General features: G+C 43.7%; 52 protein-coding genes (1 of these 52 running past the window's edge). 20 read left to right on the forward strand and 32 right to left on the reverse strand.

The features are described from left to right. Positions 1-242: 242 nt before the first annotated feature. Positions 243-1,247 carry a metal-dependent hydrolase gene (locus OCV50_RS22865; RefSeq protein WP_261905295.1) on the forward strand — a complete coding sequence of 335 codons (1,005 nt, stop codon included), beginning with the start codon at positions 243-245 and terminating at the stop codon, positions 1,245-1,247. A 31-nt stretch (positions 1,248-1,278) separates the two neighbouring features. Here OCV50_RS22865 and OCV50_RS22870 read toward each other — a convergent pair whose 3' ends face one another. The 6 genes from OCV50_RS22870 to OCV50_RS22895 form a co-directional block, all read right to left on the reverse strand. Continuing rightward, positions 1,279-1,968, reverse strand: coding sequence for a flavin reductase family protein (locus OCV50_RS22870; RefSeq protein ID WP_261905296.1), 690 nt, complete (start codon positions 1,966-1,968; stop codon positions 1,279-1,281). A 76-nt stretch (positions 1,969-2,044) separates the two neighbouring features. Next, on the reverse strand, positions 2,045-3,526 hold the full coding sequence (locus tag OCV50_RS22875; protein ID WP_261905297.1) for a cryptochrome/deoxyribodipyrimidine photo-lyase family protein: 1,482 nt from the start codon (positions 3,524-3,526) through the stop codon (positions 2,045-2,047). Positions 3,527-3,734: 208 nt separating this feature from the next. Further along, positions 3,735-4,241, reverse strand: a complete 507-nt coding sequence (locus OCV50_RS22880) for a GNAT family N-acetyltransferase (protein ID WP_261905298.1) — start codon at positions 4,239-4,241, stop codon at positions 3,735-3,737. Between the two features lie 97 nt (positions 4,242-4,338). Then, the gene (locus OCV50_RS22885) at positions 4,339-4,770 is read right to left on the reverse strand and encodes an NUDIX hydrolase (RefSeq protein ID WP_261905299.1); all 432 of its coding nucleotides are present in this window, start codon (positions 4,768-4,770) and stop codon (positions 4,339-4,341) included. Positions 4,771-5,456: 686 nt separating this feature from the next. Continuing rightward, complete coding sequence (locus OCV50_RS22890; RefSeq protein ID WP_261905300.1) at positions 5,457-5,873, reverse strand: DUF6678 family protein; 417 nt, start codon at positions 5,871-5,873, stop codon at positions 5,457-5,459. Positions 5,874-5,911: 38 nt separating this feature from the next. Continuing rightward, positions 5,912-6,148, reverse strand: coding sequence for a hypothetical protein (locus OCV50_RS22895; protein ID WP_261905301.1), 237 nt, complete (start codon positions 6,146-6,148; stop codon positions 5,912-5,914). 338 nt (positions 6,149-6,486) lie between these two features. On the opposite strand from OCV50_RS22895, the gene OCV50_RS22900 reads away from it, so the two are divergent. Continuing rightward, entirely contained in the window at positions 6,487-6,738 is a 252-nt protein-coding gene (locus OCV50_RS22900) for a TIGR03643 family protein (RefSeq protein WP_261905302.1), read from the forward strand. 93 nt (positions 6,739-6,831) lie between these two features. Here OCV50_RS22900 and OCV50_RS22905 read toward each other — a convergent pair whose 3' ends face one another. The 5 genes from OCV50_RS22905 to OCV50_RS22925 all read right to left on the reverse strand — a co-directional run bounded on the left by OCV50_RS22905 (position 6,832) and on the right by OCV50_RS22925 (position 12,382). Beyond that, positions 6,832-7,911: a ParB family protein gene (locus OCV50_RS22905; protein ID WP_261905303.1), complete on the reverse strand. Its 1,080-nt coding sequence runs from the start codon at positions 7,909-7,911 to the stop codon at positions 6,832-6,834. Next, positions 7,911-9,110 (reverse strand): ParA family protein, encoded by a 1,200-nt coding sequence (locus OCV50_RS22910; protein WP_261905304.1) that lies wholly within the window; start codon positions 9,108-9,110, stop codon positions 7,911-7,913. Before OCV50_RS22910 ends, OCV50_RS22905 begins: the two co-directional genes overlap by 1 nt. Before the next feature lie 318 nt (positions 9,111-9,428). Further along, complete coding sequence (gene dgcA / locus OCV50_RS22915) at positions 9,429-10,397, reverse strand: N-acetyl-D-Glu racemase DgcA (RefSeq protein WP_261905305.1); 969 nt, start codon at positions 10,395-10,397, stop codon at positions 9,429-9,431. A gap of 16 nt (positions 10,398-10,413) precedes the next feature. Continuing rightward, positions 10,414-11,421, reverse strand: coding sequence for an N-acetyltransferase DgcN (gene dgcN, locus OCV50_RS22920; protein WP_261905306.1), 1,008 nt, complete (start codon positions 11,419-11,421; stop codon positions 10,414-10,416). 94 nt (positions 11,422-11,515) lie between these two features. Then, the gene (locus tag OCV50_RS22925) at positions 11,516-12,382 is read right to left on the reverse strand and encodes a LysR family transcriptional regulator (RefSeq protein WP_261905307.1); all 867 of its coding nucleotides are present in this window, start codon (positions 12,380-12,382) and stop codon (positions 11,516-11,518) included. A 640-nt stretch (positions 12,383-13,022) separates the two neighbouring features. On the opposite strand from OCV50_RS22925, the gene OCV50_RS22930 reads away from it, so the two are divergent. Further along, complete coding sequence (locus OCV50_RS22930; protein WP_261905308.1) at positions 13,023-14,591, forward strand: sensor domain-containing diguanylate cyclase; 1,569 nt, start codon at positions 13,023-13,025, stop codon at positions 14,589-14,591. A gap of 82 nt (positions 14,592-14,673) precedes the next feature. Here OCV50_RS22930 and OCV50_RS22935 read toward each other — a convergent pair whose 3' ends face one another. Further along, complete coding sequence (locus tag OCV50_RS22935) at positions 14,674-16,002, reverse strand: D-serine ammonia-lyase (protein ID WP_261905309.1); 1,329 nt, start codon at positions 16,000-16,002, stop codon at positions 14,674-14,676. A gap of 246 nt (positions 16,003-16,248) precedes the next feature. Here OCV50_RS22935 and OCV50_RS22940 point away from each other — a divergent pair, with 246 nt between their 5' ends. From OCV50_RS22940 to OCV50_RS22965, 6 genes are all read left to right on the forward strand, one after another. Beyond that, positions 16,249-17,664 carry a coniferyl aldehyde dehydrogenase gene (locus OCV50_RS22940; RefSeq protein WP_261905310.1) on the forward strand — a complete coding sequence of 472 codons (1,416 nt, stop codon included), beginning with the start codon at positions 16,249-16,251 and terminating at the stop codon, positions 17,662-17,664. Between the two features lie 34 nt (positions 17,665-17,698). Continuing rightward, positions 17,699-18,142 (forward strand): hypothetical protein, encoded by a 444-nt coding sequence (locus OCV50_RS22945; RefSeq protein ID WP_261905311.1) that lies wholly within the window; start codon positions 17,699-17,701, stop codon positions 18,140-18,142. A gap of 171 nt (positions 18,143-18,313) precedes the next feature. Then, positions 18,314-19,495, forward strand: a complete 1,182-nt coding sequence (locus OCV50_RS22950) for an iron-containing alcohol dehydrogenase (protein WP_261905312.1) — start codon at positions 18,314-18,316, stop codon at positions 19,493-19,495. Positions 19,496-19,647: 152 nt separating this feature from the next. Beyond that, a complete protein-coding gene (locus tag OCV50_RS22955; protein ID WP_390905179.1) occupies positions 19,648-20,067 on the forward strand; it encodes a tetratricopeptide repeat protein in 420 nt (139 codons plus the stop codon). Between the two features lie 39 nt (positions 20,068-20,106). After that, positions 20,107-21,852: an arylsulfatase gene (locus OCV50_RS22960; RefSeq protein ID WP_261905314.1), complete on the forward strand. Its 1,746-nt coding sequence runs from the start codon at positions 20,107-20,109 to the stop codon at positions 21,850-21,852. A gap of 87 nt (positions 21,853-21,939) precedes the next feature. Next, positions 21,940-23,172 carry an anaerobic sulfatase maturase gene (locus OCV50_RS22965; RefSeq protein ID WP_261905315.1) on the forward strand — a complete coding sequence of 411 codons (1,233 nt, stop codon included), beginning with the start codon at positions 21,940-21,942 and terminating at the stop codon, positions 23,170-23,172. A gap of 144 nt (positions 23,173-23,316) precedes the next feature. On the opposite strand, the gene OCV50_RS22970 is transcribed toward OCV50_RS22965, so the two are convergent. After that, the gene (locus tag OCV50_RS22970; protein ID WP_239842627.1) at positions 23,317-23,886 is read right to left on the reverse strand and encodes a TetR/AcrR family transcriptional regulator; all 570 of its coding nucleotides are present in this window, start codon (positions 23,884-23,886) and stop codon (positions 23,317-23,319) included. A 372-nt stretch (positions 23,887-24,258) separates the two neighbouring features. Between OCV50_RS22970 and OCV50_RS22975 the strand changes: the two genes are divergently transcribed. Both OCV50_RS22975 and OCV50_RS22980 read left to right on the forward strand, forming a co-directional pair. Then, positions 24,259-25,143, forward strand: coding sequence for a glycoside hydrolase family 17 protein (locus OCV50_RS22975; protein WP_261905316.1), 885 nt, complete (start codon positions 24,259-24,261; stop codon positions 25,141-25,143). Then, positions 25,136-26,071, forward strand: coding sequence for a glycoside hydrolase family 17 protein (locus OCV50_RS22980; protein WP_261905317.1), 936 nt, complete (start codon positions 25,136-25,138; stop codon positions 26,069-26,071). Before OCV50_RS22975 ends, OCV50_RS22980 begins: the two co-directional genes overlap by 8 nt. 195 nt (positions 26,072-26,266) lie before the next feature. On the opposite strand, the gene OCV50_RS22985 is transcribed toward OCV50_RS22980, so the two are convergent. Continuing rightward, positions 26,267-26,686: a hypothetical protein gene (locus OCV50_RS22985; protein ID WP_261905318.1), complete on the reverse strand. Its 420-nt coding sequence runs from the start codon at positions 26,684-26,686 to the stop codon at positions 26,267-26,269. Positions 26,687-26,897: 211 nt separating this feature from the next. On the opposite strand from OCV50_RS22985, the gene OCV50_RS22990 reads away from it, so the two are divergent. Continuing rightward, positions 26,898-27,851 (forward strand): DUF2860 domain-containing protein, encoded by a 954-nt coding sequence (locus OCV50_RS22990; RefSeq protein WP_261905319.1) that lies wholly within the window; start codon positions 26,898-26,900, stop codon positions 27,849-27,851. Between the two features lie 72 nt (positions 27,852-27,923). On the opposite strand, the gene OCV50_RS22995 is transcribed toward OCV50_RS22990, so the two are convergent. From OCV50_RS22995 to OCV50_RS23010, 4 genes are all read right to left on the reverse strand, one after another. Continuing rightward, positions 27,924-28,859, reverse strand: a complete 936-nt coding sequence (locus OCV50_RS22995; RefSeq protein ID WP_261905320.1) for a LysR family transcriptional regulator — start codon at positions 28,857-28,859, stop codon at positions 27,924-27,926. Positions 28,860-29,023: 164 nt separating this feature from the next. Then, positions 29,024-30,319 (reverse strand): MipA/OmpV family protein, encoded by a 1,296-nt coding sequence (locus OCV50_RS23000; protein ID WP_261905321.1) that lies wholly within the window; start codon positions 30,317-30,319, stop codon positions 29,024-29,026. A gap of 247 nt (positions 30,320-30,566) precedes the next feature. Next, positions 30,567-33,626 (reverse strand): efflux RND transporter permease subunit, encoded by a 3,060-nt coding sequence (locus OCV50_RS23005; protein ID WP_261905322.1) that lies wholly within the window; start codon positions 33,624-33,626, stop codon positions 30,567-30,569. A gap of 1 nt (position 33,627) precedes the next feature. Further along, positions 33,628-34,710, reverse strand: coding sequence for an efflux RND transporter periplasmic adaptor subunit (locus OCV50_RS23010; RefSeq protein ID WP_261905323.1), 1,083 nt, complete (start codon positions 34,708-34,710; stop codon positions 33,628-33,630). 528 nt (positions 34,711-35,238) lie between these two features. On the opposite strand from OCV50_RS23010, the gene gltS reads away from it, so the two are divergent. After that, entirely contained in the window at positions 35,239-36,435 is a 1,197-nt protein-coding gene (gene gltS, locus OCV50_RS23015; RefSeq protein ID WP_261905324.1) for a sodium/glutamate symporter, read from the forward strand. A 262-nt stretch (positions 36,436-36,697) separates the two neighbouring features. On the opposite strand, the gene OCV50_RS23020 is transcribed toward gltS, so the two are convergent. From OCV50_RS23020 to folK, 9 genes are all read right to left on the reverse strand, one after another. Beyond that, positions 36,698-37,180 (reverse strand): tetratricopeptide repeat protein, encoded by a 483-nt coding sequence (locus tag OCV50_RS23020; protein ID WP_261905325.1) that lies wholly within the window; start codon positions 37,178-37,180, stop codon positions 36,698-36,700. A 63-nt stretch (positions 37,181-37,243) separates the two neighbouring features. Next, positions 37,244-37,732, reverse strand: a complete 489-nt coding sequence (locus tag OCV50_RS23025; protein ID WP_261905326.1) for a DUF523 domain-containing protein — start codon at positions 37,730-37,732, stop codon at positions 37,244-37,246. A 321-nt stretch (positions 37,733-38,053) separates the two neighbouring features. Then, positions 38,054-38,452, reverse strand: a complete 399-nt coding sequence (locus tag OCV50_RS23030) for a MaoC family dehydratase (RefSeq protein ID WP_239842612.1) — start codon at positions 38,450-38,452, stop codon at positions 38,054-38,056. Next, positions 38,452-40,209 (reverse strand): class I poly(R)-hydroxyalkanoic acid synthase, encoded by a 1,758-nt coding sequence (gene phaC / locus OCV50_RS23035; RefSeq protein WP_261905327.1) that lies wholly within the window; start codon positions 40,207-40,209, stop codon positions 38,452-38,454. Before phaC ends, OCV50_RS23030 begins: the two co-directional genes overlap by 1 nt. 80 nt (positions 40,210-40,289) lie before the next feature. After that, on the reverse strand, positions 40,290-40,640 hold the full coding sequence (locus tag OCV50_RS23040) for a phasin family protein (RefSeq protein ID WP_004738385.1): 351 nt from the start codon (positions 40,638-40,640) through the stop codon (positions 40,290-40,292). A gap of 403 nt (positions 40,641-41,043) precedes the next feature. Continuing rightward, complete coding sequence (gene folM, locus OCV50_RS23045; protein ID WP_261905328.1) at positions 41,044-41,760, reverse strand: dihydromonapterin reductase; 717 nt, start codon at positions 41,758-41,760, stop codon at positions 41,044-41,046. Then, entirely contained in the window at positions 41,757-42,395 is a 639-nt protein-coding gene (folE, locus tag OCV50_RS23050) for a GTP cyclohydrolase I FolE (protein ID WP_261905329.1), read from the reverse strand. Before folE ends, folM begins: the two co-directional genes overlap by 4 nt. 11 nt (positions 42,396-42,406) lie before the next feature. After that, a complete protein-coding gene (gene folX, locus OCV50_RS23055; protein WP_239842608.1) occupies positions 42,407-42,784 on the reverse strand; it encodes a dihydroneopterin triphosphate 2'-epimerase in 378 nt (125 codons plus the stop codon). Positions 42,785-42,896: 112 nt separating this feature from the next. Beyond that, positions 42,897-43,394: a 2-amino-4-hydroxy-6-hydroxymethyldihydropteridine diphosphokinase gene (gene folK / locus OCV50_RS23060; RefSeq protein ID WP_261905330.1), complete on the reverse strand. Its 498-nt coding sequence runs from the start codon at positions 43,392-43,394 to the stop codon at positions 42,897-42,899. A 327-nt stretch (positions 43,395-43,721) separates the two neighbouring features. On the opposite strand from folK, the gene OCV50_RS23065 reads away from it, so the two are divergent. After that, complete coding sequence (locus OCV50_RS23065) at positions 43,722-46,031, forward strand: molybdopterin-dependent oxidoreductase (RefSeq protein ID WP_261905331.1); 2,310 nt, start codon at positions 43,722-43,724, stop codon at positions 46,029-46,031. Between the two features lie 95 nt (positions 46,032-46,126). Here the strand turns inward: OCV50_RS23065 and katG are convergent, their stop codons facing one another. The 3 genes from katG to OCV50_RS23080 form a co-directional block, all read right to left on the reverse strand. Next, entirely contained in the window at positions 46,127-48,328 is a 2,202-nt protein-coding gene (katG, locus tag OCV50_RS23070) for a catalase/peroxidase HPI (RefSeq protein WP_261905332.1), read from the reverse strand. A gap of 315 nt (positions 48,329-48,643) precedes the next feature. Continuing rightward, positions 48,644-49,339, reverse strand: coding sequence for a VC0807 family protein (locus OCV50_RS23075; RefSeq protein WP_239842602.1), 696 nt, complete (start codon positions 49,337-49,339; stop codon positions 48,644-48,646). 304 nt (positions 49,340-49,643) lie between these two features. Beyond that, entirely contained in the window at positions 49,644-50,549 is a 906-nt protein-coding gene (locus tag OCV50_RS23080) for a 2OG-Fe(II) oxygenase family protein (RefSeq protein ID WP_261905333.1), read from the reverse strand. A 307-nt stretch (positions 50,550-50,856) separates the two neighbouring features. On the opposite strand from OCV50_RS23080, the gene OCV50_RS23085 reads away from it, so the two are divergent. The 5 genes from OCV50_RS23085 to OCV50_RS23105 all read left to right on the forward strand — a co-directional run bounded on the left by OCV50_RS23085 (position 50,857) and on the right by OCV50_RS23105 (position 54,169). Further along, positions 50,857-51,405 carry a DUF2975 domain-containing protein gene (locus OCV50_RS23085; RefSeq protein WP_261905334.1) on the forward strand — a complete coding sequence of 183 codons (549 nt, stop codon included), beginning with the start codon at positions 50,857-50,859 and terminating at the stop codon, positions 51,403-51,405. Between the two features lie 10 nt (positions 51,406-51,415). Further along, complete coding sequence (locus tag OCV50_RS23090) at positions 51,416-51,622, forward strand: helix-turn-helix domain-containing protein (RefSeq protein WP_239842599.1); 207 nt, start codon at positions 51,416-51,418, stop codon at positions 51,620-51,622. A gap of 87 nt (positions 51,623-51,709) precedes the next feature. Next, positions 51,710-52,117 (forward strand): hypothetical protein, encoded by a 408-nt coding sequence (locus tag OCV50_RS23095; protein WP_239842598.1) that lies wholly within the window; start codon positions 51,710-51,712, stop codon positions 52,115-52,117. Positions 52,118-52,355: 238 nt separating this feature from the next. Continuing rightward, the gene (locus tag OCV50_RS23100) at positions 52,356-53,078 is read left to right on the forward strand and encodes a DUF1007 family protein (protein WP_390905180.1); all 723 of its coding nucleotides are present in this window, start codon (positions 52,356-52,358) and stop codon (positions 53,076-53,078) included. Positions 53,079-53,119: 41 nt separating this feature from the next. After that, a complete protein-coding gene (locus tag OCV50_RS23105; protein ID WP_261905336.1) occupies positions 53,120-54,169 on the forward strand; it encodes a nickel/cobalt transporter in 1,050 nt (349 codons plus the stop codon). A 650-nt stretch (positions 54,170-54,819) separates the two neighbouring features. Here OCV50_RS23105 and OCV50_RS23110 read toward each other — a convergent pair. Then, complete coding sequence (locus OCV50_RS23110) at positions 54,820-55,818, reverse strand: hypothetical protein (RefSeq protein ID WP_261905337.1); 999 nt, start codon at positions 55,816-55,818, stop codon at positions 54,820-54,822. A gap of 246 nt (positions 55,819-56,064) precedes the next feature. After that, positions 56,065-56,493 carry an Lrp/AsnC family transcriptional regulator gene (locus OCV50_RS23115; protein WP_239842585.1) on the reverse strand — a complete coding sequence of 143 codons (429 nt, stop codon included), beginning with the start codon at positions 56,491-56,493 and terminating at the stop codon, positions 56,065-56,067. Positions 56,494-56,666: 173 nt separating this feature from the next. On the opposite strand from OCV50_RS23115, the gene OCV50_RS23120 reads away from it, so the two are divergent. Further along, positions 56,667-57,671, forward strand: partial view of an ornithine cyclodeaminase gene (locus tag OCV50_RS23120; protein WP_261905338.1) — the 5' portion only. 18 nt of this gene lie beyond the right edge of the window; only the first 1,005 of its 1,023 coding nucleotides appear in the window; the start codon lies at positions 56,667-56,669; the stop codon falls past the right edge of the window.

A 57,671-nucleotide genomic window follows, 5' to 3' on the forward strand; every position in this document is an offset into this window, starting at 1 on the left:
GAATATTTATTACTGTAGGGGAGTAATAACGACAATGTTCAGCCTGAACATTGACAATTTTTAGTGCATTTTTGAGTTCTGCTTGTGATGGAACTTGTGTGAAATCGTACCTATTGGCTAAAGTCGTGATAAAGGGACAGTGTCACATTTTTGTTCGTATGTCTTTTGTTCCCGCTATTGTTGATATGGGTCTACGCTAAATAGTATGACTCATTAATATGAATGCTATCAAAGAGCTATAAATGGACCCATTGACGCAAGGGATGCTGGGTGCAGCATTGGCATTGTCAGTAAGCAAAAGAAAGAACTTAAGGGCAGTGGCAATACTAGGCGGGATATCTGGTATGGCACCTGACCTAGATGTACTGATCAGATCGAGCCACGACCCTCTGTTATTCTTGGAGTATCACCGACAGTTTACTCACTCTTTGTTGTTCATACCTTTCGGTAGCCTCTTCTGCGCTCTGGTTCTGTATAACATTTTTGCTCAAAGAAACGCTCTAACTCTCCTTCAAACATGGTTCTACTGTGCATTGGGTTACAGCACTCATGGTGTACTGGACGCTTGCACCAGTTATGGGACGCAGTTGCTCTGGCCAATATCCAATGAGCGTATTTCCTTAAACGTTATTTCTGTTATCGACCCTATGTTTACGCTTCCTTTGATGGTGCTGGTTATTGGTGCCTTTTGGAGGTTTAAGCCCAAGCTCGCTCGCATTGCTATGAGTTGGGCGCTTGTTTATCTGACCATCGGTGCGGTTCAAAAACAGAGAGCGGAAACCATTGGGTGGGAGATAGCACTTAAACGGCAACATACACCGGTAATGTTGGAAGTAAAACCAACCTTAGCGAATATGCTTCTTTGGAAAGTGGTTTATGAATTCGATAACTCTTACTTTGTTGATGCAGTCAGGGTTGGAGTTCATGTCAAAACTTATCCTGGCGAATCTGCTGCTAAGCTTGACGTTGTTACTGATTTGCCGTGGGTAGCCGAAGAAAGTCAGCAGATGGCAGACATTGACCGATTTTCTCGGTTCTCTAGTGGCTTTCTTGCGTTAGACCTATACGACCAGCAACGGATTATCGATGTGCGATATTCTATGGTGCCGAATAAAATCGATGCACTCTGGAGTATTGAGTTATCTCCAGATGCCAATTTCAGTGACCATGTTAAATACGTGGTAGACAGGGAAGCACCACCTGAGTCGAGAGACGCCTTTATCAGCATGCTCTTGGGACGAGATTAGATATCCAGAAAGAAGCTTGGTGATAGGTTAACTATTCCGGAACGGGGTTGACCGCCGCCCATGATGACGGCTCTCCATCGGTCGTTAATGGGAACACCTTTTTATCTGGTTTTGCGTAGCTTAAACGGTTAATACGTTGCGTCCTATGGTAACTATCTAGTCCAGAAACTGTGACAGTACCCAACGCATCAAGGTCGAGAAAGCCATCATGCATAATCGCCATTCGTGGAACATGAATGGTGTTTACTTCCCCAACCAGCATAACCGTGTCATTGCTTTTTATGTCGATACGTTCAGTCAGAGTTAACGCGATTTTTAATCGGCTTTCTAAAACGAATGGAGCTGGGCAATTACCGTCATAATATGGTGTGAGGCCTACTTCTTTAAACTCAGACGCCGATTTAGGATATCGAGCCGATGTCTGATGTGATTGTTGGAAAATCTTATCGTTGACGCTGTTGACTGTGAACGCCTTGGTTTCAATGATGTTTTGAAGCGTGTGTCTTGGCGTTTTACACGGACGCACAATAAAGCCCAAGAGGGGAGGGTGTGAGCCTAAGTGGACGACAGAACTCACTATTGCGAGGTTCTCTTGCCCTTGTTGGTCTCTAGTCCCTATAAGATTCACGCTTTTAAATCCCGATATCGAGTTGACCAATCGAGTACGAAAACGCTTCTCCATGGTTTGAATATCTTTGTGTGAAAAAGTTAGCTCTCTCATGTGTCTATCCGTAGTCTCAATGTATTTGATGAAGGCCTTATTAAAGAGATCACTACGTCAAAGGTTTGCTCGGCGATCAACTTGTTGCACGTTTATTGGTTTGACGCACATGCTTTGCTAGAACTCGCGCTCCTTCGCTCTTAACATCAGGTCGTTTCTTCCAAGACCACAGTCGTTCTCTCGCCTCGCGCGCTCTCTCGTTAATGTCGAAAATTGGGGCGAGATATGGCGAGTGTTGTTCTAACTGATACATCGCGGCTTCCATCTGTGTCATCTTCCACGGTTCAAATATCAGTGGCACAGGCACTTGTTGTAATTCAGGTACCCACTTTTTGACAAACTCACCCTCTGAGTCATGTTCTTGTGCCTGCTTGATAGGGTTGTATATACGGATGGTATTAATGCCCGTCACGCCCGCTTGCATCTGGAACTGGGCATAGTGAATACCAGGCTCAAAGTCGAGAAAGAGTTGAGCTAGGTGAGTCACTCCTTCGCGCCAATCCATGTTCATGTGGTGGGTAAGGAAACTAACCAACATAGCTCTCATGCGGAAATTGATGTAACCGGTGTAATGTAAGCAGCGCATGCAAGCATCGACTAATGGAAAGCCTGTATTACCGGCTTTCCAAGCCATGAGGTGTTTTTGGTCTGTATCACAAGATTGTGAGAGCAACGCTTCATGGGCCGTATTGGTGCAGCGAAACTCCATCTCACATTCAGATTCGAACTTTTGGATGAAGTGACAATGCCAGTGGAGCCGAGATGATAGGGCAATTAAGCTGCGACGAAAGCCGGGTACGTGCCAATGTTTGAGTAGCTCTTGGTAGACTTCGCGAAGCGATATATTTCCCCATGCAAGATAGGGTGACAAGCGGGTACAGGCATTTCTCGATCTGATTGGGCTAGAGATACTGCGATAGTAGTCTTTACCTCTACGGTTAAAGAAGTCGTGAAGTGTTAGCCATGCAAGCTTACTTCCGCCTGTTTGCATGCCTGAACTTAAACTCGTCCATGACGGGAGTGGACTGAACGAATGGTTAATCTGCTTGGAATCTAGAGTATGTAAGTGTTCACTATTCATTTGAGGCTCGAGTTTTGGGGAACGCATGATTAAAGACCAGTTCTTATCCCAATCTTCTCGGTTCGTTAATCCACGTAAAACAGCGCCCTGCTGAGACTCTTGCCAAGCGATACCTTGGGTATCGAACCATCCCTTGAGCAAGCGATCGCGCTCGAAGGTGCAATTCAAGCCGATCTCTTGATGGGAATAAACAGTATCAATTCGGTACTTAGATTGTATCTCTTGGAAGCACTCTAACGCTTCTCCCTGCATTACAGAGATCTGATGTCCGTGATGAGCTAATGTTTCGTTCATACAATCAAGAGACTGCCACACAAAGCGCCAATGCCTCTCTGAATAGTGTGGGTTGTTCAGCAATGAAGGCTCAAATATGTAGAGCAAAATTGTAGGATGTTCTGAGGACAGTGCGTTGGATAAAGGGGCGTGGTCAGTGAGCCGAAGGTCGCGTTTGAACCATAAGATGTTGATTGATTCCATGTGGTATCTCTTTTTTTGAACCACTACGTAGCAACAAACAAAATGTCTCAATTTTTCCGATAAGTAACGACGAGAGTTGGCGAACTTGAAGGGTACACATGATGAAGAGGGTAGGGGACATTACTATATTGGCAGAGATTGAGTGTGATTGAATGGGTCAATCAATTTGTAAGTGAGCGGCGAGTTTCGGTGACGGTACACTGTCATCTCAAGTACAGTATTCATATAAGTTGTTCGTTAAACCATACAATTCGATGGTGCCCTTTAGTTCAAAACCTACTTTCGTTAGTACTCGGTTTGAACCTTTGTTACTGGGGAAGGTAACAGCTAGCACAGTATCCAACGATAGAGCTTTAACGGCATGTTGAAGTACCCCAATAGAAGCCTCTGTCGCATACCCTTGATTACAATATTCCGGTAGAAATGCATAACCAAGGTCCGGACTGTCCAACTCGGGGCGTTTCAATACACCACAGATTCCGACAAGTGTCCCCGATTTGCGCAGCGAGACTAGGTTCAGGCCAAAACCGTATGTTTCATAACTCGCCAAAGGACCATTGGTAAGGTAATTTTCAGCGTCTTCTATGGTGCGTATGTTTTTATCGGCAATATTGCGGATAAAAGATTCATCATTGTATAAACGGATGACAAAACCCGCGTCTTTGAGCGTAAGCTGGCGAATAACCAATCTTTCTGTTTTACATACTAACTTCATTGAGAACGCCTCTGATTGTGGTAAAGGTTAGTGGTGGACTTTGGGAGCCGTGTTTAAATGGGAGTGCCAAATATCATGAATCACTCAGGTATGGCTGTTATATAAATATATTTTCGACTTGTTTAATGGCTTTACAAAACATCTTGTGACAATCAAATTCCAGATAACCTCCGAGTTTATGCCAGAAAAAATTGAACTCGTGGCCGCCATCATCTTGTGTGTAGAAGGTCCAGTTGTTTGGCAAACTTTCCGAAACTTCGCACAGGACAAAGTGCCAAAGTTGATTTTGGAAACCACTTTCCCAACTTCTGAGGTATTTAGTACTGGAAACTTTGGATATACCTGACTCTTCTTCAAGCTCTCTAAGCGCTGCGCTTTCTACTGAACTGTCTGTCAGTTCTAACGTACCTTTTATTAACTGCACATCGGCCAAAGGATGTTCGAATACTAACAACTCTAAAGTAGAGCCTGATTTGCGCAGTACTATTGGGCACACTTTAACTTCTCTATTTTGAATCCTTTTAGTCACTGGCTTTTCCTTTGTGTATGACACAGCGTTGATGTAGTGAGCAACGCCATCACTTAGTCTATTGTGCCGAGGTTACTAAAGCTGAATTAAACTGAGAATGCCAAACGCTTTGTATGCTTTCACGAATTCGATGCTATATCCATGAACAGTACAGCAAAAAATCCTAATACGAACCCTAGAAAAGCGAGAATTGTCATTATTGTATCGGGTTCTGAATGAGCTCTTTCGATGTCTGGGTGCTTTATAAAGATTCCCTTTATGGGAAGGCGTTTAAAGTACAATCGTGGATAAAAGCCATACTGTTCTTTGACTTGGTAGGTATAGCGTAATTGTGCTAAAAAGCTTAACAGCATAGCTGAAAAAAAAGCGAAAGATGTAATGTCACCAATGGAATAGCCATAATTGAAGTTGTATACGCTTAAACCAAGGTAGAGAAATAGTAAACCTGAAACTACTTTAAGCGCTTTTTTATGATGGTAAATAGGCTGTAAAACAATGAACGCAATGACATATGTACTTGTAGTGCTAATGATAAGATTCCAGCTCATATGACCTCAAAAATATAACTACCGATTAAATTGCTCGCAACGTAATACATAAACTATCGCATACCACTTTAGTACTAAATTTAACGCGTAGCAAAAATGCTACGTATTGCGAATGCCTTTTAACGGTGCGTTAAATGTTTACTCTCTGAAGCCGTAGATGCGCAACCCTCTATCTGTAATCTCAGTATCGAAATGCCCAACCGAGTTTAAGATACTCAATGCTTCATCTATATCTTGTTGCCAATGTTTAAAGGGCACATTTTCATACCCACTAGGTTTGCCTACTTTGGGGATTTCTAACCACTCAATTCGTTTGTAGGCGAAAGGGCCTGAGCCATAGTCACCTACATACTTTTCCATTAACTCATCTGATTTGGTAAACCAGCCTAGAAACTCATAATCGTTATCAACAAACTTCCAGTAACACTGGTTCAACATCAGTTCTGGCACATCCAATACCGTAAACACTTTACGCCATTTAGCATTTGACATAAGTGATATTGAAAATCGATTTTTAATAACCTTATCTAGGTATTCATCCAATCTAGCTGGCATGTCAAAACCTCCAAGCGTATAACGCCTTGTATGTGTAATTACTCATAGCCAAGCTCTTTATATGTTTCCTTATCATGCTCTGGGTAGGACGTTTCATATACCCCGTAGCTTCGATAGTCATAATATTTCGTCATTGCTTCGAAATGACAATTTGCCTCACAACTCCAAACTAATGTTGAATTTGGCTCAAGAGCAGCTCTTGCTGCATCTCCATGGTTACCAGAAAGGCAAAATGTATCAAGACCATTCGGACAAACCCATAATTCATGCTTCACTAAAGTTACTCCATTACACATAACAGCGCTATTAGACAGCATATTTCTATCTAATTTTTCCTAGTCATCACTATCCTAATGTAAATTGTTTCTAATAAACAGTGACTTAAATTAGTTACCTGTATGTCTGTATCTCTAATATAGAATTAATCTGTATAGTATTACGAGAAGAGTAGCTCGCGTTTGGGGGAGGTTTCGATAGGTGGATGTCATCTTTCGTTTAGTTTGATTATTGGCTAGCATGAACACGCCACGCTCTAAACAAAACTTTGATTCGTAGATGAACCCAACACTAGCTCTGAACGTAAAGTTCTTCTTTTTTAGTGTGGAATTGACGAATGATATTGAGCGAAGAGAGTGAGTCGCGGATTATAGAGATGGCTTGGGAAGATCGGACTCCGTTCGAAGCCATAGAGTTACAGTTTGGGCTGAGTGAACCTGAAGTGATTCGATTTATGAGAAAACAACTGAAACCTGGAAGTTTTAAGCTTTGGCGAGCGAGGGTTTCAGGGCGTAAAACCAAGCATATCAAGTTTCGCGGCTCTGAAGTTACGCGTGGTTATTGCCCAACGCAATATAAGCACCGCTAGGCTAAATTGAAAAAGGCTGAAACTTATATTGAAAGTGTAAGTTTCAGCCTTTTTTGAACTAGATAAAGGGGCTTATTTTAGCTATTGCGTTAGCTAGTCTTGCGTTGCTTTATCCAGTACAGCTTGAATCGCTTCATCCAGTTCTGATTGCAGCTCTTTCGATAAACGGCCAAACTCATAAGAGAAGTTACGACCTTTGACTTTCTTACGTGCAAACATACCTTTACTAGCAAATTCAGCCAGTTGGGTGACTTCAGCTTTGTCAGTGACTTTTTTAGATTCCGCAATTTTCAACTCTGACTTGATCAAAGAGAGTAGGGCTTCTTTGTTCTCGTCATTGCAATGTTCAACCTGAACATTGACAGCTCTTTTACCCAATTTTTGGATAAACGCGGTTAAGCCTTTACTGTCTTCTTGGTATGTCTTCATCACTTTACCAAGCAGCGCATAATCGGTGTGTGATAATGCATTTACTACTGGGAATAAAGCGATAATTCGTTGGTCGATGCTTGCTGCTTTTAGTGCTTTGCTCACGGCTGGGCGGCTGATACCGATCATCGCAGCAACGTCTTCTTGAGTGTAGTTACCACTGCTCATGATCGTTTGGCATTGAAGACCAATTTCGCGTTGGTTGTGTTCTTTCGCCGTTTGTAGCTGTTTCGCTAGTGCTTTAGCATCAGAAGTCGAAATCTCATCTTGAGTGACAAGAATTCTGAACTCCTTTACGCGCCCCTCTTGAAGTAAGAACCAAGCACGACGTCGAGAGCCATCGAGTACATCAATTTGACCATCGACTTCACGACCAACAGCAGGATAAAACTGCTGAAACTCTAGAGAGTTTAAGTCTTCTAGCGACTCTTTAGTTAGCAGGCTTTGGTCGCGACCATTTACGTCGAAAGTAACGTACGTATCTGCTTTTACTTGCTCAAATGACAGTGTCACTTCATTGAAGGTTGCTGTATTACCAGAAGCCAGTTTCCAAACCATTTGCTGGCCAACAGATTCAATACCGAACTTCTCTTGAAGAAAGTCCGCCGCTTTTTGGCCGGACTTTTCAAGTTCCTTAGTTAGTTGGCTAGTCAGCGTTTCCACTGTTGCTTTCGCTGCTGACTGCTGCGCTGCAATGGAGCCAGGTGTATTTCCTAGAGGGCTACCGCCACGTTTCTTAGCCATTAACTATTCTCCTGTTCACGCCACACGTTCAGAATATCGCGAAGGATCTGGCTGGTGACTTCGTAGCTGTTTTGTTGCGCGCTTTGGAAGGTCGCTTTACTTTTTGGGTACTCACTTTTCGACATATCAAAGACTGTCGAAAGAAGAGAAGATGCCTGACGAACCGCTTCGCTGTGTTTGAACTCTTTCGAGTACAGATACGGCGAGAATTGGTCGTATAGGTTGTTCATCAAATCTGTCGTTGTTGAACTATCACGATGATTTGTAAGCAAAATCTTCATGAAGTCATAACCTTGGTGGTTAGCATTCTCTAACAGTGCCCAAACTTGTGGGATGTAGCTAAAGTATGAACAAGTCGCATCGATATCGTTTTCAGTAATAGATAGTGGGAACACCACACTGGTCGCTGCGTAGTATGCGTTAAACGTCGCATAACCAAGCGACGGTGGAGTATCGATGATGATGATATCGAACTCGTCTTGAACACTATCAATAATGTCATGCAGCAGTGAGTATGGTGAAGCCAGAGTTTGGCTAAATACTCGTTCGTGGAACCAACCTTCCATAGCACGATCGCTTTGCGCTGCAGGCAGAATACGCAAGTTAGGGATGGTGGTTTCTAAAAATGCTTCTGAAACGGCTTGCTCAAATGTTTCACCTTCATCTAAATCAAAGGTGCGCATCATAAGATCGCCAACAGAAAGGTAACCTTCTTGTTCCGCTTCTGGAGCGTAGTACATAGAGAGGGTTGCTTGGCCGTCCATGTCGATCAAGCCAACGCGATACTCTTGGTGGAACTCGGTTGCTAGACCAGAAGCAATGGTCGCAGCTGATACGGTTTTACCTACCCCACCTTTTTGGTTTTGGATAACCATAACTTGCGCTTTTTGCTTATCACTGCGGATAAACTTCGCATCTTTGCGTAGATTCTCCGGTAGTAGGTCGCGCACTTTGTACATTTCTGAGATGTCGATAGACCATTGTGAGTCTTCATGGCGACGTGGATCAATCTCCGCAGCTGTTACGTAACGATCCAGTGTTTTCGCATCAATACCTAGGTAAGTTGATGCTTCTGCTCGTGTAAAGTTACGCAATTCTTTGCGATGATTGGCTAATAAACGCTGATTACGACGCTGAATGTACGCGTCTGCACCGGTTTTTAGCTGTTGAAACGTAGTCGTGGTGTTTTGGGTATCCATTTCTGCCTCCATCTAGGGATAAGAAAGAGTATATACCTCAATTTTAAAGGTGGGTAGTAAAAAATGATGGAATTGTTTTTTATAGATGGTCGATTGCGCGAGATGTGACCGATCTCGCGCAAATAATGAACAAATAAACCTGTTTGAAGAGGTAATTTGTTCTATCACCGATATTACATTGAGTAATTCAAGCCTACCCAGAAAGAGCGTCCAATCTGGTAGTTTGATTCGCTGCCGTTAACTTCATCGAATAGGTTCTTGATTCGTAGGTCAATTGAAGCATTGTGCTGCTTATATATTAGAATTTTGTCTGTATCATCAGTTGAGGTGCAATTTCCCTGAGTGATATTTAAGTCCGTCTTCAATATCTTCACCAAGCAACACTGGGCCATCCAAATCAACCACTTCTGCGTTGGTGGCAATTGGCAAAGCCGCTTTCATAGCGATCGAAGTGCCCAGCATGCAGCCAGCCATAATGGCGAAGCCTTCGTTTCTAGCTTGTTTTTCCAAGAGTAATGCTTCTGTTAACCCGCCCGTCTTGTCGAGTTTGATATTAACCATCTCATAAAGCCCCTTTAGGTCAGCGAGTTGTGCTCTCGTGTGGCAGCTTTCGTCTGCACAGAGTGGAATAGGGTGCTTAATACTGGCTAGGAGTTGGTCTTCTCCTGATGGTAGAGGCTGCTCAATCATGGTGATATCAAAAGGGGCGAGTTGTTCGAATAACTGTTCTAAATCGAGAGAACTCCACGCTTCATTTGCATCCAGTACGATTTTGCTATTCGGAGCTGCGGCTCTCACAGCGGCAACTCGTTCAACCACCGATTCACCATCCAATTTCACTTTTAACAGTGTCGCGCCTTGGTCTACGTATTGCTTGGCTTGCGTTGCCATGGCTTCTGCCTCACCAATGGAGACGGTCATGGCAGTCTCTATTGCTGGGCTAATAGTAAAAGTAGGCGATGGGAAGGATGTCCCTTCTAGCTTGCTAATCAAATCCCAAAGCGCGCAATCTACGGCATTACGTGCTGCGCCTGCTGGCATTGATTGTAAGTGCTGTTTCGCTTCTTGTGGTGAAAGGCTGATTAAGCCCGAGGTCCAGCTTTCTATTTGTGCTATTACTGACTCAACACTCTCACCGTATCTCGGGTAAGGTGTACACTCTCCAATCCCTTGCTGTTGGTCATGAGATATGGTCACCCTTACCGTGTGACAATGAGTTCGTGCGCCTCTTGATATGACAAAAGGGGTCGCCAATTCGATGCTGTACGGAGTCGCTTCTAATAACATGGTCTGTTCTCGCAAGTTAAAAGTTGGCATTGAGATAGCTGGCAATGGACTGGATTCCGAAACGTACAGGGTCAGTAACAGGTACCTGATAAGTCTCTTGCCAATCTGCACAGAGCGCTTTGGCTTCCTCTTCACTCAGAGCTGAAGTATTAAGACTAATACCCGCTAATGCAGCTCTTGGGTTTGTTAATCTAGCTGCCGCCAAGTTCGCTTCTATCGTGGCAGAGATTGAAGGGAGTTGGCAATGAGGAAGGTGACGAATGTGAGGTCTACCGACTTCATGGCAAAGTACAAGCGCATCTGCTTGAGCACCATGAAGCAAGCCTAAACTCACTCCTGCAAAGGAAGGATTAAATAAAGAACCTTGTCCCTCGATGATATCCCACTGGTGGTCGTCAAAACTTGGGCTGATCGCTTCTACTGCGCCAGAAATGAAATCGGCAATGACAGCGTCGATTGAGATACCATCGCCTGCAACGAGAATCCCAGTTTGACCCGTCGCTTTGAATTGCGCATCGAACTCAAGTTCCTTTAAGGCTTTTTCTAAAGCCAGAGCGGTAAACATTTTACCGACTGAACAATCCGTTCCGACGGTGAGAAGGCGTTTACCTTGGCGAGTTTTGCCTGTACCCACAGCTAAAGGCGCATCGTAATGACGTACATCGTGAAGTTGAGTTTTCTCTTTGGTTTGAAGCTCTGCAAGTTCCGGGATTTCAGTGAGGCGGGAGTGCATGCCCGATGCGATACTAAACCCGAGTTGTGCTGCTTTGATTAGTGTCGGTTTCCAAGTTTCAGGGATTACGCCTCCGGCATTGGCAGTACCGATGACTAGCGTTTTTGCGCCTTTATCTAGGGCTTCCTCTAACGTGAGATCATCGAGCCCTAGAGAGACTGTATCTGTCGTTAGTCTCAGTTCTCCAACGCACAGTTCAGGTCGCCATAGCGCAATACCGCGCGCCGTTTTGGCAGAAATTGGATCAGTAACGTCGCCTAAGAAGAGTAAGTAGGGTTGAGCGATAGACATGAAGCATCCTTGTTATCCTGTTGAATTGAAAACAGAGTAGTGGTTCACCGTGAACGGTTCGAATGCTTATTTGTTGGTTGCCTATAACAACAGGTTATAGGCTCGCTTCTAGTTGTTGGACGAAGTTTCTTGCTGAAATACTTAATGGGTTGTGTTCGGCATAAAGTAACGACACGGTAATATCAATGGCGGGTATTAATTTGGCCGTGTGTACTCGATCTTTGTATTGGCTTGCTGTCCAAGGGTCGACAATCGCGCAACCGACTTGGTGCACGACTAACTCGGCTGCGGTACTGTAGTTTCTCACTGATACCGAAGGGTGGTAATCGGGTTCGAGTGTATGTATGGTTTGATGAAGCTGTGCTCCTAACGGGTCACGATTGTCGAGACCAATGAGTGTTTTGTCACAGCTCAGTAACTGTTTCAGGCTGATAACGTCATCATTTGAATCTTGAGGCGGCGTGATGACACACATCTCAGAGGTTATTAATGTTTTTTGAACGAGAGAGTGTGGAGCATCATTGCCAAAGCAGATCGCAAGATCGATCTGGTTCTTTAATAGGGCATCGCATAGTTCATCTTGATTCCCTGTCGAGATCTCTATGTTGTAATCCCCACTGTTGCAGAGCTGGGCGATAAGAGGTGACAACATAGTGGAAGAGAGAATTGGAGGTGCACCGATTGTAAGGTGCTTTTCCCCTGCTTTAATTTTATTTGTCAGGTTCCGAAATTGACCCAACTGCTGATAGATTTTTTCTGCTTCGGGAAGGAGGAGATGTGCTTCTTTGGTTGGGACCAATCTTCCTTTGATGCGTTCAAACAGCGCGAACCCTAATTGCTGTTCAGTGTGAGAGAGAACACGAGTGACGTTTGGCTGTGAAACATGAAGGTGTTTAGCTGCGCCAGAGACGGTGCCTGATTTCATGACAGCATAAAAGATCTCAAGTTGTCTTAGATTCACGTCGTCAACCGCCATTAATTTCAAGTCTCATCACAGTAAATGAAAAACTTAGGTAATTAAAGTGGAAAATTATCTTGTGAATTTGGAACTATTGAATGAATTGAAGGCTTATGGTTGAGAATAAGGTGCTAGAAAATATTCGGATGTTATTTAAATTAAGAAAATGAATTGTATTAAATATGAATAATTATTCTAATGAACCGCGATCTTTGTATGTTGTTTAAAACAGTTTAAGTAACTAAGCAATAACTTAACTGTATCAAATTATTAAGAACGAATCTTAATTAGGAGAGAGCCCTATCCTTTAGTGGTACCTTCAGTTTAGTAAACTTAGTGTGAAAAATTCAAGTAAAGTCAATCACTAAGTATGGTTCATTTTTGAGACGATGGTGCAAATCCCATAGTTTTTTGGTGGTTTTTGTTTGACATTTAAGATACTTCTTTGGTTGGGGATTCAACACATTTTGTTATTAAAATGTCCAACAGGATTGAAATCTCATTCTGAATATTTTTGTTTTTACTTAAATCATCACTATTGGTAATATTAATTTATAAATTCAAGTTTTACTAATGCTCTCCTATTTGGTGATGAATATCATCCAAGGATATAGGGGGGTATTTTTTTCAATGGAATTCAGACATGACGTCAGTGATTGGTCATCGAATTAACTTACGACTACTTGTCTTATCTTTATGTATCTTGAGTGTCGCTATTACGTTGATGAACGTATTTCATTCAAGCTACCGAGCTCAACACGAATTAATAATCAATAAAAGCTTAGAAGCTAATCGAGTCTATGCTGACAAAATGGCAGCAATGACCGACGTATATGTTGAGCAAGTTATGTCTCAACTAAAGTACAGCGCGAGACTACTCTCCTCTCGGATCAATGATGCGAACTTTGTTACCCAAGAGACCACCAGGCTCAATCAACAGACAGACTCGTTTAACTCAGTGTATGTAGTGGACCAAGATGGTGTGATTGCTTCAATCATGCCAAAGAGTGTCAACCTAAAAGGGGTAAAACTGACATCTGAACGTTCTAGGCAATCACTAAGGGCAAAAGCTCCTCTTATTTCCGACCCGTTTGTATCCCCTGCGGGCAATTATCTTATTAGCATGACGTATCCGATATTTTCCCCTCAAGGTAAATATCTTGGGTATGTAGGTGGTAGTATTTATTTAGAAGATTCCAGTCTTTTGAGTAACTTATTGAGCCGTCATAATTATAAGGATGGTTCGTATCTCTATGTCGTTGATCGAAACCGTTCTCTGATTTATCACCCGCAGAAGAGTCGTATTGGCGAAGTGGTACTGGGAAATGATGCTGTAGAAACAGTACTGAATGTTGGCGATGGCTCTAAGGGAATTGTCAATACTCAAGGAGTTGCTATGTTATCGGGTTTTGCCATGGTGAAAAGCACTGGCTGGGGGATAATAGCTCAAACTCCGAAAGACCGAGCTATTATGGAGTTAGAGACACAAATGCAGTACGTTATGTTTGAGTCGATTCCAGTCGGAATAGGCACTTTGATCTTCATTTGGATTTCAGCAATTTGTATTTCAAGGCCATTGTGGCAGCTCGCTAACACCGTTAATAAATTCGATACCACGCATTCTCTATCTGCTGAATTGAGTAATGTTAACCCTTGGTATTTTGAAGCGTCACAACTGAAAGTGAGCTGCGAGAATACCTTCAATTTAGTATCGAATCAGATAGAGAAACTGCATTCCGAGAACCTGACTGATCCAATGACAGGCCTTTTGAATCGCCGAGGGTTGAAGCGAGCAATCGAGAATTTTCAAAATAATGGAAAACCAGTATCTGTGTTGGCATTGGATATTGATCATTTCAAAGCCGTAAATGATAAATATGGCCACCAGTTTGGTGATCAGTTGCTTAAACAAACTGCACAGTTGATGAAAGCTCAGGTGAGAGATGCAGATGTTGTGTGTCGTTCAGGTGGGGAAGAGTTCATCATCTTTTTGGATGGTTCAAACATGGAAGTGGCGTATGAGATTGCAGAGCGCATTCGTCTCTCGATTGAGTCGGATATCACCTCTTTAGAAGAAGGCGCCACAATCTCTATTGGTGTCGCTCAGTGGTACGGCGATACTACACCTATATCGTTGACGTTGGAATTGGCAGACAATGCTTTATATACAGCGAAAAGAAATGGTCGGAATAGAACGGAGCTCTTCTCTTAAATTCTAATCTATTGAGTAGGGGAGCGGTGCAAATAACCGCGCCCCTATTTTATTTCAGGCTGAACATGTCGAACTTGTAGTGTTAGACAAAGGATTGATCTAGATAGAACTGCATTTCTGATTGTGGAACCATACCACCCCCTGTCGCCCATACTAGATGAGTTGCGTTAGCCATTTTAATATCGTCGAAGCCCATTTGTGCTCGGTATTTATTACTATTGGTTAAAATCACCGGACCGATCATGCCTGCGAGGGCGGAGGGCTCAAGCTGAATGTCTTCCAATTCGCTGAGTTGGCGAAGAAGGCGATACATACGTGCATCAGAGATGGTGATGTATCCGTCTAACAGTCTTTCCATCGCTCGACCAACAAAGCCAGAAGCGCGACCGACAGCGAGCCCGTCTGCAGCGGTGATATTATCGATACCAATATCTTGAACACTGATGTTATCGTGCAATCCCGTGTGAACCCCCAGGAACATGCAAGGTGAGTGGGTAGGTTCGGCAAAAATACAATGGACGTGATCACCGAATGCCGCTTTTAGTCCGAACGCGACGCCCCCCGGACCTCCGCCAACGCCACAAGGAAGGTAAACAAACAGTGGATGCTCAGCATCGACGACGATATTCTTCTCAGCAAACTGCTGCTTTAAGCGCTCTCCGGCCACGGAATACCCAAGAAACAACGATTGTGAGTTCTCATCATCAATGAAAAAGCAGTTCGGATCTTTCTCTGCTTCTTTGCGTCCTTGAGCAACAGCCACTCCGTAGTCTTGTTCGTACTCGACAACCGTTACTCCATGAGAACGCAGTTTGTCTTTTTTCCAAGCCTTGGCATCTGCCGACATATGAACTGAGACAGAGAAGCCCAACTTTGCACTCATAATTCCGATAGACAACCCAAGATTCCCTGTTGATCCAACGGCGATGCTGAATTGGCTAAAGAATGCTTTGAATGGTTCGGTTGCTAACAGGGTGTAGTCATCACCTTCATTGAGCATCCCCGCGTCGATGGCCAGTTTCTCTGCGAGCACGAGTACTTCATAGATACCACCTCTGGCTTTAATCGAGCCCGAAATAGGTAAGTGGCTGTCTTTCTTTAGCATCAACTGTCCAGCGATATGGGTTGTGTACTCGCTGTCTAAAGTTGCTTTCATCGCTGGAATGGAGACAACATCAGATTCGATGATGCCGTTACTCTTTTGGGTGTCTGGAAAAACATGAGCTAGGTAAGGAGCGAATCGCTTTAGTCTGTCACTGGCATCTTTGATGTCGCTCTTATCCAGTCCAACATGTGGCAACCCATCCTCAAAGCTAGTGATAGCAGGGTTGAACCAAGAGGTTTCCTTAAGTGAGATCAACTCTTTGATAAGCGGATACTGTTGGGTGAGTTGGTCAATTGCGATCGTCATCTTGATACCTTTCATTGTGACAAGTGGAGGTGAGTGTATATCGATAAGCACCTACTCACCAAAGCCTTTTGATCTGATTAGATAGGTTTTAAAGGTTGTTAGCAAATGGCGATAACGCACACTTAGCTCAGCTAGATTCAAATCAAAGCGACAAGACTACTAGCTTCTGACATACAATTGACAAAAATATCTAGACCGACCGGTTTGTATTGGCTATTCTGTAGCAAATTAACTACGAGGTGCTGTATGAAATATGATCTAACACCAGTGCAAATGGAAAATGCTCTCAGCTCTATGAAGAAAGAATTTGCAGCGAACCCGATGCCAAGTCAGGTGAGCAGAATTAAGAAACTAACGGAGCTTAAGTTCGCGCTGATCGAATATACAGACAAACTTTGTACAGCAGTCAGCCTAGACTACGGACATCGCAGCCAACTGGACACATTGATGGCGGATATCGTGCCTTGTATCGGTAATATTGATCATACGATTGACTGTCTGCCTCACTGGATGATGTCGTCAATTCGCCACTCCGGTGCTTTGCTTTCTACATCTCGAGTTGAAGTGGTCTACCAACCTAGGGGTGTGGTTGGGATTGTTACACCATGGAACTTTCCAATCATGCTTTCCATTGGGCCCCTGATATCCGCGCTGGCAGCAGGTAACCGAGCGATGATAAAAATGAGTGAATTTACCCCATATACCAACCAAGTGTTGGGCGAAATGCTCGCAACGGTATTTGACCACTGTGAAGTTCAAATTGTGGAGGGTGAAGCCGATATTGCAGCGTCGTTTACATCGTTAAGCTTTGATCACATGTTGTTTACGGGGTCCACGCAAGTTGGTCGCCACGTAATGAAAGCTGCTGCGGGCAATTTAACCCCTGTTACTCTTGAGTTAGGCGGTAAATCGCCAGTCATAGTTGCAGAAGACATGCCAGTCGATATTGCAGTAGAACGCATCATTTATGGCAAAAGTCTTAACAATGGGCAAGTCTGCGTAGCCCCTGATTACATATTGTTGCCAGAGAGCAAAATTGAGCCGTTTATTGACGAGTACAAGTCTCAGTACCAAAGCTTGTTTGTTGAAGGAGTGTATTCGAAGAACCTGACCTCAATGGCGAATCAAAGGCAGTATGATCGAATCATGGCGTTACTGGGTGAAGAAGAGCAGGCAGAAACTCGAATTGAATTCTGCCATAGCGATGCACTTGATCCTGATAACCATAGATTAGTTACCCATTTATTGGTTGAACCAAGTTTGACCTCTACTGTTATGACAGAAGAAATCTTTGGTCCTTTACTGCCAATTATCGGGTATCAAAATATCGAACAGGCGTTTTCCATCGTTAATAGTAAGCCTCGACCTCTCGCGTTATACCTGATGACTTTTGATCGAGACTTGCAAGCGGAAGTGAAAACTCGAGTTCATTCTGGGGGAATGTGCATCAATGACTGTGTGTTCCACTTGGCTGTGGATGACGCTCCGTTTGGTGGTGTTGGAGAGTCTGGGTTGGGGCACTATCACGGTAAAGAAGGGTTTCTCACTTTTTCTCATGCTAAAACCGTAATGGAAACGGGCTTGGACCATAGAGTAAAACACTTGTTTTCAGCTGAAGATAACGAATTGAAATCAGCAGTTATGAATATGTTTGGTAAATAGCGAATTATTTAAATTAAGTTGTAAGGTTATTAATATGTTAGAGCGTTTTTTTGAAAAGACGATCAAGTCTTATTTGATCATCACAGGTCTACTGACTGCCACCGCATTCTCTACGTTTTTGGCACCAGAGTGGAGCATGAGGACTCTGTTTTCCTACAACGACGTGATGATGATGAATAAAGAGTATCTGCAAGGAACCTATCAGCACTGGGGAGTGATGGTAGGTTGTATTGGTGTTTTGCTCATGTTCTCTGCGAAATACAAACAGCTTAGAACCTCGACCATGATTTACAGCGCGTTCGAGAAATCCATGTTTGTTGGAATTTTTTTATACAACATTTGTATCAATGATTACCAATGGTTCTACGGTTGGAGTGGTGTGTTCGTGCTTGATGCGTTCGTCACGATTTATTCATTAGTATATCTTTATTACTACTTGACTAGAGATAAATCTCAAACGCCAGCTCACCTGCGTTGATCACCTAGTTAAAGCTAAGCCCGCATACTGCGGGCTTTTTTTCGTTCTAGTCTGAGTAAAAACCGTGAGATCAAAAAGATCTTTCTTGACACATAATTGACATTACTGCACTAGACCGACCGGTTTGTATTGGCCTATTATTTAATCATTAAATGACAAGAGGCAATACTCATGACAAACCAAAACTTTAACTATCAGCTAAAAACCACGATACACGCGCAAGAAAATGGCATTGCAAACATCCCAATGTTATTTGCTCGACTTGGTGCGAAGCGCGTCGTGCTCTTCTCGGATCAAGGATTAAAGCAACTGGGTTACATTGAAAAGTTCTCCGCTCTATTTGAAGGCCAGCGCCAAGTCGAATTGGTTGGTATCTATACTGACATTGAGCCTGATGCAACATGTAACAACATTAATGCTGCGATCGCTTACGCTCATAGCGTGCAAGCTGATGCGATCCTCTCGGTAGGCGGTGGCAGTGTTATTGATGCGTCAAAAGGAGTGAAGTACGCATTTCACAAAAACATTAATGACATTCGTTCTATTATCTCGGGGGGTGGGCACATGGAGGTGTGGCCAAATAATCAAGACATCAACATCCCTCATATTGCTGTTCCTACTACTGCGGGCACCGGTGCTGAAGCGTCACCTATCGCAGTCTTTTTCAACGAACACGAAAACATTAAGGCCAGCTTAGTTGCTTCTGGCTTGGAAGCAGACATTGCTGTACTTGACCCAACGCTAACCACAAAGCTTCCAACTCACTTAACTCGTTCAACTGCGATGGACGCGCTGACCCATGCGGTTGAAGCGATTGTGTCTCCAATGAGCAATAGTTTCACGGATGCTTATGGCATTCATGCTGCGAAGTTGATTATTGATAATTTACCTTTGGCACTAGAGCAACCAGACAACTTAGTTGCGAGAGCAAACCTATTGCAGGCGAGCACTATGGCTATTTCTGCGTTCTATGCTTCGCTGGGCGGTATTCCAATTCATAATTGTGCTCATGCATTTGGGGCGATCAGTCACATTCCACATGGGGACGCAAATACTGTCTTAATGCCAATTGTGGTGGAAGCTTTACCTGAATTCTATGTCCCGAATGCACCTAAATTAGCCGCCGCTTTCTCATTGGAAACCTCAGGCACTAATGAAATGGCTTATCAGCGAGTTCTTGGATTTTTGCGTGAGTTCCAAGTTCGTATTGGAGCGATGCAACGTTTTAACCAGTGGAGTTTCGATGATTCAATTAAGCAGGAGATTGCTCAAGCGATAGAAAAGGATATCAGTTTTCAGTTTTATCCAATGACCCCTCAAGCTATTTCCAACATCATTGAAGGTGCTGTTTAGTTGCACGTTATCGATATATCCATTTAGGAGGCTGACGATGAAAATAGAAAATGTACTTCTATCGGCGTTAATCGTTTTTGCGCCATTAGTGCTGTTTATTTAGTTTTTTGAAAACAAGGACGTTTTGTTTTTCGTGTCTGAGGAGGCGAATCATGCCGTATAAACGTTTAATTTTAGCTTTGTTTTCTTTGTCTGCTTGCGCGTTGTTTTGGATTCCGTTGAGCTCTGCCAATCCGGCCTACTCTGAGTCGTCGAATGCATCTCAAAGGCTAGTCGTGGCGATGTTAGAGAAAGCTTATGCCGGAGACCCTCACGCTCAGGTGGGAATTGCTCATCACTATTTAGACGGAACACACCTGGAGCAAAGTGAAGAAAAGGCTGCCCAATGGTTCAAAACGGCCGCAACGGCAGGTAACCCAGAAGCTCAAACTCAGCTCGGCCTCATGTACTTTTCTGGCAGCGGCGTCCAAGCCAATCAATCGCAAGCGGTGGTCTGGCTTGGGAAGGCTGCAGAACAAGATTACGACCCTGCGCTCGACTTATTACATTGGATGTCCCAAGCCGCGCACTGATTCTAATACACATTTTTCACAGTAATTGGAGAACGTCCTATGAAGACATTCAAGAAGTCTTTAGTTTTTACCGCGATGGCTGCAGCAAGTGGTGCAGTCGTAGCAGCAGAAAATGAACAACCCAATATTGTCGTAATTGTTGGCGACGATGTCGGATTTGCCGATACGCAACCTTATGGTTCAGAGGTCGCTACACCCAATTTGATGGAGCTTGCTGAAGAGGGCATTAAATTTACTAACTTTCACGCGTCACCTACTTCTTCGGTGACTCGTTCAATGATGTTGACAGGTGCGAATAGCCATGAAGTTGGCTTGGGCACGTTTGATTACGCGGTTTATCCTGATGCTGTTGGTAAACCAGGCTATGAAGGGTTCCTCACGAAAAAAGGTGTGACGGTCGCAACATTACTTAAAGAGAACGGATACCACACATACATGGCGGGTAAATGGCATTTAGGTCACGATGATGGCTTTTTACCAGATGATCGCGGTTTTGAAGAAAGCTATGGCATTCTAGCTGGTGGCTCAAATCACTTTAACCGAGACATGATGTTCCCAGCGAAAAACGCCGCGACAGCACAGGCGCTTCAAAAAGGTGAAATACCTGGAGTGGAGGTGGAGCCGACATATCGAAATGGTGAAGTGGTCGCAGACGAATACAAAGGTCAATATTCAGATCAGGTGTACACCGATGAAGTCATCAAGATGATTGAGAGCAATCGAAATGATGGTAAGCCGTTCTTCGCTTATGTTCCATTCACCGCAATACATCTACCGCTGCAAGCACCGGAAGCGGCATACGCAGATAAAGTCGAATACTACGCCACGCATGGCTGGGATTCTGTTCGAGAAGATCGTTTCAATCGAATGAAGGAGATGGGCGTAATTCCAAAAGACGCTTCGCTGTCCGATCGGAACTCTCTAAGCCGCCCATGGGATTCATTAACAGAGAAAGAGCAGCAGTGGTACGGTAAAAAAATGGCTGTTGCGATGGGGATGATGGAGCTTCAAGACCAACAAATTGGTCAGATCGTAGATTACCTAAAGAGCATTGATGAATATGACAATACTTACATCATGTACCTTGCCGACAATGGACCAGAAGCGACAGACATCACTGGAGAAAACATCAGTGATCTAATTCGCACATGGACTGCGCACCATTTTGATAATTCAGTGGAAAACCTTGGTAAAGAAAACTCAAGTGTTTCTCTTGGCCCTGAGTGGGCGAGTGCTTCCACAGGCGGTCTATCATGGTACAAAGCGTATACAGCAGAAGGCGGAATCAGAGTCCCATTCATCGTGAAGCCTGCCAAAGAACTACTTGAAGGTGATGGAGCATTAAAACCGGGTACGCAAACCAACGATCTTTCTCAGGTGAAAGATGTGGCGGCAACTATCCTAGAAATAGCAGAGGTTGAGCACCCTGGTACGTCCTACAAAGGAAGAAAAGTTGCGCCAATGAGTGGGGTAAGTTTACTGCCGTATTTTGAAGGGAAAACGGAAACGGTTCATACCAGTGATAATCCGATTCCATTCGAACTGTTTGGTAGTGGGATTCTGCTCAAAGGTGATTACAAGATCATTCGTATCTCAACGGGTATGGGCGGTGACAGTGAATGGCACATGTATAACACCAAAACAGATCCAGCAGAGCAACATGATTTAAGAGATAAGAAGCCTATTCTATTTAGAGAGATGTTGGCGGATTATCAAACTTATGAGAGGGAGCAGAACATTATTCCCGTTGATGAACGCTGGAATCCATTCGAGAATGTGAAATAAGTGCGGACCCATATAGGGGAAGCATCGGTCGCTTCCCCTCAATCATAAAAGGATGTTCTTGTGACTTAAAAGTTAAGGCCCTTATCCATGACTAATCTCTCTGTTCCTCAGTTTAATGGTAAAGCACACAGCAAGCTTCAAGCTCTAGCGAAACCTATTGGTGCGGTGTGCAATATAAATTGCACTTATTGTTACTATCTCGACAAACAACAACTTCTAGAATACCCCAAAGGCGAGTCATATATTATGGATGAAGGGATGCTCGAAGCGTATATCAAGCAATATATAGAGGGCCAAAATACACCTGAAATCGTGTTCTCTTGGCATGGTGGGGAACCTACTATGTTGGGATTATCTTATTTCGAAAAAGTCGTCGAGTTTCAGCACAAATATTGCCCTGAATATAGCAAGATCAGTAACGATTTGCAGACTAATGGAACGCTATTAAATGATGAATGGTGTCAGTTTTTTAAGCGCCATGATTTTATTGTTGGTGTGAGCATCGATGGCCCTGAGCATTTACATAACCACTACCGAAAAAATAGAGCGGGTAAAGGGACGTTTGCAAAAACCATGAAAGGTATTGAGCTTTTGAAGTCTCATAACGTTTCATTTGCCACACTAACATGTGTGAATGACGTGACAGGGTGTTACCCGCTTGAAGTCTATCAGTTTTTACGAGATGAGGTTGACTCGAAACAGATTCAATTCATCCCTGTTGTAGATAAACGCTCTAGCTCTACGAATAATAAATGGATGCATGCGAACAAAGCGATAATCCCGGTACCAGGGCCTGTGGAATCATGGAGCGTAGGTTCTCGCCAGTGGGGAGTATTCCTCTCGACTATTTTTGACGAATGGTTCAAGCAGGACTTCGGCAGAGTATTCATTCCTTACTTTGAAAACGTTATAGGTATGTGGATGGGTAAGCCAAGTACGATGTGTACTTTGAGTGATATCTGTGGGAAGGGGTTAGCTGTGGAGCCGAATGGTGATGTGTACTCGTGTGATCATTATGTGTATCCAGAGTTTCGTATCGGCAATATCCTTAAAACGAATCTAGCTAGTATGGCCTTTTCCTCACGTCAACAGGCTTTTGGATTTGGTAAACAAAAATCACTGCCAAAGCAATGCTTACAATGTGCGTTTAAGTTTGCCTGTCATGGTGAGTGTCCAAAAAATCGTATTATTAAGTCCAATGATGGCGAAGAAGACCTGAACTACTTATGCTCTGGTTGGCTTAGTTTCTTTAAGCATGTCGATCCGACCATTCGCTCACTACTCACTGTTAATGGTATTAGTGCTTTAAATGAGAAATAGACTTCACTTGGTTCGGTCTTCAAAAAACTCACTTGTGGTTCAGACACAAGGATAGTCCGGGCCAAAAGAAGAGCTACGTGCATCTTTGCTGTTTCACCTTCGCCTAGACCCGCACTGCTGGCCCTTTTCTGTATGAGAGCTAATCTAGCTAATTGAGGAAACTGTTTCTTGCATGGCTGTATCTAGAATCGCACGATTTCTTTGCATTGCCGCCATGAGGGTTGAGCCAAGCCAGAGTCCATAAAGTGTGCGAGATAGTGCTTTAGGGTCGGTGATGTTAAACTCGCCATCTTCATTTCCTTCAATAAACAGATCCGCCATGCGCTGGATGATTTTCTCGGCACCCTCCGACATTGTGGACTGCATTTGGTTGGAAGTGCCAGAAATCTCGCCTGCCAGTTTGACAACCAAGCACTGGATTTGAAAGTTGTCTGTTAGCTTGGAGTCGCTCCAGAACGTAAAATATTCAATCACTCTTTGACGGCGTGTCATTGTCTCATCACTTAAGTAACCATTTAATATCGATAAGTGGTCATCAAAGTAATTCCCAAGTAGGATTTCGCCAAAATGTTCTTTTGATTTGAAGTAGTGGTAAAAAGAACCTTTGGTGCCCTCTGCCTCGTTGATGATCTTCATAAGTCCAACACCGGCAAAGCCATGTTCATTAATCAGCTTGTAGCCCGCATCTAACATGGCTTGGCGCATATCTTTCATTGGTTTCCACTCTCCACCTAACATAGTCTAGAGAGTATACCAACCGCTTGGTCTAGTAGCGACAAGTAATTGCGCTGGGCAATATAAACTTGTTGTCTTCACCCATTAGCTGATTTGATAAAAGTGTTAACTAGGTAGGTATTTATCAAGTGAAAGGTGATATGACGACAATATATTTCATTCATTTATGTGAGATTTATTGATGTTATGTTGGTGCGATTTTAACTATTGAGATCGTACACACACCAAAAAAGAAAGCGCTTTCTTTTTTGGTGTGTGTAGAGATATAGTGACTTCCACATATTTGAATTAGTGATGTCAGTTGAAACATAGATAACAGTAGTCACTAGTACTACAAGGAAGGAGATAAATATGCACAAGTATGCCAAAGGACCATCCTTAGCAGGGCTTGATATTAGTTTATACAGTAATGATGAACTTAAAGGGCTGGTACGCAAATTACTAAAACGCAAGATCCATGGTATATCGTTTAGCCCTTATATTCCTGGACAAAGCCCTGGCTCGTTGCTCTCGGAAGAACAAATTCGAGAACGTCTCTCCATCATACATCCCTATGTTAAATGGATACGTACATTTTCATGCACCGATGGGAATGAGTTAATTCCTAAAATCGCTCACGAAATGGGGCTAAAAACTTTGGTTGGTGTCTGGCTCGATGATGATCTAGAGAAGAATGACATTGAGTTAAAAAATGCAGTAAAACTCGCTGAAGCTGGTTATGTCGACATGCTGGGAGTTGGTAATGAAGTGTTGCTGCGTGGAGAGTTATCTGCGGATCTCTTAGTGGAATACATCGAGAGTGCAAAGAAAGCAGTTCCGAACATTGATGTTGGTTATGTTGATGCATATTACTTATTCGAGTTAAACCCAGCGGTGACTAATGCCTGTGATGTGGTTTTTGCTAACTGTTATCCTTTTTGGGAAGGTGTACCTATCGAGCACTCTTTGGTCTACATGAAGGATATGTACCAAAGAGTGTCCAAGGTTTCAGGCGGCAAGAGGGTGGTGATCAGTGAAACTGGCTGGCCGAATGAAGGGCCATCCGAATACGGTGCTGTTCCTTCGTGGGAAAATGCTATTCGATATATGTTAAATACTTGCGAGTGGGCGGAGAATGATGACATCGATCTATTTTACTTCTCTTCTTTTGATGAGGCTTGGAAAGTTGAAAAAGAAGGGGGTGTAGGTGCGTGTTGGGGATTGTGGAGCGAAGAGGGAAGACCAAAGTATGTCTAAAAAACATAGTTCACTTCCATATGGTAGAGCGATTTGCTATTCGGGCTATCGAAATGGACAGAGCCCTGTAACTGGAGCTTATCCAAGCTACGAACAAATCAAAGAAGATTTACTGATTCTTGAACCAAATTGGGACTATCTCCGACTTTATGACAGCAGTACTCATGCTGAGTTGGTTCTGAAAGTTATTCAGGATGAGAAACTATCTCTACGAGTGCTGTTGGGTAATGATTTAGCGGCAGAGCTTAGTAATCCTAACTGCCCTTGGGAAGCCCAGTACTCAGTAACGCAATTGGCGGAAAATAAGGCTTACAATATACGAGGATTGTTACGCACTATCGAGCTCTCAAACCGTTTTAGTGACATTGTCGTGGCAGTCTCTATCGGTAATGAGGCGAGTGTTGATTGGACCGATCACTTGGTTAGTGTGGAAAGTCTTATCGCTTATGCCTTGATTTTGAGAGAGAAGATACCTCAGCCAATTACTTTCTGTGAGAATTATGTGCCATGGTGGAATAAACTAGCCCCACTTGTTGAGGTCATCGATTTTATCTCTATTCATACCTATCCTGTGTGGGAGTATCAAGGTCTTGAAAGTGCTATGGATTACACAGTTAGCAACTATACATCTGTCGCAAGTAAGTACCCTGATAAACCTGTAATAATAACCGAAGCCGGCTGGGCAACTAAATCTAATGGCCGAGGAATTGACGTTAACAATGCATCTGAAGAACACCAATGTGAGTACCTCCGACAATTGGTTAATTGGGCTGAAAATGAGCAGGTACTAACGTTTGTATTTGAAGCATTTGATGAGCCTTGGAAAGGATCAGAGCACAGTGATGAACCTGAAAAGCATTGGGGTATTTACTATGAGTCCAGAGCTGAAAAACCAGCGATAAAAACAATGCGCTTGGTGAAGGGTTAAGAGGGCATAGAAGTAATATTCCTTGTTCAAAATAGCGGGTAAATAGGGCGGATGTTATTACACCAAAATTCGCCCTATTTAAATTTTCATCGAACCCAAAACATTGAGCAATGAGAGAACCCTGTTAGGGTGGCACTATCGCAGTTGTACTAAACAGCCATAGCTAGAACTCTCCACATGCAAGATATATCGTATTCACTTCAATGTATGCAATTGCTTATGGTCAAGTCGTTGTTGGAAATTCAGCAATGATTGAGCGTAATTTCTGATTCTTACCACGTCATATATTGCATTCATATTGAGGTTTTTTACCTCTGAATGAACTTTTACCTCTTCCAACCAAAACACATCAAACAACAAATGAAGATCATTAGCTAATACTCTTTCTATAGTGACACTATCTTGTTGCTCATCGTTCAAGACACCCGATATATCAACGATCATCACTCTTTGGTTTTGTGGGAAGCGAGAAACTGTCATAAGGTAATCTTCTATTCCACTGACAATATTAATAGTGCATTCTCCCTCTCCGGTATCAAGCACCTTGTATGGTCTGTCGTTGAGGTAAATAGTTGTTTGGTAATGATTTTCTTCTAAAGATAGATTCGAATTCATGGTCATTCTCACAAGTAAATATAGGGTATAACCTTATACTTCAAGTGAATCTAATGAATATGAATAAGAGATATTCATGTTTGGTCTTTTTTTGTTCAAATATGAATAACTGTTATCCGTATAAATACTCTGAAATAAACTTATTATCTCTCTCGTCAAACGGATGAAATGAAAAATAAAGGAATAAATATATTTAAAGAGAGATACAAACATGAGTAAAAAAAACATTCTATCAATCGCAATTTTATCTTCCTTTGCAAGTAGTGCATTCGCACTGGATTCTTCACGCTTTAGTGGTGAAATAGCTTTCGCTTCTGGGTATATGTCAACGAACTCGAACCTAAGTACAGAAAGTGACGCATTGTTAACAGAGCACACAAAAAAAGGCTCACACAATGGTGATTTTGTGGCAATACCGCTAGGTACCTTAGCTTATGATCTAGGTTCAGATCGAAATCAACGTATTTACTTGGGTACATCTCGTGATGACTTAGCTGTGGGCGATCTTGCTTTCGAGCTTGGCTATCAGTATGACATGGAAAGCGGAACTCAAATTGATGTTGCCTACCTCCCAACAGTATTGTCTGGTGAAGTTTGGAAAGACCCATACCTAGAAGGACGCCGTAGTGAAACCGACATCGACGGCCATGCATACCGTCTAAAAGTGAGTAATATTGCGGGTTCAGGCTTCTTTGTTGATATGGCTTACGCCACAACAGAAGTAGACCAAGAACGTATTCAGCAATCTGAACTATTACGTGATAGTGATATGTATTATGTGAAAGGCAGTTACTTGACGTACTTCACGCCAGGTATGGGATTGAGCACAAGCTTCGGCTATTTACATAATGATGCTGATGGTAAAGCAGAAACGTATGACCAATATGAAGTAGAAATGACTTACTTCTTAACTCACAATGCACACACTCTAGCGCTTACAAGTAGTTATGCATATCGAGACTATGATGGCCACAATTCACTCTACGGAAAATCACGTTCAGACAATCGCCATAAGTTTTTTGCGGCATACGAATATGCCAATATTGCTGGGCTTAACAACTGGAATTTAGTTTCTTTTGCAGGTGTTAACTACAACGATTCAAATATAGATTTTTATAAGAGTGAAGAATATTTGGCGACAGTAGGTCTTAGTTATAAGTTTTAAACATTATTATAGTTAAAAAGCCTCTATCGGTAATACGATAGAGGCTTTTTATCATCTGACTAAAAAATCTGATTATTGATTTTCTGGCTGAACAATAGAGTTAAAAAAATCTTGTACCGCTTGATGTATATGTTGGTTAAGCGGATAGCCTCTTTTCGATTGTAAATATCCACCAGAGACGCTCACCGTCTTAATCCGCTCGGGCATTTTTGGCAACGGGTAACACGCAAGCCTTTCATCATGCATAAGAAGATAACTGCTACTAAATGCCATAGCGTCTGAGTGAACAAGTTTGTCGACCATCACTGGAACACTGTGACTGATCAAAGTAATGCTCGGCTCTACTCCCTGAGCAAGAAATAACTCATCGTACATATCATGCTTAGCGATAGTTGAGTCCGACGCGTATTTAACGCGAGGAATAGTTTTCACCTCATCCCAATCCGACGTTCTGCTGAGTATGGGATGATCTTTTCTGGCAACCAAATTAACAACGATATCTGACAAGTGATGAACATAGATATCTTGAGGAAGTGGGAACAAGGTGTAATGCAACATATAGTCGATGTCACGATCCAAAAGCTCTTGCAATGAGTTCTGCTGCCAATAAGTAATTTTAAACTTAGCTTTAGGTAACGCTTTGGAGAGTGATTGATACAACCCTCTGCCGAAAACATCGAGCAATGTTAATTCGACAGCAATAACAACGCTTCCCTCGAACTCTTCAGGGTCGAACTCTTGATAGGCTTCAAGCACTTGGGTAAACGGGGTAAGCATGTGTTCTGCTGCTTCTGCCAGCTTCTCTGCCAATTCGGAAGGCTCTACACCATGTGCTTTTCTAATAAAAAGTTGATCGCCAAATGTTTCTCTAAGCTTTGCCATTCCACGGCTTACGCTGGTTTGAGATATACCTAATTTCTCTGCTGCAACAGACGTATTCCGAGTTTCTACTACCACTTTTAACAGCCGTAGTAAGTTCAAATCTAGACTTTCAAGGTTCTTATCCATGACGCTTTTCTATCCATTGTCTATGTCGGTCTTGTTTACAACATATCATAAAGTACTGTTAGCTTAGTTGTTTATCGAGCTTTTCTCAGCCAAGTTAACGAAAGCAGGCTAAATAACAGGTAGAAAAAAACCGCCAGATTGGCGGTTTTAAATAATAAACAGACTTAGAAGTGCCACTGTAAGTAGAGTGAGTTATAGTCACTTCCTCCTTTGATTCTTCCAAAAGCAGATGTACTAGTAAAAATACCAGAACGGTGATGTAAGCTATAACCCAACCACAAATTGCTTAGGGAGTTCTTGTTTAATAAATCTCCCATATTCACATCCGCACTGAAGTCTAAATAGTTCATCAACTTACTTGGCTCATAGCCTTTATCATTTAAATTTTTGTTCTCAATGTGGCTAATTTTGGTGCTGTAAGAAATGCCTTCAGCAAAACCTAATCGAGTTCTGACCGCCCAATCAAACGTGTAGTAAGCCTTAATTGCCAATGCGTATTCGTCGAAAGAACTCTGGGTATCTGAGTTATGATGGTAAACGTAGCCTGGCGTTAAATAGAAATCGAGAGGGATACCAAATACTGTGCCTGCTAAAGGGTGTCCATAAAAGATCGACGTCATGGTATTTCTGTCTGGGTCTGTATCGTTATCGAACATGAATATCTCAGTTGGACCAGATTGCGTCGCTAGCCCGCTAGCTAAACGAAGATATGCCCCATCGGGCAGTTTTGCTTGCGAAGAACTTATTGAGCTACCAAACATCGCCAACCCCAAGTAGCCTTCCCATTGAGTATGCGAGTCTATGGTCTGGCTAGAGTAAGTATCGTGGTCAAAAAAGGTAGCGCCAAAGTGACCAACCGCATAAAGGTTTTGATAGATCTGGGTACGGCCTTTGACGCCAACCTTGCTATCAACACCGGAACCAATATCATCAATTTGAAGACCATAGTAAGTGTTATTAAACCGAGATGATTTCGCTCTCAATGAAGCGTAAAGAGAAGCTTCCCACCTTTTCCCTTCTAACTGGTAATCACCTGTCAGGTTCGAGTACATACGACCATCATTGTCGCTGAGTACCTCCAGACTAACGTCGACTTTCGGAGAGTAATGCCATATGGCTTTCGCACCAAAATCGATCTGCGATCCTTGAATCTCGTTCTGCGCGTATCGCGGGATATCAAAAAAGCGCATTTGAGCAGCCAGTCCAATGCTAAAATCGGGACTTTGAAACAAGTGATAGCCTCCCGATGCGCCATCGAGATAGAAGTTGTCACCTTTGTAGAATAACAACGGCATCACGTCGTTAACGGTGTTTCCGTCCGTTTTAAAAGGCATAGAGGCGCTTCTGACACCAATCCCAACTCCCCAGCTTTCTTCTTTCTCAATGGCAGAATACTCAAGTTCACTTGCTATCGATAACGGAACCGTAAAAAGTAGAGGTAATACAAATTTATGCTTCATCTTTCACTCTTTTCATTTTGCTAGAGTGCAAGAGGCACTCTTTAATTACTCACCCTTCTTAGATGATTACCAATGCCTTGAAACATTGACCCAGAATATCCTTTACACAAAGATTCTATTGAAGAGACGCATCAATCGACACGTTTTACAGATATTCATATTTGGTGAAATAGCACGCTTTCGTTAGCCATACGAGCATGCACAAAAAAGCCCATCAATGATGGGCTTAAGGTGAAATCAAGATGAGTTATTGAGCTAAAGCGGCTTTCGGTTTTACTCGGAAGAACAACGCGTAGTTCAGAGGTATTACCACCAGCGTCAGAACCGTTGCGAATAGAAGACCGAACATAATGGTCACGGCCATACTCTTGAAAAACGGGTCTACCAGCAATGGAGCGACACCAAGAATGGTCGTTGTTGCACCAAGAATAACAGGTCGTGCTCTGCTCATTGCGGCATCGATAATAGCGTCGTACGCTGCTTTGCCGTTGGTGACTTCATTCTCGGCTTGATCAACTAAGACGATTGCATTTTTCACCATCATTCCGACCAAGCTCAAGAAACCTAGCGTCGCCATAAATTCAAATGGCGTTTGGAAGACGACCAAACCAATAGCGACACCAAGTACTGCTAGAGGAACCGTACACCAGATTACCAATGCCTGACGAATACCATTGAACATGAATACAACTGCCAACACCATTGCTGCAAAGCCATATGGAGCAGATATCATTAAGCCTTCATCCGCCTCTTTTGCGTCCTTATATTCACCAAACCACTCGAGTTGGTAACCGACAGGTAGAGGCATGTTTTCAATTTTCTCTTTGACTGCATCTAACGCTTCTGAAGTTAATACTCCTGAACGAGGATCTGCCTGAGCCATAATTGTTGGTACGCGATCGATACGGCGTAACATTGAATCCTGCCACTCCAAATCAACACGGTCGACAAACTGTGCGAGTTGTAAGTACTGACCAGCAGTCGGACTAAATACTTGTGTATTCTCGATGCTTCGCTCATGCGTACGCTCGCTTTCTGGTGCTCTTACAACAATCGGCACCAAATCACTACCTTCACGGTAAACCCCCACTCGAGAGCCAATTAACGACTGCTCCAATGCTTGATTCAGCTCTTGCGTTGTCAGACCAAACTGCTGAGCACGATCCGAAGCGTAGACAGGTTTCACAACCGGAACTTGTTGGCGCCAATCATCTTGAATAGCAACCAATTCTGGTGTCTCTGCCATCAATTGCTTTGCTTGCTCTGCGAGTTGTCTTAACACATTACTGTCTGGACCGCTAAACGCCGCTTCAATCTTCTTGCCACCGCCAGGCCCCAACATAAACTTCCACACATTGACCGATGCTTGTTCATATCGCTCATTAAGTTCAATTTGAAGCACTTCGACAAGCGGCTCAATCACTTTAAAATCATCCACATCCACCAGCATTTGTGCATAGCTTGTGTTTTGAGCTTCAGGTGAGTAAGTCAGCATAAAACGTAAACCACCAGAGCCAATGAAGGTTGTCGTATTCGTTACTCCCTCTTTTGCTTTGACATCGCGTTCAATTTCTAACATGACACTTTCTGTCGTTAGAATATCTGTACCTTGAGGAAGAAATACATCAATTACAAACTGTTCTCGTTGAGACTCTGGCATAAAACCTGGCGGAACGTAGCTAAACATCTTTACACCAGCGAGAAAGACCAAAATAACAATCGCTAATCCTTTCTTCTGGTTGTTTAGCACCCACTCCAATGTTGATTTGTACCAAAGGCTGACTTTGCTCGGCGCTTTGTCTTGCTTGTCTTTATTTACCTTCAAAAAATCATGACAAAGTAATGGCGTTACAGTGATTGCTAACACCCAACTTAGGAACATCGAATACAAGATGACCCAAAATAGAGAGCCTGCGTATTCCCCCATGTTCGATGGAGACAAACCAATGGCGCTAAATGCACAGATACCGACGATAGTTCCGCCTAGCAAAGGCATTTTTGTCTCATTAACGATGTCATTAATGACTGATTTTTTATCAGCGTTTGGATTCTTTTGTAATCGAGTTATTACGCCGTCTGTTACTACAATGGCATTATCAACCAACATACCGAGCGCAATAATAAGCGCACCAAGTGAGATTCGCTGCATGGCAATGTCGTCGATCAGCATGATGATCAACGTACCCGCTACCGTTAGCGTCAGCACAAAACCAATGACAATGCCCGTTCTCACTCCCATGAAAAGGAGTAGAACGATGAATACAATGACCACTGCCGCGATTAAGTTGTTAATGAAGTCAGCTACAGAGTCGCGAACAGAGTCAGATTGAATCGAAATCTCATGAAGTTCAATGCCATGTGGTCGCTGTGCCTCTAACTCCGCAATGCGTGCTTTAACAGCATCACCCATCTCAACGACGTTTCCACCTGCAACGTTTGAGATACCTAAGCCAATTGCTCGCTCTCCGTTATAGCGCATTAAAACGGATGATGGCTCTTCGTAACCACGTGTCACGTTTGCAATATCCTGCAAACGCATCACCGTATTACTGTCACCCAAACCAATTTGTAATGACTTCAATTGTTCAAATGAGCTGATGCTTGCGCTAGGAATGACTGAAATACGCATACCATCTGTATTTAACGCACCAGCAACGGTCACGACATTTTGCTTTTCTAATACTTGGTAGACTTGTTGAGCTGACACGCCAAACTGAGCCAAGCGGTCACTTGAGATTTCGACAAAAATCGTTTCTTGCTTCTCTGCAAGCGTTGCTGTCTTAGAAACGCCAGGCACTAACACCAACTCTCTGCGCAGCGTGTCCACATAGTCTTGCAACTGCTTATCGGTAAAGCCATCACCAGTCACGGCATAGAACTGCGCATATACATCGGCAAAGTCGTCATTCACAATGGATGGCGCAGCGCCAGGAGGCAAAGAACGTTGAGCATCACTTACCTTTCTTCTCAACTTATCCCACACCTGTTGTAGCTCAGCTTCGGTATTGGAAAATTCACGTTTAATTTCAACCGTGACTTCCGACATGCCCTGCTTCGACACAGAGGTGATTTCTTTTACCTCTTGCAAAGATTGCGCAGCACCTTCAATCACATCCGTCACTTCATCAGCAACCTCTTGAGCCGTAGCCCCCGGATATGGCGTCACAATAACCGATTGGCGAATAACAAACTCAGGATCTTCAAAGCGACCCAACTTCAAGTAGCTGATGTATCCTCCAATAAGCATTAGAGCAACCATCACCCACACACTTGTGCGTTTTGCTATGGTGTATTTCGCGATATTCATCTTAGTAAGCCTCCGCTACTTGAGGACGTACAGCGATGCCCTCTTGAAGTTTTTGTGTTCCGGAAACCACGACTTTCTCTCCTAACTGCAAGTTAGAAACTTGAACACGCTCGCCATTCAAGGAGCCAGTGAAAACCGTTCTCTTACTCAAGGTATTTTGCTCGTCTACCACCCAGACATACTGGTTACCCATATTGTCTGGAACCACTGCCGAAAGTGGCACTTGGATCGCTGTTGTCTCGTCCTTCTGCCCACTGGAGTAAACTTGAACGTTCATTCCCGGTAGCAAGCGACTGCCTTCTGTCGAATCTACAGCAAACGTAACGGCATAAGTGCCTGTTACTGGGTTAGGTTCTGTCTCATACTTTTTTAGTGTTAATGACAACTTTTCATTCGGCGCAATTGGCGACTGAGCAAAGATTTGCGTTGCTTCAGCATTACGTGTCATGACACTCTCAGGTACGTGAATAGTGACATCAAGTTGAGACAAGTCATGCAATGACGCGACCACTTCATTGCTCTGTACCAACACATGGTTATCAATAAGAGTACGACTCACAACGCCAGAAAAAGGGGCTCTAAGATTAGTATCATCAAGGCGGCGCAATGCTTCTGCATGATGATTTTGCGCTAAGTTAAAACGCAGCGTAAGCTCTTCGAAATGGCTTTTAGAAATCGACTGACGTTGCTCAAACAGTGCTTTCGCTCGCTGGTATTCAGAACGGGCGTTGGTTAATTCGACTCGTGCAGAGGTCAGTGCAATCTCTGCATCGGCCGAGTCTAGTTTCGCAATCAGTTGGCCTTCTTTCACTTGATCGCCTTCCTTAACCAGCATATCTACTACACGCCCGCTAGTTCGAAACGACAAATCAGCGCGGCTTGCAGAAGAAATCGTGCCGCTAAATGATAAGTCAGCGACTTGAGCATTCGACACCACTTCAACAAATACGGGACGAACAACAGGCTTTGACACCTCAACTTCAGCTTCCGATTTACAACCAGTGAGCAGCACAGAAAATGCCATGGTCATCGCCATTGCTACTGGGCGTAATTTCTGAGCTTTTAAAGTATTCGAGTTTTTCACAACCATCTCCAAATGAATTAATTGATTAGTCACGTGTGGTATCCACGCTGTCCATCCCTATTTGTTTTCCTTCTGCTCAGCAGTGTAACGAGTAGAGAAATTAACTCGATGGATAAGAGTTATTCATTTTTGCATTAACAGCTTCTATCTTTTGCTCTTCATCATTCAGGTAAGTAGTAAATTGGCATTCACAAGGAGTGCGGCTCTGTCGAGGGCTCCTCAAAGACACTTCTGAAACAAGCTGGAAATAAGTGGAGAGAGAAAAATCTTAGATATGACTAAGGGTTGAGATGTTCAGATTTGGAACGGTGATGACTAGAGCTCACCAAAATTGAATATCTCCTATTCGTGTCGATCTAGCATCCGTTCAAGCAAACTAGATTCAACACTTCGAACAGGAGAGAAAGATGAAAGGCTACATACCTGCCCTGATTATATTTTCGAGTTATCTAGTGTTCTTTTTCACCCTGACTCGACACATGGCATAGCAACTAACACATAACACTTTACGAATTAGGTTATCGAATCATGCAAGTTATAGAAATAGATGGTTTTCTTTCTTTTACCCTCGCTATCGTTTTGCTGTTTATTGGCAAGTTTGCGACGATGCGTTTTCAAGTTTTGCAAAAATACAGTATTCCAGAACCCGTCATTGGTGGGTTTATTTGTGCACTTATCGTCGCCATCGTTTATTCAATATTTGATCTAACAATCGAGTTTGATTTGGCGATAAGAGACACCTTGCTGCTCTACTTTTTTGCGGGGATTGGTCTCAACGCAAGTTTTAAAACGCTGATATCTGGCGGAAAGCCATTATTTGTTCTCACTTTACTTGCCGTTATCTATATTGTTTTGCAAAACATCATCGGGGTTAGTGTCGCTTCATTACTGGGGTTAGAACCTTTACTTGGTTTGATGGCAGGCTCAATTTCACTGATCGGTGGTGTGGGCACGACAATGGCATGGTCTCCAACCTTTGCAGATATGGGACTAGAGGGTGCGTCCGAGGTTGGACTTGCTGCTAATACTCTCGGTCTGATTTCCGCGTGTTTAGTTGGTGGGCCGATTGCTAATTACTTGATTAAAAGACATAAACTGACACCGAATACAGACCATAACTTAGATATTGGTGTTTGCCACAATGAAAAAACCACACTTGACCACTTTGGTTACTTATACGCTTGGCTCATGCTCAACTTGTGCCTAATCGTGGGATACTTCATTAACCTAGGGTTTGAAGCCATTGGTTTGCAATTGCCTATGTTTGTCGCCTGTCTCGTCGCTGGTATTTTGATTGGAAATAGCAAGTCTCTGCTGCTACGTAAAGAAAAAAACAAAAACGCTCAACTTGGTCATGCACTTATCTCGGATATTTGTTTGGGTATGTTCTTAACGATGGCGTTGATGGGACTGCAACTTTGGCAGCTACAAAGTACGATAATGTTCCTTGCAACCGTAATGTTCTTTCAAGTTGCACTTTCAATTGCTTTTACCATTTGGGTAGTATTTCGCTTTATGGGGAAAGACTACGAAGCGGCGGTGATAGGCTCAGGCTTTGGCGGTATTACCCTCGGTTCGACGGCAACAGCCATCGTCAATATGACTGCTGTGACACAGCAATATGGCGCTGCACATAAAGCATTTATCATCGTTCCCTTAGTGTGTGGGTTCTTTATTGATATTGCTAATGCGTTGATTATAAATTCTTTTTTTACTTATTACTAAACGTTTATGATGTGAAAACGTTAAATGTATTGGTGCTAAGATACTCTTCTGTGCCGAGTTAAAATCAGCTAACGAATGTTTTGGCTTAGTCGTTGAGTCTGTGTTTGTGAGGAGATTTTCGAGGGACGTCTTCTCTATTAATATGTTCTTTTTTAGGAATACGACTTGGTTTGATATCTCGCGCACTAAGTCCATTTCGCGCGCCATGAATACTACTTCAGGCTCATGCCTAGTGTATGGGTACGTATGACTAGTTTTCAGTTCACCAAGTTCTATCTAAATCTTTAGCGTATAAAGTAATGGCGCGCTGATACTCTTTAATAGCATCACTATTAGTGGTTGATACTAAAAGTTCAAGGAGTAGGGATGTGGCTTCTTTATGGCGCCCTAAGTTGTAAAGACACATTGCATAGAAAGGCTGAACTTCAACAGAATTGGGGTATTCGCTTAGCGTTTGCTCGAAGTAGGTTAGTGCCTCCGAATACATACCAAGACTTCGATAAGTGCTCGCTAGCCCAAACAAAGCATCAAACCTTTCTACCGACGATAGTGAACCTGAAAGAGAAGATAGATAAGGCTCTATCGCTTCTTGCTCTTTACCCTCATTATCGTATGACCAAGCAATCTGCAAGTGAGCCTTAGCAGCAAAGGTTTCATCGTTTAATAGTGTTTTAAGTAAGGCTCTTGATTCTTGGTATTTGGACTCTTTCCGTAATTCGATTGCTTGTTTGATGATACTTTCCATAATATTCCTCGTAGCTTATAGCGTGAGTGTTTCAAGTCTCTCTTAATAATTGGTTTGCTGCTTTTACAGTGAGTTACTTGAATTGTTTATGTGCATAACGACGTCGTGTTGGCTAACAACCTTGATGCCATTTTGACGAAGTAGTGCTGTCGTAATCCCCGCGCCTTGGATTTTTACGCCTTCAAATTTTCCATTATATATCAGAGAACTACCACAAGAGGGGCTACCATCAGTCAAAATCGCCGTCGATATGTTTTCTTGCTGACAAAGTTCTAGAGCCAGTTCTGCTCCTTTGAGAAACTCTTTCGTCACGTCTGAGTCATCCTTGCCCCTAACTTTTGAAGAACCATTGATGACATCGCAACCCTCACCTCCGCAGATCTCAGCAGGCACTCTTGGAGTCGGTAAGCCACCAGCAACTTCAGGGCAGAAAGAGACGACCTCGTTCTTTTCAATAAACTTCTGAAATTGAAGAGAATCTGGCTTTAAATCATTCCCGTCATAACGCACTTTGCATCCAAGCAAACATGAACTCACCAACACTTTACTCATAACTAACACCTTAAACCTACGAATAACTTTGGGGATTTAAACATGTACATCGTTAAGGTGAAAGACCAATGTATATTGAAGCTGTAGAAGATGAGCACGAGACCTAAATTGGGAAAGGGTGCCCCTATTTACCAAGTACTCGACGTTAAGGCTCTGAATAGTTGTACGTGGATAGCGGAGGGGGAGAAATCCAGATTTACTCTGTTCTAATCGGCAGTTGCGATGAGCGTTAGTGGTTGGCCAGCTAGGCAACTACCATCCAGCAGCATCAGTGGATTGTATTCTTCAACCAACCAGATGCGCTGAATGTAGAGCTGAGGCTTAAACGGAGTACATCACCGTTGCTTCGCCGTCGACTGCGACTTCACCGTTCGCGTTCAATACCTGAGTCGATATTACTGCAATGGGTTTGTCGTCGCGTACGCTAGTGACTTCGACCTTGGCGGTGACGGTTTCGCCGACAAAGATAGGGCGAACAAACTTCAAGGATTGTCCTAAGTAGATGCTGCCCGCTCCGGGTACTTTTGAGGCCAATAGGCCAGAGATAAGGCTAGATGCAAGCATGCCATGTACGATGGGGCGCTCAAATTGCGTGGTTTTAGCGAAATCTTCATCTAAGTGGATTGGGTTATTATCTTCCGAGACGCTCGCAAACGCTTCGACGGTTTGTTTATCTAGGGTCTTTTCTATGGTGGCAGTCTGGCCGATTTCTGGCTTCATTACGCGGACTCCTTTTCCATTTCTGTTTCTTGTGCGATGACATCTTGAATGCGCTGTTTCACGTATTTACCCGGTGCGTCGAGTTCACCATCAAGTTCACGAGCTGGAATCATTTCAGAGAAGTTACGCTCATCAACCCAGCTTTGCCAATGTGACCACCATGAGCCTTGATGTTTGTCAGCACTTGTAAGCCATTGAGAAGGTGCTTGGTCGTTATTCTCATTGGTCCAGAAGCCGTATTTATTTGAGTCGGCGTGATTCATTGGCCCAGCAATGTGCCCGCTCTCCGTAAGTACAAACTTATTGTCTCCACCTAATAGTTTAGTGCCTTCAAAATTGCCATCCCACAGGGCGATATGATCATCAATGGCAGATAGGAAGTAGGCGGGTGACTTAACCTTACCCAAATCGATAGTCACGCCATCTATCACCAGTTCGCCTTTGGCGAGTCGATTCTCAAGATAGCACTGACGTAGCAGTTGGTTATGGGTCGCGGCGGTCACGTTGGTGTTGTCACAGTTCCAGTAGAGCAGGTCAAACGCCATTGGGCTTTCGCCTTTCAAGTAGTTGGAGATGTAGTAGTTCCAATACAGACTGTTTTCACGGAGCAGACTAAATGACACTGCCATTTGGCGACCGTCCATATAACCGCGTTGGTTGTTTTGTGCTTCAATGCTGCTGATGATTGGGTCATTGATGAACACACCTAGCTCACCGGGTTTAGTGAAGTCGAGAATGGTGGTGAGTAAAGTGACCGACTTAATGCGTTGCTTGCGGCGTTTGCCGGAGAGGTAAGCCATGGCTGCGACTAAGGTTGTGCCTCCAATGCAGTAGCCAATGCCATTGACTTCGCGCTCGCCGGTAACATTTTCAATTGCATCAAGCGCGGGTAATACGCCTTGAGTAACGTAGTTGCCGAAGTCGACATCTCGCATTTGTGCATTCGGGTTTACCCAAGAGATCATAAACACCGTGTGACCTTGGCTGACCAACCATTTTACGTAAGAGGTCTCGGGGTTAACGTCCATGATGTAATACTTGTTCACGAAGGGCGGTACGATCAGTGTTGGACGTTTATAGACTTGCTTTGTGGTTGGTTTGTATTGAATCAGCTCAAACATCTCATTTTGGAACACGATCTTTCCTGGAGTCGAAGCAATGTTCTCACCCAAAGTGAACTGGTTCTTATCCGTCATGCGAATGTTGAGGATGTCGGCACTTTGCTCTAAGTCTTGACGAAACTGCTTCATTCCTTGGATAAGGTTTTCACCGTTACTGTCCATGGTTAGCTTGAGTATCTCGGGGTTGGTCGCAACAAAGTTACTTGGCGACATGGCATTGAGGTACTGACGAGTGAAAAATGAGAGGCGTGTTTTGGTTTCGTCATCCAAGTCCTCACTGTTTTCTACTGATTGCTGAATGTTGTCACAGGCAAGCTTGTAGCTCTCTTTGATGTAGCGATAAAGCGGTGTATCGTTCCAAGCTGGGTCACGGAAGCGGCGATCGGTCTCTTTGGTTTGTTCTTGGGTGCCAAGAATACAATCGTTGAGCAGACTGACTTGTTGTGTCCACCAATTCATCTGCTGTTCGACCAGATTAGTTGGGTTTTGCACCATTGAATTTGCCCACTTTGAAAAGTCTTCTGATTGGGTTTTCATCAGTGTGGATTGTGTTGGCTGACTTAGGTTGTCCATCCATGCTTGCCCATATTGGGACATAAGATTCATCATACCTTCAAAGGGCGATTTATTTTCCATTCTGACATCCTTGTAAGAAGTGATGCTGAGAGATGGCGATGCTGATTGTTGTGCTTCGCCATCAACCGACAAACAATAAATTAAGCACTTTTCGCGGTTTTAACCGCAGAAGCCGTCAGCTCATCAGCGGCAGATTTAAAATCTTGACCAAGTTGAGTCAGCTTTTGGCTATCTTCCATTAGCTGCTGTGAAATTTTACTTGCCACTTCCATCTGTTTTGAGCCGTATGCAGGGATGTCTTGCGGCTGCTTTAATGATGCGAGGCTTTGCAAAGATTCATTGCCAAGCGCGCTGTATGCTTGCAGGCTATCAAGTTGAATCTTGGTCAGTGTCTCGATGTTTTTTGTTACTAGCTGATTGAAGTTGTAGAACGGGTTAGTTACAGACTCTAGCTGTGACGTGAAGGCTTTAAATGTTTCCTGAGTAGACATAGTTTCATTCCTTGTACTAAGCAAATAGGGGAAGTGAGTGTTCACTTCCCATGCAAGTTATTGTTCGAAATGTTGCGCAACAGTTAACATATTGATCAAGATCAAAGCGAAAGTCATCCTGTTAAATGAGTGGAAAATTGCTCCAAAAATCGATGGATTTAAACATTTGTTTGAATTTTCTGTTTAAGTGCTCAAACCCCTAAACAGGTGGGTGGATCCAAGGGGTGTTTGATATGAGCCGCGTTTTATACAGCTTGCCTAATTCAGTCGATGAATTGGCGAAAATGTGAGCACGGTCACTTTGACTGACTGAGTTTAGCGTGTCCTGTGAGGTCTGGATCGGTCGTGTTGGTTTTTGGATATGAGCTCTTTCGGGGAGCTTTGTAACCCGTCGACGGAGAATTCACTTCAAATGTCTGCCGCCATCAAGGTGCAACGTTCTCCCTGTCATGTAGTCACTGGCCAACACATACTTGATGCCCGCTATCACTTCTTCAAAGCCTGCCTCCGCGGGAATTAAGGCCTTTTGCAGAGCTTTAGCTTTGTATGCGTCGTCATCATGATCATTGAATTTAATCATAGCCGGAGAGACGGTGTTTACCTTCACCTTGGGAGCCAGCATGGTAGAAAACGAAAGCGTTAGGTTGTTGAGCGCAGCTTTACTTGCTGCGTACGCGATGTGTTTTTTGCTGCCTTTCTCCGCGACGTAATCACTGATGTGGATGATGTCTGAGGTTGTATCACCAGCTATTAGTTGTTCTTTGAGCGCGAGATTAACCAAATAAGGTGCTGTTACATGAACCGTCATCATCTGATTCATGATTTGTGGAGCGTTTTCACTCGGGTTTTGCTTGTTTTCGGGCTTCCAATCAGACGCGTTATGTATGACCGCTCGAAGTGCCCGGTATTCTTCACCAACATAATGAAGAAAACCTTCTAGGCTGCTTGGCTGGTAAAAATCTACCAGTTGCAAGTCAGCCCCTTTGTCGCGCAGTTGTTGCAATTGAGGATAGTCGCTTCGGTACGTCCCGATCACTTTGTATCCATCCGACAAGAGTTGCTGTGCTAGCGCGAACCCAAGACGTTTGCCCACGCCGGTTATTAGAATCGTCTCACTCATCGTAAAAACTCTGCTCTGGTTTGAGGGTTAGTCTTAAAGATTCCGCCTAATGCAGTTGTCGTAGTTTCAGAGTTGGCATCCATAACGCCTCTGGATTTCACGCAGTAGTGAGTGGCTTTGATGGTCACAGCAACGTTCTCTGTCTCAACGAGAGTCTGTATCGCGACTAAGACTTGTTGCGTCAGGCGCTCTTGCACTTGCGGGCGCTGAGCGAAAAATCGAACAATACGATTGATTTTGGACAGCCCGAGTATTTTAGATTCAGGGATGTAGGCAACTTGCGCTAAACCGTCAATGGTGATGAAGTGGTGTTCGCACGTCGATGTTAAGTCAATGTCGGATACCTTAACCATTTCATCGACCGACATTTTGTTATCTATGACGCTGATTTTAGGGAAGTTGTTGTAGTCTAACCCCGAAAAGATTTCGTGGACATACATCTTTGCAATACGATGTGGGGTCTCAGCGAGACTGTCATCGGTTAGGTCCAACCCTAGTGTGCTCACTACTTCAGTTAGCAGTCCTTTGATGCGATTGTATTTTTGATCACTGTTCATTTCGCTCGGTGTCATTGGCGTCTCAAGCCCTTTGGCGAGCAAGGCGTCTCTTACTTTTTCTGCTTCTGTGCTTAACATTGCCTCACTCCTTATGAATTGTTGTCTTGGTCTGCTTCGTAGCTCAGGGTGAGCGAAACAGAATCTGCGAAACGCAGTGCATGAGGCTTGTCGATTCTCACTTGAGCGTATCGTACCCACGAATGGTCAATACAGATGCCAAGTACGTCACTGGTTAATTTTTCTAGAAGCAAGAATCGTCCAGACTCGACGTGTTGAATGATCTTCTTGCAAATGTTTTTGTAGTTGAGCGCGTTGTCCACATCATCAGCGAGACACAAGTTGTTTGCTGGATAGTGGATTTCTGCATTGATAACGATGTCTTGCTGTTTGGTTTTTTCTTCTTCGTTGAAGCCGATGAAGGTTCTTAGTCTGAGGTTTGTAATGGTGATAATGGCGTTGTGATTCATGACAATGTCCAATCCTTAGAAAGTGAAGTCACTTACGTGCTTGTTTTGATAAAAGATCAATAAAACTCAGGCGATTCAGTGGTCAGCGTCCTTCTCAAAGTGTTTACAAGAGCTATGTGAAATCGAGCTTAAAAGGGATGGGGTTGGTTTTCTGACTCAATTGGTCGAAGTTATCCCAGAGCTGCTGAAAGGAAATATCTAAAGTGGGGTGGCGTTTTTGGGGCGCAATATCGACGAGTGGTCGAAGCACAAAGGCGTACTCTGTGATTTCACCTCTAGGCAGTTCCACTCCATCAATGATGCCGACCAGATCGTCGTAGAGGAGGATGTCGATATCCATCGTTCGCGCTGCATACGCTTTGGTCTCGCGCTGACGACCATTATCTAATTCGATCTGACGCAGGACTTTAGCAAGCGCTGCCACAGGTAGGTCACATTCAAACCCAACGACTAGGTTTAGGAAGTTGTCACCTTCAAAACCCACAGGCACACAATCGTAGAACCTAGATATCTGTAGAGGGGCGAAGCTATCCTCCAGAGCTTTGAGAGCCTCTGTGGTGTGATGTTCGCGGTTGATGTTACTTCCGATGCTTAGATAAACGGTGGCCATAGTCATCTCTTCCTTTTTAGGCAACCAGTTACGTTTCAATTGGTAGTTAAGATCAGCGATGTATCTTTTGGGTGTCTATAGAGTCAAAGAAAATAAGGCTTCGATGCAATTAAAACCATCTTGTTTGGGTCTTGTCTTTACTCACTGGATTATTGGTCATAACGTATTCTGAAATATCCTGAATGAGGTCTGGAACAATTGTGTTCCACAAGGGTAAACTTCAGACAAAGCCTTCTGTTAGGTATCTATCTGTTAGGTATCTGTGACAAACGTTGCGAGCCAATACAGCGGAGATAGCAGCGATCTAATCATTTAATAAGTAGCAATATGACGAAAAAGTACACAACCTCCAGTCACTGGGGGGCAGGGATTGCAGAGGTCCAGGACGGCAAATTAGTTCGCGTCAGTGCACACCCACTTGATACGGACCCTTCACCTATCAATGACAACATGCACAGCTCTCTTTATGGAGCTGCCAGAATAAAGAAACCGGCTGTTCGTAAGAGCTATCTTGAAAACGGGCCACAACATAAAAACAACACACGAGGCCAAGAGCCTTTTGTTGAGGTTTCTTGGGAAACAGCCTTCGACCTTATCAGTAAATCGGTGAAATCCACTCGTAATGAGCACGGCAACGAAGCGATATTCGGTGGCTCTTATGGTTGGGGTAGCGCTGGCCGCTTTCACCATGCTCAAAGCCAGCTTAAGCGTTTCTTAACCTGTGCTGGTGGATTTGTAAGTAGCGAAGGCAATTACAGCTACAACACGGCGCTTGTTCTGTTGCCACATATTGTTGGTGACTTTAATAAACTAACTTCTACTGCAACGCGCTGGTCAACGATTGCCAAAGAGGGCGAATTGGTCGTTATGTTTGGTGGTGTGCCACTTAAGAGCGCTCAAGTGTCTCCTGGCGGTTGTACACGTCACCGATTGAAAGACGAACTGCTCGCCTGTCGCAAAGCGGGTGTAGAGTTTATAGACATTAATCCGTGTCGTTCAGATTCTCCGGCAGAAATTGAAGCAGAATGGCTGGCTGCAGTCCCTGGCTCTGATTCAGCTCTCATGTTGGGGCTTGCGCATACTTTGCTCGTTGAAGATCTTCATGACAAGGCATTCCTCGACAAATATACGGTTGGATTTGATGAAGTTAAGGCGTACTTGCTTGGTGAGAAAGACGGCGTCGCAAAAACCGCAGAGTGGGCGAGTGCTTTATCAGAAATTCCTACAGAACGTATTAAGAAGCTCGCTCGTCAGATGGCCAAATCTCGCACCTTTATCTGCACAGCGGCAGGGGTTCAGAGAACAGAGCATGGTGAGCAGACACTATGGGGAACGATCACACTAGCTTCTATGCTTGGTCAAATTGGCTTACCTGGCGGTGGCTACGCTATCGCCTACGGTTCTGACGGTGGGATTGGATTGATGCATCGTCCTATTCGCTGGCCTGCGTTCCCACAGCGTAAAAATAACGTCGATGCGTTTATTCCGGTGGCGTGTATTTCCGATATGTTGCTTAACCCAGGGGCAGAGTATCAATACAACGGTATGAACCTGACGTATCCAGATGTTCGTATGGTTTGGTGGGCTGGTGGTAATCCGTTTCACCATCATCAAGACATTAACCGCTTAATTGAGGCATTCCAGCAACCTGAAACCATCATTGTCAATGAAATCAACTGGACATCAACGGCAAGGTTTGCCGATATAGTATTACCGGTAACGACAACACTTGAACGAGAAGATATCGGTGCGGGCTCTCGTGACAATAGCTTGATCCCTATGCCTAGAGTCGTTGAGCCCGTTGGCGAAGCTCGTGACGAGTTTGATATTTTCACCGAGATCGCAAAGCGCTTGGATATCGAAGAGGACTTCACGCAAAACAAGACCTCACGTCAATGGCTTGAGAGCATGTGGCAAAAGCTTATCCCTGAGTCGAAAAACTTAGGTGTTGATCTTCCCGATTTTGAAACGTTTTTGAATGGGGACGTTATCGAATTCGCGGATCCGAACCCAGACACCGTATTGCTTGCAGAATTTAGACAAGACTCAGATTTGCATCCATTGACGACACCAAGCGGTAAGATCGAGCTTTACAGCGAACGTATTGCCTCGTTTGGATACGATGATTGTCCAGGGCAGTTTACCTGGCTACCGCCGACGGAATGGTTGAAATCAAAACAAGCGGAAACCTTCCCGCTTCATATGATTTCAGGACAGCCGAAAACTAAGTTGCATAGCCAACTTGACTCCGGTAGTTACAGCCGAAATGCCAAGATTAAAGGGCGCGAGCCAGTGATGATCAATCCGGTAGATGCGAAGGCACGAGGCATTGAAGACGGCGATATCGTTAAGGTCTTTAATGAACGAGGTGAGTGTCTAGCGGGTGCGGTTGTGACTGAAGACATTCGAGAAAGAACCATCTATCTGTGTACTGGTTCATGGTATGACCCGATGAATCCAAGTGAAAAAGGCAGCCTTGATAAGCATGGTAACCCGAATGTTCTCACTCACGATAAACGGACATCGAAGCTGTCACAAAGTACTGCCGCTCACAGCGCGTTGGTCAATATAGAGAAATTTGAGGGTGATTTGCCGGAGATCACAGTATTTGACTCGCCGGAGATGTCAGCCGAGTAGCGAAATTCCGCGCTGACTTGTGTTGTGCGATTATCCTGATGAACTAAAAGAAAAGGGTAGCGAAATGCTACCCTTTGTCTTCCTTAACCTAAAGCTTATTTCAGGTCAAAACGGTCTGCGTTCATGACTTTCGTCCATGCCGCGATAAAGTCTTTTACAAACTTCTCTTTCGCGTCGTCACATGCATAAAGCTCAGCGAGTGCTCTGAGTTGAGAGTTAGAACCGAAGACAAGGTCTACGCGTGTTGCCGTCCATTTTTTCTCACCTGTTGCTCTGTCTGTGCCTAAGTAAGCACTGTTGTTTGGACAAACAGGCTTCCACTCAGTCGCCATATCAACAAGGTTCACGAAGAAATCATTGCTCAAAACGCCAACCTTATCGGTCAACACTCCGTGAGGGGTATTGTTGTAGTTCGCGCCTAGCACACGCAGACCACCGATGAGTACGGTCATTTCTGGTGCTGACAGACCAAGTAGTTGTGCCTTATCAAGTAGCATCTCTTCTGCAGGTACTGTGAAGAGTTTTTTCGCAAAGTTGCGGAAACCGTCTGCTTCTGGCTCAAGAACTGCAAAAGATTCGGCGTCTGTGTGCTCATCTGTGGCATCAACACGGCCTGTCGAGAATGGCACTTCAACACTGAAACCACCATCTTGAGCTGCTTTTTCAATCGCAGCATTACCCGCTAGGATGATCAAGTCAGCAATAGAAATACCACGGTCATTGGTGTTGAATGCAGAACGAACGGATTCAAGTTTGGTCAGAACTTTGTCCAGTTGTTCTGGTTGGTTTGCTTCCCAATCTTTTTGAGGTGCTAAACGAATGCGAGCACCGTTTGCACCACCACGGAAGTCTGAACCACGGAATGTTGATGCACTTGACCATGCTGTGTAAACCAGTTCGGATACAGTTAAGTCCGTTGCAAGAATCGCTTGTTTAAGTTCTGCGATATCGCTGTCTGATAGTGTGTCAAAGCTTGCTGCTGGCAGCGGATCTTGCCAAATCAAATCTTCAGCTGGAGATTCTTCACCCAAGTAACGGCTCTTCGGACCCATATCGCGGTGAGTCAATTTAAACCAGGCGCGAGCAAACGCATCTGCAAACTCTTCCGGGTTCTGGTGGAAGCGTTTCGAAATTGGACCGTAGATTGGGTCCATACGCATCGCCATATCGGCTGTGGTCATGATGGTTTTCACTTTCACAGAAGCGTCGTGCGCTTTCGGCGCCATATGGTCTTCTGTGACTCCAATCGGCTCCCATTGCCATGCACCTGTTGGGCTTTTCACTAGATCCCAATCGTAGCCAAATAGCATGTCGAAGTAGCCGTTATCCCATTGGATTGGGTTTGGCGTCCAAGCGCCTTCAATACCGCTGGTGGTTGTATCGTCACCTTTACCACTGCCGAAGCTGTTTTTCCAACCGAAGCCCATCTCTTCAAGTGGCGCAGCTTCTGGCTCGGGTCCCATAGCCGATTCAGGGCCTGCACCATGCGTTTTACCGAAGGTATGGCCGCCAGCAACCAGTGCTACTGTTTCTTCGTCGTTCATACCCATACGAGCGAATGTATCGCGAATGTCACGACCTGACGCCAGAATGGTTGGTTCGCCATTTGGACCTTCTGGGTTTACGTAGATCAGACCCATTTGCACGGCTGCCAATGGTTTTTCAAGATCGCGCTCGCCGGAATAACGCTCGTCACCTAGCCATTCGCTTTCAGCACCCCAATAGATGTCTTCTTCTGGTTCCCAAATATCTTGGCGACCTCCAGAGAAACCAAAGGTAGGTAGCCCCATTGATTCGATTGCAACGTTACCCGCCAAGATAAACAAGTCTGCCCATGAAAGGCTGTTACCGTATTTTTTCTTGATAGGCCAAAGAAGACGACGTGCTTTGTCTAAGTTACCGTTATCTGGCCAACTGTTGAGTGGAGCAAAGCGTTGGTTACCTGTATTACCGCCCCCACGTCCATCTGAAGTTCGATATGTTCCTGCAGCGTGCCATGCCATACGGATCATGAATGGACCGTAGTGACCGTAGTCGGCTGGCCACCAATCTTGAGAGTCTGTCATTAGAGCTTCAAGATCGGCTTTTACTGCTTTCAGATTTAGTGCTTTAAACGCTTCTGCATAATTGAAGTTTTCATCAAGCGGATTCGACTTGGTGTCGTTTTGGTGGAGGATTTTCAAGTTCAATTGATTAGGCCACCAATCGACGTTTTTCGTTGCTTTACCACCAAGGGTTGTGTTCCCGCCATGCATTACTGGGCATTTGCCCGCATTACCATTTTGCTCACCGTGCATATCTATCTCCTGAATGCGACGAAGTTAACTAACAACCAACCTTAGATACGATTCATGAAAGGATGATTATCTATCCAGTTAAAGTTATTTGTATTATTAATTAATATAACCATAAAATAAATGTGGTTATGTGTCTATGTATTAAGAATGGCATCAAAGCGGTAAAAAAGCAGATCACTTATTTCTATTTCTTTGATAGAAAAATCCTATTGATCTCTTTTGTGAAGAGTGGTGGCAGGTGAGTGGGGTCTTAGATAAAAAAACGCCTCAAACGAATTGTTCCGCTTGAGGCGTTTTGTTGTTCAGATGAAACCGTTACTTAGTGTGAAAGATTTGCTCGGTTTCTAAGTGAGTCATTGCGCGTACTTGACGCCAGATGTAGTAAAAAATACCAAACATCATCAGCATGCTTGGGATTGCAATCGCTGGGTAGCTGTAAAGAGTGAGCTTGCCAAGCTCCTCGTTAAACGCTGCTGTGCCAGCAGGGCTGGTTACAATCCATGTCGCTAAGAAGTAATTCATCGCCGAAGAGAAGGCGAATGTACTTGCAAATAGGTAGTTTGAAGACATCAAGCAACGATCAAAAGCTTGTTTTTTTCCGTTTGCTTCAAGACGCTCATTGATGAGTGGCAAGTTAAGCACGCTGTCGTTAAGCAACATTTTTTGCATTAATGGGTAACGAGTGAATGTTGAACCCAATACCGCTAAGCCAATAAGGCCGGGGATCAAGGCTTCTTTAAGGGCTAACCAACGAGTATCCAGCTCAAGTAGGCCAATACCACCCGTTAATAAAACGCTGATGAAACCAAGAGCCGCGATGAAATTGAATTTCTTGTTGCGGATCAGATCCATACCACCGTAAATGACAGGGAATAGCAGCGCCACAACTAATGCCATGGCAGTACCTAAGTGCTCTTCACCACTAAACTTCATCAAGATAAAAGATGGGATAAATACGTTAAAAAGGATCTCGAATAGGGGATTCGACTTTTTTTCGGTCGTGTTGTTCATAATGCTTTATTGACTCTGTTATGTCACTGCTAGTTACTTCATTAGAAGTTTCGATTGCATGGCAGCAGATGTAAAGTGTTCATGCGTCGCGTTGTGTAACGAGTTATGAAATATTTGCGGTCATTGAGCCACAAACTGGCGAGTCAGGCAAGGAAACTGGGGTAAAAGTTGTTATGACAAAGGAATACAGTGGCCATTATTCTCAATATCTTGCTTCTGTCAGTTGGGTACGATCTTCTACCATTTAGGCAGTCCCACCTTTTGAGAATGAGGCCACTGGAATCTGTTAACTAATAGCTATTGGCTAGAAAGGAGCAAATGTGTCAGGTTTGTCGGTAGGCGTGGTCCAACGTTGGGTAGCATCAATCGTTGTATAGCTCGCACCCTGCATCGGAATTTGTCCACGATTTCCATATAGCCACAGCACTAAGTTTGAACGCTCACCTTGCGTGATTGGGTGGGTTGCGTGTGGTACATGTCCTCGATGGATCAACGCCACACCCGGCTCAAAGGTTTGGTCTACTAGGCCTCCTGTTGTCGGGTCGTAAAAGCTGACTTCAGACCCAGAGAAAGTTTCTTCGGGAAGGTTCATGTTGATGTTCAATGTCACCGAAGACGCATCAGTATGCATTCTCAAAGAAGTATCCGTATTCGGTTGGTACTGTATTGAGAAGCCAAAAGTTTGCGCGTCATAACCAATAATTTCTGGGAACAACAGTCGCGCAATTGGTCTCATGTACTTATCCAACATTTCACGATAAAACGTCTGGAAATTTGGTGCAGCTAGGTACCCCTCAGAACGTTCATCCAACATTGCACCACCTCGATTCAACGCAATGCCGTAAGGCGGTCTTAGTGGGATGTCTGCACTCGCCGCTGATGACAAATAGCTACGTAGTTGTTTGATGCTATCAACATCGAAAAATTGAAACTTATAAACACCAGGCGCAACTTCGCTTATTAACTCTTTGACGGCATTTTCTTTGGTGGGTTCAGCCCACGAATTATTGATAGCATCACGTAATTTATGATCGATAAGTGATTCTGTTAATGGAGCTAAGCTCTGGTTCTTTTCCCACTCATCCCATGCGTTTTTAAAGAGTGCTCTATTGTTACTCCAAAACGCATGGACCTCAGGCGCTCGTTGTAACATCGCTTCGCGTGTTGGACGTTGTACATCTCGAGCTTGTTGTAATTGGTTCAGTGTCATCGTTCCATTTCCTATTCCGTTTTCTTATGGAACGAACTTATTACTTATCAATTCGTAGATAAATGGGGGTTTTATAGAAACACTATCAACAAAAAGTTGAAAAAGATGATTGAAAATGTCAATGGAGAGTGGAATAAGTCGTAAATTCGGCCTCTCAACTCGGTGAATTAGTCTTCATTAAGCTTATCTTTAAACCATGAATTATCGTTTTAAATGCTAAATTTAATGATAAACGATAATTTTTTATTGTTTATTTGGTCTTGGTGGTTATAATCTGACCTGCATACCAATATATTGGAGAGTTCATATGAAAGATATTCAGAGATACAGCCGAAAGATTAGAGTGATCTTGCAAGCCTTGATGCTGCTGCTTCCTTTATCAATGGTTTACTTTTGGGCATTTGTCCAAACACCTTGGGACTTCCTAACGACAACCGGCATTGTTCAGTTTAGTCATGATATATCTAGCTACACATCTCAACCGCTATCGAACGAGACACGATTTTGGGCTCTAATCGTCAGCCTGCTGCCTTGCGGTGTTATTTTCTATGCGCTTCTGATCTTAACTAAGCTCTTTAAAAGTTATGAAGCGAGCGAAGTGTTTACTGTTGAAACGGTTAAGTACTATCGCAAATTAGGGTTGAGTTTCTTTTACTGGGCGTTTGGTGGTCTTGTTTATAGTGGGCTCATCTCTGTCGTATTGAGTTTTAACAATCCTCCCGGTCAGCGCATTTTATCTATTAGCTTTACAGGCTTAGATGTTGTTACACTGTTTTGTGGAATGATTGTATTGGTTATTTCATACGTTATGAATGAAGCTCAAAAAATTGCTGATGAGCAAAGACACACGATCTAAGGCGCGGAGCATGAACATAGTAATTAACCTTGATGTAATGATGGCAAAACGGAAAATGCGTTTGAAAGAGCTGTCAGAACAGGTTGGCGTCAGTGAACAGAACCTATCGATTCTTAAAAACGGTAAGGCGAAGGCGATACGATTTAGTACGCTAGAGAAGATATGTGAAGTCTTAGAGTGCCAGCCTGGAGACATCATTGCTTACCAAGCAACTTAAGGGCGAATGCTGTGACAACAATCCGATGTTGCAGCCCATCCTTAATGAGCGATATTATATGCCTCTTTTGTTCGCCAAGGTTTCACGATGTCAGATGAAGAATTAGCGCTAGAGTGGATGCGCCAGCAAGCTCATAAAATTGACCCATACGTTGAAAACCCAACTTTCGACGAATGCGCTGAGCTGCTTGAACCCGCTTTTAAGAAAGGAAAGACGATTGGTCAGTTAAAGTTTCTGTTAGGCGAGGCAGACCGAAGAGCAGGTGCGGCGGAACGTAAACACGCGGCATTAAAGTACGCAAAGGAAAAGAGTCCGAACGCGGGGCAAATTTTGCGATTGCAAAGTAAGCTTCAACAAGTTCAATTGGCGCTTAAGTTAGCGACGGGAGATAACAATATGACCATCTCTCAATTCTGTGCCGAATATGAAGTGAGCAAGCGAGATGGAAGTACCGCTTGGCATGAGAAATTGGTTCAGCAGGGAAAGAAAAGATAGTTTCAACGTATATTGATGCTGGTCTAAGAGCAAACCCTGCTCTTTAGCACCTGTTCTAAGTCGTTCGAAAAGCCACTTATTTATCTGATATGAAGATAAATAAGTGGCTTTTTTAGTATTAGTCTTTCTAGTTTTGGCAACTTTGTCATATCGCGTTACGTTTCACAGAGGAATGAATGGTGTGAACATTGTTGTAACTGTTATATTATAACATTATGTAAAGCCGTATATGTTAGCCATGAAATTTCAACTTTTCGTTATCCATTCCTTTTCGCACATTCTGCCTCGCTTCATCGATCGTTTATTTAAAGCTCGTTTTAAAAGCATTGTTTTCCTTTGTTTTGCATTGCTTCCTTTTGCCCCGAGCTTACAAGCTCACCCCCATTCCTGGATCGAAATGAAAACCCACATAGAGGGGGAAGATGGGATGATCACCGGACTGTCGATGGAATGGTCGTTTGACGCCATGACTTCTATGTATATGCTCGATGGTGAAGATATCGCCGCAGAAAGTGAAGAAGAGATTTTTGAGAAGCTTGCTTCATCCGTGATAGACAACATGATGTTTGAGCATTACTTCACTTATTTTTATGAGGGCGAAACGCCAATAAGATACGCCATTGCTGAGAACGCCAAGTTTAAACGAGATAAAGCGAAATTAGTGATGACGTTCGATCTTCCGCTCTCTACGCCTCAGGCAGTGACGAGAGATACGTTACGCCTACTTATTTTTGACCCAAGCTATTTTGTCGATATGTCGTGGGACTCTAAGAGTGATGTCAGCTTATCCCCTGAGCTGGATAGACAATGCTCACTGACGTTGGTGGAACCGAACCCGACTCCAGAGCAGATGAGTTACGCAATGTCATTATCGGTTGAAGCCGACCCTGACAACACCTTAGGTCAGCTCTTTACCCAAACTATTAAACTCAACTGCGCCATTGTCACTGGTTCTCATTGATGTTGTGTAGTAACAGATGAAGAATTACAGGTTCTAATCCAATGCAGAAAAATCAATTTAAAACAAACTATTGTCTGATTGGTCTCGGGGCTGCACTGCTTGTGATTGTTGGTGTTTACCAACTTTGGACAATGTGGCCATCTTTGGTTTTATCGAGTATTCAGTGGCAGAAAGAAGTAAACGCCCAACTTGCCGATTTGCTCTATGAAGCAAAGTATTCACCATGGGCGGCGGGGAGTTACTTGATCGGTTTTAGCTTCGTCTACGGTATGCTTCATTCACTTGGGCCTGGGCATGGTAAAGTGATTGTATCTACCTACTTGGCAACTCATCCCACAAAGGTCAAGGCAAGTTTAGTGCTTACAGTGGTGTCAGCGTTGCTACAGGCATTGGTAGCTATTCTGCTAGTTAGTGTTTTGATTTGGGGATTTAACGCCTCGATGCGTGTTGTGAATGATAAAGCAAATATGTTTGTTTTATTGAGTTTTGCTTTGGTTGCTGCAGTTGGAGCCCTGATTTGTTGGAAAGCGCTCCGCAACATCTATAAAACTATGCGCAAGCCTAAGCTCAAAGTGAAAGCCATCACTGTCCTTCCAACGAGTGGGCAGTCTCCGCTAACAATGCAAGCGCCAACCTTAAACTCGATCAGCATACAAAAGCCAATAGCTCACACGTATCACGCAGGTTGTGGATGTGGGCATCAGCATGTCGCCGACGCAGAAGCGATTAATAAAGCTTCCACCTTGCGAGAGTATGCCGGGATTATCGTTACTATTGGTGTAAGACCTTGTACTGGTGCGGTTATGGTTCTTCTGTTTGCCAATGTTGTTGGCCTGTATTGGATGGGTGTATTGAGTGCGTTGGCTATGGCTGCCGGTACGGCACTGACCACATCCCTGATCGCCATAATGACTCTTACAGGAAAGCACTTAGTAAAACGGTATCTATCTGTAGGTAATCAAATCGGTAATGACACATGGAGAGTTGCGGGCCATTACTTGCAGCTGTTTGGTGGCATGTTACTTATCGTTATTGGAACTCTTCTTCTTAATGGACAAGAGAGCGGCATGTCGCCTGTCTTTACGATGTAGTGTTATTGAACAAATAGAGGCGTTTTAAACGGACACGCAATATGCGCTATGTCTATGTTTTTGATTCTAAGTATTTATATTATAGATGTATTTTTATAAAGTACCCACTCAGCTTGGGGTTGTTTATCAACCTCGAAAAAAGTGAAGGAGCATGCTCCTTCGCTTTTTTTAACTAAACTCAATAATGGAGTTATCAATGAGTTATAGATGGGCACTTTTTCGTCATAATTATTCATTTATAGGCGCTGCTTTCGAAATATTTATCGTAGCACTATGCATTTTTTCATTGGCGTTACCTCTTGTATCTGAAAGCTTGTTAACCTTACAAATCTCGTCAGGGTTACTACTCTTCTGTTTTGTCTTGATGTTTACTTTCGCCCGCAGTGATAAATTACGAAGCTCGATGCATTGAATTCACGTAATTGCACTTAATTAGTAACTGAATCACACCTTTGGACTAGCGCGGCTTTACTGACCGCGCGTCTTAATATGACTTCTTCTTCGCCTACCTGTAATTATTCATGACTGGTTAATTTAACACGGGCACTAATACACAATTGCCCAGACGCTTTATTGGCCTAGATTTTGACTCGAGGCACTTTTGAATTCGAAAATGCCCCACTCCAAGCTAGCTCCTTAGACGTCATACTTTAAGCAAGCGATTTAATTTTTCTTAATATCGGAATAATTAAGGCCAATATCAACATGGCTTGAAGAGCTGTATCGACATAGTTGATGTCATGCCCAAGCGCTGTCGTATGTTTAGAGAATTGATAGAGTCCCAATGCGCTATAAATCACTAGCAAGCTTAACACCATTGAATACTGTTGGCCGTCACGCCAATTCTCGCACTGACTCCAGCGCAATATAAAGTACATTCCGAGCAGATAGATAAACAGCATTGAAAACGCAACAAAATGCTCACTCAGACCAAGCGTGTACATGCAATAGTGTTGACCGAAAAACACAATGCCCAAAAGTGTAGTGGTGACAAACACCTGTATGTTGCTAACACGTCTGTTGTTACGTTTTAAGGCGATTTTAGGTCTAACAAGCGCGAGAGCGAAAAAAACTAGTATGGCCGCGATAACGGCTAATTTTTGTAGCAACGTACTTTCATAGGGAAAGGCCTGTTGGGTTCCAAGGAAAATGGATGCTGATGCCACAAAGTAGAGAGTTGTACATACGACAAAGGATGGCCAGTTTAACCAAGGTTTTTTCCGCTCTGAACTACCCAAGTGCAATTCAACCATTAATATTGGTAAACAAATACTGCCAAGGCTATGAAGTCCAAGAATATATATTATCCAGAATGGTGACGTACCAATTGACTCGATATAGCCAAAAGATAGTAATCCTGCGTGATAGTAATCTGCGTTGAAAAACGTTTGAGTTAACAACCCCTCTTCTATTAAACCAAACGCAATAGAAAGCGTGAAAACTCCAACCCAGCCACTTCGACTTCGTCGTGCAATTTCTCTCACAAGCAACGCACCACAGCCGTAAAAAGGCACTAAGAATAGGAGTGATGAAAGCTGCCTAAGTGACCATATACCCAACAAATACTCGGCGATAATGGGGCTTAAGATACAAAGTGAGATAGTACCTAATTTGGCATCGCTAAAGCGAATAAGTTTCTGCAGTGACATGGGAATATAGGTTCTTCAAATTAAATGGCTGAGGGTCGCCTCAAAAACCAAAGTGTTTCAGATTTCTCTATTTCAGTAAAACCGTTAATCAAAGTTTATTGCACATAACTAAAAGACTTTCCAAATCTGGAATTACCCACCCATCGCCAATTTAGCAACGCCACTGACTCAGAATTGTCCAAAGCCGTATTACGCACCCTTATGGTTGCCCCTTATGGTTGCGTTATGCGCTGTGTTGTTTGTCGATCAGAATATTTTGTTAATGAGTAAATTGGCTTCAGTCTGTTCGATGCCTTCGATAGAACGTATTCGACCTAGCACCCCACCTAACATTGATAGATTTTGGCTACGTAGGTTAGCGATCAGATCCCATTTCCCATTAGTGTGGTACACGCTCAATACCTCTGGAAAACTTTGCAGATTTTTAAGTACATTGTTCTCATCCTTAGCCGCCACACAAATGCTAATGATTGCTTCGACCTGACTCTGCTCCGTATCTTCGCTCAGTTTGACGGTATAACCTAGGATCACTCCTAATTTCTCTAGCTTGCTGATCCGGTTTTGTACCGTAGCGCGTGATACTTTGAGCTGCTTTGCAAGGTTGACCACTGGCATGCGCGCATCTTTTCTCAGTAAGGCAATTAGCTCGCGGTCTTTATCATCTAGGTTGCTCACACCTTTTCTCCTGATTCGCTTATCCACTGACATATTGTTAAATGATGCGATCAAAACGCCAGTTATGGGTAGATATTTGTGCAATTTTCTGTCTTTTTGTTGGCTCAAGTCGCGTCTAGACTATCTTCACTCGCAGTATGCATATGAATAATAAGAGATTGAGGAGCTGTTGGATGACACTATTTTTGGATGTACAAGCACTAGGCCGTCTGGTAAATGCGCAAGGTGCTGATACTTTTATGGCAGATTTGCTTGGATATATGGAACAAGACTTCTGTCGCTGGCCAGAGTTTGATAAGTCGGCGCGAAGCGCAGCGCACAGCGAGGTTGGGGTTATCGAGTTGATGCCCGTTGCAGATCATAATTTATATGGCTTCAAATATGTGAATGGGCATCCATCTAATCCAAATCAGGGCCTATCAACCGTGATGGCGTTTGGTGCTTTGTCTGAGGTGGCGACGGGTTACCCACGCCTGCTGTCCGAACTGACTATCTCGACCGCTCTACGTACAGCAGTAACTTCAGTGATGGCGGCAAAGGCGTTGGCAAGAAAAGACAGTCAGTCGATGGGGATGATTGGCTGTGGTGCACAGAGTGAATTTCAGGCCATCGCTTTTCATGCCATTTTAGGGATCAAAGAGTTACGTATTTTCGATATTGATGTTGAAGCGATGGAGAAGCTAGCTTCGCATCTTGAGGCTTACCCTGATCTGAAGGTGATCAAGGCGGACAGCGCAAAGTCTTGCGTGAATGGTGCAGATATCGTAACAACCGTCACTGCTGATAAGGCGTATGCGACGATCCTGACACCTGATATGGTCGAGCCGGGCATGCATATAAATGGAGTAGGTGGGGATTGCCCAGGTAAAACCGAGTTGCATCTAGATGTGTTGCTTAATGGCAAGATCTTCATAGAACATGAGCCGCAAACTCGCGTTGAAGGGGATATCCAACAATTGCCAGCTGAGTACCCAGTGTATCCATTGTGGGAAGTGATTGCAGGTAAGAGCATTGGACGAGAAAGCGAGCAACAGGTCACTATCTTTGATTCGGTGGGCTTTGCACTCGAGGACCTTTCAGTACTGCGTTATATCTATGACCTTGCTACTGAGCTCGGTTTTGGCGAAACGATAGAGTTAGTTCCGCACATGAACAATCCGAAAGATCTATTTGGCCTA

The sequence above is a fragment of the Vibrio fortis genome, from assembly GCF_024347475.1.
GTDB lineage: Bacteria > Pseudomonadota > Gammaproteobacteria > Enterobacterales > Vibrionaceae > Vibrio > Vibrio fortis.

Bases quoted from the DNA above. Each gene is read 5' to 3' on its own strand.
- OCV50_RS22930 (WP_261905308.1), top strand. From the start codon at position 13,023: ATGACGTCAGTGATTGGTCATCGAATTAACTTACGACTACTTGTCTTA.
- OCV50_RS23000 (WP_261905321.1), bottom strand. From the start codon at position 30,319: ATGAAGCATAAATTTGTATTACCTCTACTTTTTACGGTTCCGTTATCG.
- OCV50_RS23085 (WP_261905334.1), top strand. From the start codon at position 50,857: ATGAAAGATATTCAGAGATACAGCCGAAAGATTAGAGTGATCTTGCAA.
- folK (WP_261905330.1), bottom strand. From the start codon at position 43,394: ATGGCCACCGTTTATCTAAGCATCGGAAGTAACATCAACCGCGAACAT.
- OCV50_RS22985 (WP_261905318.1), bottom strand. From the start codon at position 26,686: ATGAATTCGAATCTATCTTTAGAAGAAAATCATTACCAAACAACTATT.
- OCV50_RS23110 (WP_261905337.1), bottom strand. From the start codon at position 55,818: ATGTCACTGCAGAAACTTATTCGCTTTAGCGATGCCAAATTAGGTACT.
- folE (WP_261905329.1), bottom strand. From the start codon at position 42,395: ATGTTAAGCACAGAAGCAGAAAAAGTAAGAGACGCCTTGCTCGCCAAA.
- OCV50_RS22875 (WP_261905297.1), bottom strand. From the start codon at position 3,526: ATGGAATCAATCAACATCTTATGGTTCAAACGCGACCTTCGGCTCACT.
- dgcN (WP_261905306.1), bottom strand. From the start codon at position 11,421: ATGTCTATCGCTCAACCCTACTTACTCTTCTTAGGCGACGTTACTGAT.
- OCV50_RS22960 (WP_261905314.1), top strand. From the start codon at position 20,107: ATGAAGACATTCAAGAAGTCTTTAGTTTTTACCGCGATGGCTGCAGCA.
- OCV50_RS22950 (WP_261905312.1), top strand. From the start codon at position 18,314: ATGACAAACCAAAACTTTAACTATCAGCTAAAAACCACGATACACGCG.
- folX (WP_239842608.1), bottom strand. From the start codon at position 42,784: ATGAATCACAACGCCATTATCACCATTACAAACCTCAGACTAAGAACC.
- OCV50_RS22865 (WP_261905295.1), top strand. From the start codon at position 243: ATGGACCCATTGACGCAAGGGATGCTGGGTGCAGCATTGGCATTGTCA.
- OCV50_RS23075 (WP_239842602.1), bottom strand. From the start codon at position 49,339: ATGAACAACACGACCGAAAAAAAGTCGAATCCCCTATTCGAGATCCTT.
- OCV50_RS22965 (WP_261905315.1), top strand. From the start codon at position 21,940: ATGACTAATCTCTCTGTTCCTCAGTTTAATGGTAAAGCACACAGCAAG.
- OCV50_RS22980 (WP_261905317.1), top strand. From the start codon at position 25,136: ATGTCTAAAAAACATAGTTCACTTCCATATGGTAGAGCGATTTGCTAT.
- OCV50_RS22945 (WP_261905311.1), top strand. From the start codon at position 17,699: ATGTTAGAGCGTTTTTTTGAAAAGACGATCAAGTCTTATTTGATCATC.
- OCV50_RS22990 (WP_261905319.1), top strand. From the start codon at position 26,898: ATGAGTAAAAAAAACATTCTATCAATCGCAATTTTATCTTCCTTTGCA.
- OCV50_RS22910 (WP_261905304.1), bottom strand. From the start codon at position 9,110: ATGGATACCCAAAACACCACGACTACGTTTCAACAGCTAAAAACCGGT.
- OCV50_RS23005 (WP_261905322.1), bottom strand. From the start codon at position 33,626: ATGAATATCGCGAAATACACCATAGCAAAACGCACAAGTGTGTGGGTG.
- OCV50_RS23040 (WP_004738385.1), bottom strand. From the start codon at position 40,640: ATGTCTACTCAGGAAACATTTAAAGCCTTCACGTCACAGCTAGAGTCT.
- OCV50_RS23025 (WP_261905326.1), bottom strand. From the start codon at position 37,732: ATGAGTAAAGTGTTGGTGAGTTCATGTTTGCTTGGATGCAAAGTGCGT.
- OCV50_RS22870 (WP_261905296.1), bottom strand. From the start codon at position 1,968: ATGAGAGAGCTAACTTTTTCACACAAAGATATTCAAACCATGGAGAAG.
- OCV50_RS23090 (WP_239842599.1), top strand. From the start codon at position 51,416: ATGAACATAGTAATTAACCTTGATGTAATGATGGCAAAACGGAAAATG.
- OCV50_RS22975 (WP_261905316.1), top strand. From the start codon at position 24,259: ATGCACAAGTATGCCAAAGGACCATCCTTAGCAGGGCTTGATATTAGT.
- OCV50_RS23105 (WP_261905336.1), top strand. From the start codon at position 53,120: ATGCAGAAAAATCAATTTAAAACAAACTATTGTCTGATTGGTCTCGGG.
- OCV50_RS23030 (WP_239842612.1), bottom strand. From the start codon at position 38,452: ATGAAGCCAGAAATCGGCCAGACTGCCACCATAGAAAAGACCCTAGAT.
- folM (WP_261905328.1), bottom strand. From the start codon at position 41,760: ATGAGTGAGACGATTCTAATAACCGGCGTGGGCAAACGTCTTGGGTTC.
- OCV50_RS23020 (WP_261905325.1), bottom strand. From the start codon at position 37,180: ATGGAAAGTATCATCAAACAAGCAATCGAATTACGGAAAGAGTCCAAA.
- katG (WP_261905332.1), bottom strand. From the start codon at position 48,328: ATGCACGGTGAGCAAAATGGTAATGCGGGCAAATGCCCAGTAATGCAT.
- phaC (WP_261905327.1), bottom strand. From the start codon at position 40,209: ATGGAAAATAAATCGCCCTTTGAAGGTATGATGAATCTTATGTCCCAA.
- OCV50_RS22935 (WP_261905309.1), bottom strand. From the start codon at position 16,002: ATGACGATCGCAATTGACCAACTCACCCAACAGTATCCGCTTATCAAA.
- OCV50_RS23080 (WP_261905333.1), bottom strand. From the start codon at position 50,549: ATGACACTGAACCAATTACAACAAGCTCGAGATGTACAACGTCCAACA.
- OCV50_RS22955 (WP_390905179.1), top strand. From the start codon at position 19,648: ATGCCGTATAAACGTTTAATTTTAGCTTTGTTTTCTTTGTCTGCTTGC.
- OCV50_RS22940 (WP_261905310.1), top strand. From the start codon at position 16,249: ATGAAATATGATCTAACACCAGTGCAAATGGAAAATGCTCTCAGCTCT.
- OCV50_RS22970 (WP_239842627.1), bottom strand. From the start codon at position 23,886: ATGAAAGATATGCGCCAAGCCATGTTAGATGCGGGCTACAAGCTGATT.
- OCV50_RS23065 (WP_261905331.1), top strand. From the start codon at position 43,722: ATGACGAAAAAGTACACAACCTCCAGTCACTGGGGGGCAGGGATTGCA.
- dgcA (WP_261905305.1), bottom strand. From the start codon at position 10,397: ATGTTATTAGAAGCGACTCCGTACAGCATCGAATTGGCGACCCCTTTT.
- OCV50_RS23095 (WP_239842598.1), top strand. From the start codon at position 51,710: ATGTCAGATGAAGAATTAGCGCTAGAGTGGATGCGCCAGCAAGCTCAT.
- OCV50_RS22900 (WP_261905302.1), top strand. From the start codon at position 6,487: ATGATATTGAGCGAAGAGAGTGAGTCGCGGATTATAGAGATGGCTTGG.
- OCV50_RS22905 (WP_261905303.1), bottom strand. From the start codon at position 7,911: ATGGCTAAGAAACGTGGCGGTAGCCCTCTAGGAAATACACCTGGCTCC.
- OCV50_RS22890 (WP_261905300.1), bottom strand. From the start codon at position 5,873: ATGCCAGCTAGATTGGATGAATACCTAGATAAGGTTATTAAAAATCGA.
- gltS (WP_261905324.1), top strand. From the start codon at position 35,239: ATGCAAGTTATAGAAATAGATGGTTTTCTTTCTTTTACCCTCGCTATC.
- OCV50_RS23100 (WP_390905180.1), top strand. From the start codon at position 52,356: ATGAAATTTCAACTTTTCGTTATCCATTCCTTTTCGCACATTCTGCCT.
- OCV50_RS22995 (WP_261905320.1), bottom strand. From the start codon at position 28,859: ATGGATAAGAACCTTGAAAGTCTAGATTTGAACTTACTACGGCTGTTA.
- OCV50_RS22880 (WP_261905298.1), bottom strand. From the start codon at position 4,241: ATGAAGTTAGTATGTAAAACAGAAAGATTGGTTATTCGCCAGCTTACG.